This is a genomic window from Terrimonas ginsenosidimutans (genome assembly GCF_022012415.1).
Classification (GTDB): Bacteria; Bacteroidota; Bacteroidia; order Chitinophagales; family Chitinophagaceae; genus Terrimonas_A; species Terrimonas_A ginsenosidimutans.
The window spans coordinates 115,343-173,013 of the sequence record NZ_JAKLTR010000013.1 but is presented as its reverse complement, the minus strand read 5'-3'; the positions used below and the strand labels follow the sequence as shown (position 1 = coordinate 173,013).

Annotated in this window: 49 protein-coding genes (2 of these 49 running past the window's edge); 28 read left to right on the top strand and 21 right to left on the bottom strand. The window is 46.2% G+C overall.

Translation table 11 applies throughout. From position 1 onward, the window contains the following. On the bottom strand, positions 1–107 hold the 5' portion of the coding sequence (rsmH, locus tag LZZ85_RS19435; protein WP_237875018.1) for a 16S rRNA (cytosine(1402)-N(4))-methyltransferase RsmH. 811 nt of this gene lie to the left of the window's left edge; the window shows 107 of its 918 coding nt (coding positions 1–107); it begins with the start codon at positions 105–107; the stop codon falls past the left edge of the window. Between the two features lie 5 nt (positions 108–112). Further along, positions 113–568: a division/cell wall cluster transcriptional repressor MraZ gene (gene mraZ / locus LZZ85_RS19430; RefSeq protein WP_237875017.1), complete on the bottom strand. Its 456-nt coding sequence runs from the start codon at positions 566–568 to the stop codon at positions 113–115. Between the two features lie 324 nt (positions 569–892). On the opposite strand from mraZ, the gene LZZ85_RS19425 reads away from it, so the two are divergent. Then, positions 893–2,128, top strand: coding sequence for an S-adenosylmethionine:tRNA ribosyltransferase-isomerase (locus LZZ85_RS19425; RefSeq protein WP_237875016.1), 1,236 nt, complete (start codon positions 893–895; stop codon positions 2,126–2,128). Between the two features lie 82 nt (positions 2,129–2,210). Here LZZ85_RS19425 and LZZ85_RS19420 read toward each other — a convergent pair whose 3' ends face one another. Then, a complete protein-coding gene (locus tag LZZ85_RS19420; RefSeq protein ID WP_237875015.1) occupies positions 2,211–3,560 on the bottom strand; it encodes a sensor histidine kinase in 1,350 nt (449 codons plus the stop codon). A 308-nt stretch (positions 3,561–3,868) separates the two neighbouring features. On the opposite strand from LZZ85_RS19420, the gene LZZ85_RS19415 reads away from it, so the two are divergent. Next, positions 3,869–4,420 carry a YqgE/AlgH family protein gene (locus LZZ85_RS19415; RefSeq protein WP_237875014.1) on the top strand — a complete coding sequence of 184 codons (552 nt, stop codon included), beginning with the start codon at positions 3,869–3,871 and terminating at the stop codon, positions 4,418–4,420. A 147-nt stretch (positions 4,421–4,567) separates the two neighbouring features. Beyond that, positions 4,568–5,296 (top strand): DUF4197 domain-containing protein, encoded by a 729-nt coding sequence (locus LZZ85_RS19410; RefSeq protein ID WP_237875013.1) that lies wholly within the window; start codon positions 4,568–4,570, stop codon positions 5,294–5,296. Positions 5,297–5,621: 325 nt separating this feature from the next. Here the strand turns inward: LZZ85_RS19410 and atpC are convergent, their stop codons facing one another. Further along, positions 5,622–5,885 carry an ATP synthase F1 subunit epsilon gene (atpC, locus tag LZZ85_RS19405; protein ID WP_237875012.1) on the bottom strand — a complete coding sequence of 88 codons (264 nt, stop codon included), beginning with the start codon at positions 5,883–5,885 and terminating at the stop codon, positions 5,622–5,624. A 109-nt stretch (positions 5,886–5,994) separates the two neighbouring features. Continuing rightward, positions 5,995–7,494, bottom strand: coding sequence for a F0F1 ATP synthase subunit beta (gene atpD / locus LZZ85_RS19400; RefSeq protein ID WP_237875011.1), 1,500 nt, complete (start codon positions 7,492–7,494; stop codon positions 5,995–5,997). 246 nt (positions 7,495–7,740) lie between these two features. Between atpD and LZZ85_RS19395 the strand changes: the two genes are divergently transcribed. The 4 genes from LZZ85_RS19395 (at position 7,741) to LZZ85_RS19380 (ending at position 12,613) form a co-directional block, all read left to right on the top strand. Further along, positions 7,741–9,339 (top strand): L,D-transpeptidase family protein, encoded by a 1,599-nt coding sequence (locus LZZ85_RS19395; protein ID WP_237875010.1) that lies wholly within the window; start codon positions 7,741–7,743, stop codon positions 9,337–9,339. A gap of 180 nt (positions 9,340–9,519) precedes the next feature. Then, positions 9,520–9,867 (top strand): YciI family protein, encoded by a 348-nt coding sequence (locus tag LZZ85_RS19390; RefSeq protein ID WP_237875009.1) that lies wholly within the window; start codon positions 9,520–9,522, stop codon positions 9,865–9,867. A gap of 114 nt (positions 9,868–9,981) precedes the next feature. After that, on the top strand, positions 9,982–11,238 hold the full coding sequence (locus LZZ85_RS19385) for an RNA polymerase sigma factor (RefSeq protein ID WP_237875008.1): 1,257 nt from the start codon (positions 9,982–9,984) through the stop codon (positions 11,236–11,238). 178 nt (positions 11,239–11,416) lie between these two features. Further along, positions 11,417–12,613 carry a hypothetical protein gene (locus tag LZZ85_RS19380; RefSeq protein ID WP_237875007.1) on the top strand — a complete coding sequence of 399 codons (1,197 nt, stop codon included), beginning with the start codon at positions 11,417–11,419 and terminating at the stop codon, positions 12,611–12,613. A gap of 153 nt (positions 12,614–12,766) precedes the next feature. Here the strand turns inward: LZZ85_RS19380 and LZZ85_RS19375 are convergent, their stop codons facing one another. Further along, the gene (locus tag LZZ85_RS19375; protein ID WP_237875006.1) at positions 12,767–13,501 is read right to left on the bottom strand and encodes a hypothetical protein; all 735 of its coding nucleotides are present in this window, start codon (positions 13,499–13,501) and stop codon (positions 12,767–12,769) included. Positions 13,502–13,652: 151 nt separating this feature from the next. On the opposite strand from LZZ85_RS19375, the gene LZZ85_RS19370 reads away from it, so the two are divergent. The 3 genes from LZZ85_RS19370 to LZZ85_RS19360 all read left to right on the top strand — a co-directional run bounded on the left by LZZ85_RS19370 (position 13,653) and on the right by LZZ85_RS19360 (position 19,275). After that, positions 13,653–15,464 (top strand): DNA polymerase III subunit gamma/tau, encoded by a 1,812-nt coding sequence (locus LZZ85_RS19370; protein ID WP_237875005.1) that lies wholly within the window; start codon positions 13,653–13,655, stop codon positions 15,462–15,464. A 329-nt stretch (positions 15,465–15,793) separates the two neighbouring features. Continuing rightward, positions 15,794–17,431 carry a pyruvate dehydrogenase complex dihydrolipoamide acetyltransferase gene (locus LZZ85_RS19365; protein ID WP_237875004.1) on the top strand — a complete coding sequence of 546 codons (1,638 nt, stop codon included), beginning with the start codon at positions 15,794–15,796 and terminating at the stop codon, positions 17,429–17,431. Positions 17,432–17,844: 413 nt separating this feature from the next. After that, on the top strand, positions 17,845–19,275 hold the full coding sequence (locus LZZ85_RS19360; protein ID WP_237875003.1) for a DUF5723 family protein: 1,431 nt from the start codon (positions 17,845–17,847) through the stop codon (positions 19,273–19,275). A gap of 9 nt (positions 19,276–19,284) precedes the next feature. On the opposite strand, the gene LZZ85_RS19355 is transcribed toward LZZ85_RS19360, so the two are convergent. Next, positions 19,285–20,091 (bottom strand): glycerophosphodiester phosphodiesterase, encoded by an 807-nt coding sequence (locus LZZ85_RS19355; protein ID WP_237875002.1) that lies wholly within the window; start codon positions 20,089–20,091, stop codon positions 19,285–19,287. Between the two features lie 101 nt (positions 20,092–20,192). Here LZZ85_RS19355 and LZZ85_RS19350 point away from each other — a divergent pair, with 101 nt between their 5' ends. The 8 genes from LZZ85_RS19350 (at position 20,193) to LZZ85_RS19315 (ending at position 26,973) form a co-directional block, all read left to right on the top strand. Next, positions 20,193–20,699, top strand: coding sequence for a GbsR/MarR family transcriptional regulator (locus LZZ85_RS19350; RefSeq protein WP_237875001.1), 507 nt, complete (start codon positions 20,193–20,195; stop codon positions 20,697–20,699). A 193-nt stretch (positions 20,700–20,892) separates the two neighbouring features. After that, a complete protein-coding gene (locus LZZ85_RS19345; protein WP_237875000.1) occupies positions 20,893–21,261 on the top strand; it encodes a hypothetical protein in 369 nt (122 codons plus the stop codon). Between the two features lie 150 nt (positions 21,262–21,411). After that, entirely contained in the window at positions 21,412–21,804 is a 393-nt protein-coding gene (locus tag LZZ85_RS19340; RefSeq protein WP_237874999.1) for a hypothetical protein, read from the top strand. Further along, positions 21,794–22,780, top strand: coding sequence for a TIGR01777 family oxidoreductase (locus LZZ85_RS19335; RefSeq protein ID WP_237874998.1), 987 nt, complete (start codon positions 21,794–21,796; stop codon positions 22,778–22,780). The genes LZZ85_RS19340 and LZZ85_RS19335 overlap by 11 nt, the downstream gene beginning before the upstream one ends. An 816-nt stretch (positions 22,781–23,596) precedes the next feature. Beyond that, on the top strand, positions 23,597–23,965 hold the full coding sequence (locus LZZ85_RS19330) for a CoA-binding protein (protein WP_237874997.1): 369 nt from the start codon (positions 23,597–23,599) through the stop codon (positions 23,963–23,965). 299 nt (positions 23,966–24,264) lie between these two features. Continuing rightward, a complete protein-coding gene (locus LZZ85_RS19325; protein ID WP_237874996.1) occupies positions 24,265–24,753 on the top strand; it encodes a hypothetical protein in 489 nt (162 codons plus the stop codon). Between the two features lie 46 nt (positions 24,754–24,799). Then, the gene (locus LZZ85_RS19320) at positions 24,800–26,410 is read left to right on the top strand and encodes a zinc-dependent metalloprotease (protein WP_237874995.1); all 1,611 of its coding nucleotides are present in this window, start codon (positions 24,800–24,802) and stop codon (positions 26,408–26,410) included. A gap of 89 nt (positions 26,411–26,499) precedes the next feature. Further along, a complete protein-coding gene (locus tag LZZ85_RS19315) occupies positions 26,500–26,973 on the top strand; it encodes a ribonuclease H-like YkuK family protein (RefSeq protein WP_237874994.1) in 474 nt (157 codons plus the stop codon). 221 nt (positions 26,974–27,194) lie between these two features. Here the strand turns inward: LZZ85_RS19315 and LZZ85_RS19310 are convergent, their stop codons facing one another. The 4 genes from LZZ85_RS19310 to LZZ85_RS19295 all read right to left on the bottom strand — a co-directional run bounded on the left by LZZ85_RS19310 (position 27,195) and on the right by LZZ85_RS19295 (position 31,959). Continuing rightward, the gene (locus LZZ85_RS19310; RefSeq protein ID WP_237874993.1) at positions 27,195–27,404 is read right to left on the bottom strand and encodes a hypothetical protein; all 210 of its coding nucleotides are present in this window, start codon (positions 27,402–27,404) and stop codon (positions 27,195–27,197) included. 46 nt (positions 27,405–27,450) lie between these two features. Then, complete coding sequence (gene yihA / locus LZZ85_RS19305) at positions 27,451–28,080, bottom strand: ribosome biogenesis GTP-binding protein YihA/YsxC (protein ID WP_237874992.1); 630 nt, start codon at positions 28,078–28,080, stop codon at positions 27,451–27,453. 959 nt (positions 28,081–29,039) lie between these two features. Then, complete coding sequence (locus tag LZZ85_RS19300) at positions 29,040–30,467, bottom strand: S41 family peptidase (protein WP_237874991.1); 1,428 nt, start codon at positions 30,465–30,467, stop codon at positions 29,040–29,042. Between the two features lie 304 nt (positions 30,468–30,771). Next, complete coding sequence (locus tag LZZ85_RS19295) at positions 30,772–31,959, bottom strand: helix-turn-helix domain-containing protein (RefSeq protein WP_237874990.1); 1,188 nt, start codon at positions 31,957–31,959, stop codon at positions 30,772–30,774. Positions 31,960–32,124: 165 nt separating this feature from the next. Between LZZ85_RS19295 and ubiE the strand changes: the two genes are divergently transcribed. Together ubiE and porT are read left to right on the top strand one after the other, a co-directional pair. Continuing rightward, entirely contained in the window at positions 32,125–32,877 is a 753-nt protein-coding gene (gene ubiE / locus LZZ85_RS19290; protein ID WP_237874989.1) for a bifunctional demethylmenaquinone methyltransferase/2-methoxy-6-polyprenyl-1,4-benzoquinol methylase UbiE, read from the top strand. Continuing rightward, positions 32,841–33,569 carry a type IX secretion/gliding motility protein PorT/SprT gene (gene porT, locus LZZ85_RS19285; protein ID WP_489884420.1) on the top strand — a complete coding sequence of 243 codons (729 nt, stop codon included), beginning with the start codon at positions 32,841–32,843 and terminating at the stop codon, positions 33,567–33,569. The genes ubiE and porT overlap by 37 nt, the downstream gene beginning before the upstream one ends. Before the next feature lie 182 nt (positions 33,570–33,751). Here the strand turns inward: porT and LZZ85_RS19280 are convergent, their stop codons facing one another. Further along, positions 33,752–35,440 carry a capsule assembly Wzi family protein gene (locus tag LZZ85_RS19280; protein WP_237874987.1) on the bottom strand — a complete coding sequence of 563 codons (1,689 nt, stop codon included), beginning with the start codon at positions 35,438–35,440 and terminating at the stop codon, positions 33,752–33,754. Positions 35,441–35,472: 32 nt separating this feature from the next. Between LZZ85_RS19280 and LZZ85_RS19275 the strand changes: the two genes are divergently transcribed. The 3 genes from LZZ85_RS19275 (at position 35,473) to LZZ85_RS19265 (ending at position 39,896) form a co-directional block, all read left to right on the top strand. Then, entirely contained in the window at positions 35,473–36,840 is a 1,368-nt protein-coding gene (locus LZZ85_RS19275; protein ID WP_237874986.1) for a dihydroorotase, read from the top strand. 87 nt (positions 36,841–36,927) lie between these two features. After that, complete coding sequence (locus tag LZZ85_RS19270; RefSeq protein ID WP_237874985.1) at positions 36,928–38,244, top strand: MutS-related protein; 1,317 nt, start codon at positions 36,928–36,930, stop codon at positions 38,242–38,244. A gap of 26 nt (positions 38,245–38,270) precedes the next feature. Next, a complete protein-coding gene (locus LZZ85_RS19265; protein WP_237874984.1) occupies positions 38,271–39,896 on the top strand; it encodes a M1 family metallopeptidase in 1,626 nt (541 codons plus the stop codon). Here the strand turns inward: LZZ85_RS19265 and LZZ85_RS19260 are convergent. Further along, entirely contained in the window at positions 39,878–40,042 is a 165-nt protein-coding gene (locus LZZ85_RS19260; protein ID WP_237874983.1) for a hypothetical protein, read from the bottom strand. The two genes, LZZ85_RS19265 and LZZ85_RS19260, sit on opposite strands and share 19 nt — an antisense overlap. 99 nt (positions 40,043–40,141) lie before the next feature. On the opposite strand from LZZ85_RS19260, the gene LZZ85_RS19255 reads away from it, so the two are divergent. From LZZ85_RS19255 to LZZ85_RS19245, 3 genes are all read left to right on the top strand, one after another. Beyond that, entirely contained in the window at positions 40,142–41,692 is a 1,551-nt protein-coding gene (locus LZZ85_RS19255; RefSeq protein WP_237874982.1) for a YifB family Mg chelatase-like AAA ATPase, read from the top strand. 87 nt (positions 41,693–41,779) lie between these two features. Then, a complete protein-coding gene (locus LZZ85_RS19250; RefSeq protein WP_237874981.1) occupies positions 41,780–43,591 on the top strand; it encodes an ABC transporter ATP-binding protein in 1,812 nt (603 codons plus the stop codon). Positions 43,592–43,761: 170 nt separating this feature from the next. Further along, on the top strand, positions 43,762–44,124 hold the full coding sequence (locus tag LZZ85_RS19245; protein ID WP_237874980.1) for a rhodanese-like domain-containing protein: 363 nt from the start codon (positions 43,762–43,764) through the stop codon (positions 44,122–44,124). Between the two features lie 34 nt (positions 44,125–44,158). Here LZZ85_RS19245 and LZZ85_RS19240 read toward each other — a convergent pair whose 3' ends face one another. From LZZ85_RS19240 to LZZ85_RS19210, 7 genes are all read right to left on the bottom strand, one after another. Continuing rightward, positions 44,159–44,599 carry a DUF2721 domain-containing protein gene (locus tag LZZ85_RS19240; RefSeq protein ID WP_237874979.1) on the bottom strand — a complete coding sequence of 147 codons (441 nt, stop codon included), beginning with the start codon at positions 44,597–44,599 and terminating at the stop codon, positions 44,159–44,161. A 130-nt stretch (positions 44,600–44,729) separates the two neighbouring features. Beyond that, positions 44,730–47,117 carry a TonB-dependent receptor gene (locus LZZ85_RS19235; protein ID WP_237874978.1) on the bottom strand — a complete coding sequence of 796 codons (2,388 nt, stop codon included), beginning with the start codon at positions 47,115–47,117 and terminating at the stop codon, positions 44,730–44,732. An 83-nt stretch (positions 47,118–47,200) separates the two neighbouring features. Further along, positions 47,201–47,503 carry a hypothetical protein gene (locus tag LZZ85_RS19230; RefSeq protein ID WP_237874977.1) on the bottom strand — a complete coding sequence of 101 codons (303 nt, stop codon included), beginning with the start codon at positions 47,501–47,503 and terminating at the stop codon, positions 47,201–47,203. Between the two features lie 322 nt (positions 47,504–47,825). After that, positions 47,826–49,532, bottom strand: a complete 1,707-nt coding sequence (locus tag LZZ85_RS19225; RefSeq protein ID WP_237874976.1) for a hypothetical protein — start codon at positions 49,530–49,532, stop codon at positions 47,826–47,828. Continuing rightward, positions 49,529–50,308, bottom strand: a complete 780-nt coding sequence (locus LZZ85_RS19220; protein ID WP_237874975.1) for an ABC transporter ATP-binding protein — start codon at positions 50,306–50,308, stop codon at positions 49,529–49,531. Before LZZ85_RS19220 ends, LZZ85_RS19225 begins: the two co-directional genes overlap by 4 nt. Positions 50,309–50,452: 144 nt before the next feature. Next, positions 50,453–52,045: a DUF1501 domain-containing protein gene (locus tag LZZ85_RS19215; RefSeq protein WP_237874974.1), complete on the bottom strand. Its 1,593-nt coding sequence runs from the start codon at positions 52,043–52,045 to the stop codon at positions 50,453–50,455. 9 nt (positions 52,046–52,054) lie between these two features. Further along, positions 52,055–53,707 carry a DUF1800 domain-containing protein gene (locus LZZ85_RS19210; protein WP_237874973.1) on the bottom strand — a complete coding sequence of 551 codons (1,653 nt, stop codon included), beginning with the start codon at positions 53,705–53,707 and terminating at the stop codon, positions 52,055–52,057. A gap of 186 nt (positions 53,708–53,893) precedes the next feature. Here LZZ85_RS19210 and LZZ85_RS19205 point away from each other — a divergent pair, with 186 nt between their 5' ends. Continuing rightward, complete coding sequence (locus tag LZZ85_RS19205) at positions 53,894–55,282, top strand: S41 family peptidase (RefSeq protein WP_237874972.1); 1,389 nt, start codon at positions 53,894–53,896, stop codon at positions 55,280–55,282. Between the two features lie 241 nt (positions 55,283–55,523). Here the strand turns inward: LZZ85_RS19205 and LZZ85_RS19200 are convergent, their stop codons facing one another. After that, positions 55,524–56,699, bottom strand: a complete 1,176-nt coding sequence (locus LZZ85_RS19200; RefSeq protein ID WP_237874971.1) for an acetyl-CoA C-acyltransferase — start codon at positions 56,697–56,699, stop codon at positions 55,524–55,526. A 233-nt stretch (positions 56,700–56,932) separates the two neighbouring features. Here LZZ85_RS19200 and LZZ85_RS19195 point away from each other — a divergent pair, with 233 nt between their 5' ends. After that, on the top strand, positions 56,933–57,671 hold the 5' portion of the coding sequence (locus tag LZZ85_RS19195; RefSeq protein ID WP_237874970.1) for a quinone-dependent dihydroorotate dehydrogenase. Its footprint extends 314 nt past the window's final position; only the first 739 of its 1,053 coding nucleotides appear in the window; its start codon is at positions 56,933–56,935; its stop codon lies off the right edge, out of view.

The following is a 57,671-nucleotide window of genomic DNA, read 5'->3' as shown; positions in this document are numbered from 1 at the left end:
TGACCTCCACCTCCAAATGTGCAATCCACGTAAATACCATCAGGTTTTATCTGAAGACCCTCGATTGTCTCTTCCAATAAGACTGGTATGTGGTACGTCTCTTCCATCAACGCTAATTATCATTATCGCCCACCATAACGTCTTTCGCCAATTGACTGAATGCTTCCGGTGAGAATGAATCAAAGAACTGTTTGTACTTATTACTATCCCAGATTTCAATTTTATCGCCCGCCGCCACCAACACAATGTCTTTCTGCAGATCGGCATGGGCTTTCAGATTGGCAGGTAGCAGTAACCTGCCTGCACTATCCGGCTCCACATAAGTGGCGCCATTCAAAAAATACCGCCTGAACTCCCTTGCTTTCGGATCGAAATCATTCAACCCCTTGATTTTGGCAAATAATGGCTCCCAATTTTTCACAGGGTACAGACTCAAACATTTTTCAAATCCCCTGTTGATAACAAAGCGATGTTGCTCTTCTTCCGGAAGCTGCTTTTTAAAGCCTACCGGTAGAAGAAAACGCCCTTTCGGGTCTAAAGTCGCCTCGAATTCTCCGAGAAAGTCCATCAGTGTCAGGGAATTGAATCAATTTGTCTATTAATTCACACAAAATAACACTTTTTCCCACTTTGGACCCAAATTTTACTTGCTTTTATTTTTTCCACAGCTTTTTTTTACGTATACACGTTAACTGGCGGGGCTTTCAGCCGTTTCCCGGAAAAATCCAGGAAAACACCGGTGGATTAGCTGTGGATTGCAGTGGATAACCGGTGAATTACAAAGATAAAATGTGCATTACCGTAGGAAAAGACATGATTATACACTGACGTGAATAAGGCCGCCTGCTTACCTTTGCCACTCATCAAATGCGACAGTTGGTCGCCATAACATATGCACCCGAAACATCTCTCCATTGCGGAGTTCACCTATGAACTTCCAAATGAACGCATCGCAGAATACCCCGTTAATCCCCGTGACCAATCGAAACTGTTATGCTGGGAAAATGGGCTGATCAGTGAAGATATTTATGCAAACATCAGCGATCACTTGCCAGAGAACTCATTGCTGATCTTCAATAACACAAAAGTTGTTGAAGCACGTTTGCTTTTTCAAAAACCAACCGGCGGCGTGATCGAGATCTTTTGCCTCGAACCTCATGAACAATACACAGATATCACCACCGCTTTACAACAAACCGGAACAGTCTGGTGGCATTGCCTGGTGGGAGGAGCCTCCAAATGGAAACCCGGCCAGGTGCTGCAAAAAAATATTACTACCGCAACCGGAGAGCTCCTGCTCGAAGCACGCTATGTAGAAAAGAAAACGGGTAGCTTTATAATAGAATTAAGCTGGCGCCCCGCCGATAAAAGTTTTGCTGAACTACTTCATCTCGCAGGAGCTATCCCGCTTCCACCCTATATCAAGCGGAAAGCAGAAAGCCCCGATAACGAAACATATCAAACCATTTATGCAAAAATGGACGGATCTGTTGCCGCTCCAACAGCAGGACTTCACTTTACCAATGACATCTTTGCTAAACTCCGTTCAAAAAACATCAATACGGCTTATGTAACCCTGCATGTCGGTGCAGGTACATTCAAACCGGTAAAAGCCGATGTACTTGAAGAGCATGAAATGCATGCCGAATTCATTGACGTCTCTATCGAAACGATCAGGCAACTGGCTGAAACAGTATCACATCATCAGGTAATCCCCGTTGGCACAACCTCGATGAGAACAATAGAAAGTTTGTACTGGCTTGGCGTAAAAGCGTCACTTGGCGAACCGGTCAATGGCTTATCTCAATGGGAAGTATATGACCTTCCTGTTCAGGATATGGATGCAGCGGAGGCATTGAAACAACTGATCAGATGGATGGAGCTCAACAAGCTTCAACAACTGATCACTAAAACGCAGATCATTATTGCACCGGGGTATAAGTTCAGAATTGCTAAAGGACTGGTGACGAATTTTCATCAGCCGCAATCAACATTGTTATTATTGATTGCCGCACTTGCAGGCAAAAACTGGAAAACAATTTATCAGTATGCACTGGATCATAACTTCCGCTTTCTCAGCTATGGGGATGGGTGCCTGATGCTTGCGGATCGGGACAAGGAGTTTTAAAGTTTAATAGTTTAAAAATGTCTGATCAGATGTTTTAACTTTTAAACCCTTAAACTATTAAACTTTTAAACTTTTGCCCCTCTCACTTCCTCAACGGCAACTGTAACGTGAACGTGCTTCCTTTGCCCAGCGTGCTTTCTACTTTGATCTCGCCGCCATGCGCATTCACCATTGTTTTGACATAGCTTAATCCAAGGCCAAATCCTTTTACATTGTGGAGGTTGCCGGTATGCGCACGATAGAAGCGTTCAAATACGCGTTTTACTGTTTCTTTACTCATACCAATTCCATTGTCTTCCACTTTTATAAAAAGTGATTTATCATTGGAAGAAGTAGAGATCTTTATGAGGATCGGCGTGTTTTCTTTTGAATATTTTACCGCGTTGTCAACGAGGTTATTGATCAGGTTGGAGAAATGAACTTCATCCGCATTGATCTCATCATTTTCCGCATCAAGCGTCACTTCTGCCCTTCCCTGCTTCTCCTGCAGCTGAAGTGCGAAGGTATCGATCACATCTTTGATCACTTTGTTTACATTGATCGGCTGAAGGTTCAGGTTCACCTCCTGCTTTTCAAGCTGTGATGCCTTCAGAATGGTTTCCACCTGGCGGTTCATCCGCTGATTTTCCTCTTTGATGATAGAGCTGAAATAACTCATCTTCTCCCGGCTCTGCAATACTTTCTCATTCTTCATCGCATCTACTGCAAGTGAGATGGTAGCGATCGGCGTTTTGAATTCATGCGTCATATTATTGATGAAATCATTCTTGATCTCACCCAGCTTTTTCTGACGCAGCATGGTATATACCGTAAGATAAAATGCAGCAATGATGACCACCGTAAAGAAGATCGCCATGGCGATCGGCATGCGAAGTTCTTTCAGTGCGAAATTCTTCCAGTTGATAGCTACCACATGCAATGTCTCATCCACCGCAAGGTTCTCCGCAGCCGACCCACTCGGGGCAGACAGGCTAAAGATCCGCGAATGGTTCATGCTCGTATCCTCATATATATCCAGGAAGTTCTTTGATACACGTTCAATCGTTCCGATCCCCGTTGCATTGCGCATACCACCGGCATACAAAATGAATTCGAACCGCATCCCTGCCAGTTGCTGTACTCTCAGCGCGCTGGCGATCTTGCTCTCCAGCTCAGCTGTCGTAAATCGTTTGCCGATCGTAACTGGCCTTAACAGCTCCGTGAAATCATCCGGGAATGGTGCATTACTCTGCGACGTGATCTTGTTGTTCCAATAGCTGCCTTTATACTGGTTCAGCTCCTGACCAACATTATCTACAGCCCTGTCGATCTTTTCTTTCACCTGTTCTTCTTTCAGCAGGATCATGTTCTTCAACCATGACAGCTGGATCAGGATAATACCGATCAGAGAAATGCTGATAAGAATAATAATGACAAGAAAAATTTTTTTCAAAACAAGTCCTCTTTATTTAGCGGAAAGATAAAAGGTTTTATCTATTTGATCCTGTAAAAATACTATAGATATGCGGCATGCGTAAGAGGAAGGGTGACCGGTGATGGAATTTAACGAGGCTTTTGTATTCGCTATCACGAATAACGTTGACCGTTGTCCGTCCACCGTTGACCGGGGGAGAGACTCCCTATACTGCTGGTCATTTTTTCCCCCGGACATCGGTGAACGGACAACGGTCAACGGACAACGGGCGACGATTCCGGCATGATATTTCTTCCTCCATAACCTTTATCTTCTTAAATTGAACTATGATTGAGCCCGGCACAGGTGTTTTACTGATTGCAGACCCGTTCCTGAAGGACCCGAATTTCCTTCGTACAGTGGTCTTGCTTTGCGAACATAATGAGGAAGGAAGCTTTGGTTTCGTGATAAACCGCCCTTACGGAAGTACTCTCGAGCAGTTGGTTCCGGAGATGGAAGGTTTCTCCCTGCCGGTTTTCTACGGAGGTCCCGTGCAGATGGACACCATTCATTTTGTGCATCAGTATCCAGACGAGATCCCGGGCGGCCAGGAGATCACTGAAGGCGTGTACTGGGGAGGAGATTTCAACAAAGCAATGGCACTCGTAAAATCAGGTCGCGCGGATAGCCTGAAGATCCGCTTTTTTATCGGCTATTCCGGCTGGGGAGATGGTCAGCTTGAGGAAGAAATGAAGGAAAAATCGTGGCTCACCGCTTCCGCTACCAAACGCCTTGTTTTCACCGATAATATCAATAATACCTGGAAAGATGCGCTCAAGCATCTTGGCGGTGATTATGAGATGATGATCAATTTCCCGATCGACCCGCAACTCAACTAAGAGAAGATGACCGATGACCGAAAGTATCTTTCTGCGGTACAGGGTTACAGAGTAAAAAGTTCGTTTGCTGAATTTGGAAAATTCGGACTACGGACAACGGTCAACGGTCAGCGATTCTTTATTTTCGCGCAATAAAACACTAACACTATGAAGCGCTTATTGCTCAGCATTACGCTGTGCTCCACTATTTTCCTGTCTTCCTGTGATACATTAAAGCAAATTGGTTCCGTACTGATCCCCTCACAGGCAGAAATGGCTGGCGGCCTCAAGGACGCATTGACACAGGGGCTTTTCTCCGGCTTTGATGCTTTCGCAAATCCGAACAATGGCAATCCCCTTTTGCGCTTCGCACTACCAGGTGACGCTGCGAAGATCGAAAAAACATTAAGAGACATAGGTATGACCAGCCTGGTCAACGAAGTGACCAGCAAATTCACCACCGCAATGACCTCGGCTGTTGTTGCTGCAAAACCGATCTTTCTTAACTCGGTTAAACAAATGTCGCTCACAGATGCTGCCGGTCTCCTGCTGACAGACAACCTGCATGCGGCTACCGATTATTTCAAAACCTCCATGTCACCCGCGCTGATGGTTGCGTTCCGCCCCATTGTTGACAGCACCGCAAACCTGAATGGCGCCAACAAAGCCTGGAGCAACCTTGCCAACGTATACAACAAGATCCCGCTCATCGGCAACAAGGTAGAAACCAGCCTCACCGACTTTATTGCCGCCCGCGCCATTGACGGCATGTTCACTTCCGTCGCCGACGAAGAAGAAAAGATCCGCACCAAATACGAATTCCGCAAAACGGATCTGATGAAGAAAGTATTCGGATATGCAGAGCAGGAGCAGAAGAGGAAGAAGACGCAGTCCTGAGGTTGAGGGTCGCTCCGGATTGATCGATGGCCGATGATCGATGGCCGTCGACCGTTGGCCGTTGTCCGTTGTCCGATTTTATTTGAACTCGCTTTTGATATGGAGCCTTCCGCCGACGGAAGGCTTTTTTTCGTCTCTTCATTTCATCGAAATCGGACAACGGACAACGGTCAACGATCAACGAAAAGAAAAACCCTTCCGGCTAAAACCAGAAGGGCTGGATAATAATAGTTTTCACAATCCGGATAGGCTGGTTTTCCCCAGTCTATTTACCCCTCGGTTTCTTAAGCACGAAATAAATCGGTAGAATAAGGGGGGAGCTGATCTAGGCAGCGTCCACCGGTGTTGCTCCCTCTACAAGTACAGTCACCTTGTTGTGTAATACTTCTACAAATCCGCCTTGTATATCGAAGAAAGCAAAATGATTTTGTTTATCCTTCAAAACCTTTACGCGGCCGGCCTTAAGGGCACTTACGAGTGGAGCGTGTTTCTCCAGCACCTCAAATGAACCGCTGATGCCTGGCATTTGCACACCATACACTTCGCCGCTGTAGAGCTTTTTTTCGGGAGTTAAGATCTCTAGAGTCATAAAGAGTTTGAAAGTTTGATAGTTCTAAGGTTTAAAAGTTTCAAGGTTTAAAAGTTTAAGCGTCCAGACGAACTTTTAAACTTTTAAACCTTTGAACTTTTGAACATCTTTATCCTTGCGCCTGAGCCAGCAATTTCTTACCTTTTTCGATCGCATCATCAATGCTACCAACAAGGTTGAATGCAGCTTCAGGGTATTCGTCTACTTCGCCGTCCATGATCATATTGAAACCACGAATGGTTTCTTCGATCGGAACCAGTACACCTTTCAGACCAGTAAATGCTTCCGCAACGTGGAATGGCTGAGAAAGGAAACGCTGTACTTTACGTGCACGGGCAACGGTCATTTTATCTTCGTCGCTCAACTCATCCAGACCGAGGATCGCGATGATATCCTGTAATTCTTTATAACGCTGCAGCATCAGTTTTACACGGTTTGCCGTGTTATAGTGAGCGTCACCAACGATCAGTGGAGTCAGGATCCTTGAAGTAGAATCCAGTGGATCCACCGCAGGATAGATACCAAGGTCAGCGATCTTACGGCTCAATACTGTTGTCGCATCAAGGTGAGCAAAGGTTGTTGCAGGAGCCGGATCGGTCAAGTCATCCGCAGGTACATAAACCGCCTGTACGGAAGTGATCGAACCATTTTTTGTTGAAGTGATCCTTTCCTGCATCAGACCCATTTCCGTTGCCAGTGTAGGTTGATAACCCACCGCTGAAGGCATACGACCGAGGAGGGCGGATACTTCAGAACCAGCTTGTGTGAAACGGAAGATGTTGTCTACGAAGAACAGGATGTCACGGCCTTTACCAGAACCATCACCATCACGATAGTATTCAGCGATCGTCAGACCAGACAGGGCTACACGCGCACGTGCACCAGGAGGTTCGTTCATCTGTCCGAATACGAAGGTAGCTTTTGAATCAGCCAGTTCATTCATATCCACTTTAGACAGATCCCAGCCACCTTCTTCCATGCTGTGCTTGAATGCGTCACCATATTTCATGATACCCGCTTCGATCATCTCACGCATCAGGTCATTACCCTCACGTGTTCTCTCTCCCACACCTGCAAATACAGACAGACCGGAGTACGCTTTCGCGATATTGTTGATCAGTTCCTGGATCAATACGGTTTTACCTACACCCGCACCACCAAACAAACCGATCTTACCACCTTTTGCATAAGGTTCGATCAGGTCGATCACTTTAATACCCGTGTACAATACTTCAGAAGCTGTACTCAGGTTCTCAAATGCCGGCGGCTTAGCGTGGATAGCACGACCACCCTCCTTTGACACAACTGGCAATCCATCGATAGGATCCCCTGTTACATTGAACAGACGGCCTTTGATCGCCTCGCCGGTTGGCATGGTGATCGCACGACCCGTATCTGTTACTGTGGTACCACGGACAAGACCTTCCGTTCCATCCATTGCAATGGTACGAACGCTGTCTTCTCCAAGGTGCTGCTGCACCTCAAGGACGAGGATATCCCCGTTTTCCTTCTTGATTTCCAATGCGTTATAGATCTCAGGGAGTTTGCCATCGAATTGCACGTCGATTACCGCGCCGATGATCTGTTTTACTTTACCTACGTTGGCCATATATATAGGAGAGTGTTTATTTTGGCGGCAAAGGTAAGGTTGGTAAACGGTTCTGCCAATTCGAAGATTTGTGATTTCGGGAGATTTTTTTCGACCGGCATAGTTGGAGCGCGGCGGACCGCAGCGATACGCGGCGATCGCAACGAATACAAGTCCTCCACCGCTGTTCTCCGCATCCGCTGCGTATCGCTGCGGTCCGCCGCGTTCCAGCTACGCCAATTCCCATCTAATCAGTAACTTGCTTATATGAAACTACCTCAACTCCTTATCGCCACGCTTGCTGTCATCGCCTTCTCCTGCAAGTCTCCGGATAAAAAACTTCCCGAACCCGTAAAGCGGGATACCACGATCTCCATTGTGAACGCCTACAGCGAACTGTTCTTCGACAGTACCAAACTGGAAAGCTTCATGGTCAGTGAGAACCTGGATGACAGCATGGCGGTTTCATTGCGTAATTTTTACAATCAGCGAAACTTTCAATACGCCTGGTTCTTCCCGCAGGGAATGGCTGACTATGCCACCACCTTTCTAAACCTGCAGAACGATTACCTGCATTACTCCGGTGACAGCTCAACCTATATTGCTGCTTTGCAGCCGCTGATCGACTCTCTCAGCGACTCTACCACCTTTATCCGCACACCTGACTCGATAAAACTGAAAACAGAGCTGCTGCTTACCGAACAATTTTTCCGTTATGCTTCCAGCGCCTATGCCGGCAGAAAAGATATCAGCACAAAAGACCTGGGCTGGTTCATTCCCCGGAAGAAGATCGACGCTGTGGAAGTGCTCGATTCCATGCTGAAACACAAAGGCCAGAATCTTACAGCGTACGAGCCGGTGAACCGTCAGTACAATCTGCTCAAAGAATACCTCGTAAAATATTATGCTATTGAAAAAGGAGATGGATGGAAGCCTATCCCTATCCCGTCAGGAAAGAAATCACTGCGCGAGGGCGATTCTTCTGAAACAATTGCCGCTTTACGTCAACGCCTGTTCCTTTATGGAGACCTGAAGCAGACCGATAGCAGCAATCTTTTTGATACCTCCCTTACTGCAGCATTGAAGAACTACCAGCGTCGTTTCGGGCTGAAAGATGATGGCGTAGCCGGCCCTGCACTTCTTGCACAAATGAACAAACCGGTCAGTGACAGGATCCGCCAACTTCTCATCAATATGGAAAGATTGCGCTGGGTACCGGCAGAGCCTAAAGAAGATTACCTGCTGGTCAACATTCCCGAATACCGCCTGCACGTTTATGAAAACGGTAAATATGCCTGGAATATGAATGTGGTGGTTGGCTCACAGGCTCACAGCACCGTTATATTCAATGGGGATATGAAATATGTCGTGTTCAGCCCGTACTGGAATGTACCGCCAAGCATCATTAAGAACGAGGTCGTGCCCGGCATGGCCCGCAACAAGAACTATCTTGCCAATCACAATATGGAATGGAATGGCGGAGCAGTCAGACAAAAACCCGGCATCAAGAATTCCCTCGGCCTGGTAAAGTTCTTATTCCCGAACAGCTACAACATTTACCTGCACGATACTCCTTCAAAAAGCCTGTTCAATGAAAGCAGCCGCGCATTCAGCCACGGATGTATCCGCCTCGCAGAGCCAAAGAAACTGGCCATTTACCTGCTGCGCAATGAACCCGCCTGGGACTCAACCAGCATCACAAAAGCCATGAATGCAGGCAAGGAAAAATATGTGACATTGAAAAAAACATTACCTGTATTTATCTGCTATTTCACCGCATGGGTCGACAGGAATGGCCAGCTGAATTTCCGGGACGATGTGTATGGGCATGATAAGGAAATGGCGGCGAGGTTGTTCAGGAAATAAGTAAAAAATCAAAATTAAAAAGTAAAAATATCACCCTGCCAGTTCGGAAAACATTTCTACTGGCAGGGTGATATTTTTACTTTTTAATTTTGGCTTTTTACTTTTTACTTCTCCCCTGTCCGGAACCCGCTTCCCCATTCGTCATACAAGAAACCTATTCTTCATTTAAAACTATTTTGTATGGAAAAGTTCATGTTCATCTTCCATGGCGGCGTAAGCCATGATGCGAGTCCCGAAGAAATGCAGGCCAATATGGGCAAATGGATGGCCTGGGTGGAGCAACTCACCAGGGCCGGCAAGTACGATTCAGGCGAACCTTTGCTTCCGGGCGGAAAACTGGTTACCGGCAATACCAAAGGAAAAGTTGTAACGGACGGACCTTATACGGAAGGCAAAGAAGTTGTCGGCGGATACTTTATTGTTAACGCAAAAGATTATGACGAAGCTGTCGCACTAACGGACGGGTATCCGGACTTTGAGTATGGGGGAGCCATTCAGGTAAGACAGGTGCTGAAAATAGAAATGTGATTTTCAAAGTCAAAATTATAAAGTAAAAACACCCGTGTGAGGAGAACACTTCTACCGGCCGGTTTATTTTTTACTTTTAATTTTGACTTTTTACTTTCACTTCCTACCTCATTTATGAACACCCAGCATGATATTTCGCGGCTGATCGATCATCTTTTCCGGCACGAATCGGGAAAGATGATCGCCGTCTTGTCGCGTCTTCTTGGGTTGCAGAATCTAAGCGCCGCTGAAGACATTGTACAGGACACACTGCTGCAGGCCATGAACAGCTGGTCTTATGGGAAAATACCCGACCAACCGGCAGCATGGCTGCATCGTGTTGCACGCAATAAAGCCATCGATCTCCTCAGACGCGAAAAACGATTCCGGCAGATCAGTCCTGAATATGCCAAGCTGCTGGAATCGGAATGGACACTCGCGCCCACCGTTCAGCAACTCTTTCTTGACAATGAAATAAAGGACAGCCAGCTGCAAATGATCTTCGCCGCCTGCCACCCTTCAATTCCGGCCGAATCAAGGATCCCTTTCACGCTTAAAACACTTTGCGGGCTCAGTGCCGCAGAGATCTCAAGAGCTTTTTTATGTGCCGAAGAAACGATCAGCAAACGGATCTACCGGGCAAAGGAAAAGATCAGATCAGAAGCTATCGGACTCGACATCCCTGAAGGGAACGATATAGCGGAACGGGTAGATGTCGTTTTAAAAACGCTTTATCTGCTATTCAACGAAGGCTACAACTCCTCACACCCTGACCTGCTCATACGCACTGATCTCTGCGAAGAAGCGATACGGCTTTGTGATATACTTGCCAAACATCCATTGACAAACTTTCCCCGTACACATGCATTGCTTTCGCTGTTTTATTTTCAGTCTTCGCGACTTAGTTGCCGGCTGGATAGTAACGGAGCGATCGTCTTACTGACAAACCAGGACCGCACCCGGTGGGATCGATCACTCATTCAAAAAGGCTTTGAGCAACTGGAGATGGCAGCCGAGCCATTTGAAGTATCACCGTATCATCTCGAAGCAGGGATCGCCTCACTGCATGCGGCAGCGCCATCTTTTGAAAGAACAGACTGGAAGTCGATCTATCACTTATACCAAATTCTTTATCAGTTGCAACCCAACCCTTTTGTCGCACTGAACAAAGCGATCGCATCGGCTTACGCGATCAGCCATGAAAATGCACTGGATGAATTGAACCGGATAGAGGGCCTCGAAAAACATCATCTTTATTTTGCCACTATCGGTGAGATCTTTTTTGAGATGCAACAAAAGCAGAAAGCCAGGGAAAGTTTTCAGAAAGCCCTGCATCTCACCTCCTCAGCCGCTGAACAAAAGCTGTTGGAAGATAAGATCTCCAGATGCTGACCTGCCGGTTTGGGGAAATGGCGGCGAGGTTGTTCAGGAAATAAGTAAAAAGTCAAATTAAAAAGTAAAAATATCATCCTGCCAGTAGAAATGTTTTCCGAGCTGGCAGGATAATATTTTTACTTTTTAATTTTGACTTTTTACTTAACCACTTACATTTGCCCACTAATCATTCGCTATGTTTAAGCTGGAAGAGGTCAAGGATGCTACTGCTGCAAAGAAATTCCTGGAAGTGAATTTTTTTATCAATAACCAGGATCCGAATTATATCAGGCCTCTTGATAAAGACATCGAACAGGTATTTGATCCTAAAAAGAATAAGGCCTTCCGTCATGGAGAAGCGACCCGTTGGATACTTGTAGATAAATACGGTACAACCATCGGACGCATTGCCGCTTTTATTAATAAGAAATATAAGAACAAGGGTGATGAATTTCCTGTTGGTGGGGTTGGCTTCTTTGATTGTCCTAACGACCAGGAGGCTGCAGATATGTTGTTCGATGTAGCCAAACATTGGCTCATGCAACGGGGCGTGCAGGGAATGGATGGCCCGATCAATTTCGGCGAACGTGACCGCTGGTGGGGTTTACTGGTGGAAGGATTCAAACCGCCTGTATATTGCCTGAACTATAATCCTCCATACTATAAGCAACTTTTTGAATCGTATGGGTTCAAACCCTTCTTCAACCAGATCTGTTTCGGACTTGATGTAGGAGCAAGATTGCAGGAAAAATTCTACCATCGCCATGCTGAATGCTCCAGGATTCCGGGTATCACTGCGAAACATATCAGGATAAATGAGCTGGATAAATTTGCAAAAGATTTTGCCACTGTCTACAACAATGCATGGGCCGGTCACGGTGGTATGAAACAGATCGAAGAGAAAGTTGTACGCACAATGTTCAGATCAATGAAGCCTGTGCTGGATGAAAGATTATGCTGGTTTGTTTATCACAACGAAGATCCGATCGCTGTATGGATCAATCTTCCGGATCTGAACCAATGGTTCAAACACCTGAACGGAAAGTTTGACCTCTTTCATAAACTCAAATTCCTCTGGTTAAAAAAGACCCGTAAGATCGAAAAGTTCGTCGGGATCATTTTTGGCGTTGTTCACGAATGGCAGGGCAAAGGGATCGACAGCTACATGATCGTTGAAGGTGCACGCGTGATCCAGAACCTGAAAATTGAGAATGGTGTTTATGAAATGGGAGAGCCTATTTACAAAGATTATGAAATGCAGTGGATCGGCGAGTTCAACCCAAAGATGGTCAATGTTGCTGAAGGGTTGGGAACACATAGAAGCAGGATCCTGACTACGTATCGTTACCAGTTTGACAGAACGAGGGAGTATCATCCGCATCCGCTGGTGTAGTTGCCTTAATTTGTTCTGCGTAGGAGTAACGCAGAGAACGCTAAGATTCCGCGGAGATCGCTAAGAATTTAGTACACTCCCGATCGCATTGCGTCCTTTGCGGATTCCTGGCGTTCTCTGCGTTACTCATACGAAAGTCAGCTCCAGGAAACTTCAAAACCCGATCCCCGCCTGCACCAGAAAATACCGCACCGGCGCTTTCCCCACAGAATACTCCATGTATCCATTTGCAGAGTTATACTGCAAAGAATTTCTGATGATATACTTTATATCAGAACCAATGTTATAAGATCCGCGCACTGTAAGACATCCCTTCCCATCACGACGTTTCCCTATCGAAAAACCCACCGCAGCACCTTTATTGAAACTCGCGCTTGAATAAGCTTCCAGATCGAATGCCTGGATACCAAGTGCCGTTTCAATCGCATCAAGATTTTCCCTGATCTGTGAAATGTAAAAGCTTCCACCGGCTATAATTTCAAAAAATGGCCTGACCGGTGCTTCAGCAAAAGGACGCAGCTGTAGAATGCCATTCAGGTTCAGAATGCCATAGCTTGTTTTGTAATCACCCCTGTATCCCCGTATATCCACTTTTGTAATAAACCTCCCGTAGTATGTATAGCCGAGTTCAGCACCGATCCTCAATACGCTGTTCCGCTTATTTCGGCCCCATGAGAAAGGATTGGTCAATACCGTTCCGCCTATACCAAAACCAGCATTGCCCATATTGTTCCTGATGGCCGGCTGCATGTCCCGCGTTGGCATTCCTACCTGTAATCCTATAAATCCATTCACTTTTTCTACAGGCCGGTCTGTCATTTGCGCAGCACCTGTAAAGGATAAACCAATAAATCCGATCGTTACAATAAATAATAATCTGCTATTCATTTCCCTTGCATTTCGCACAATGAAAATAATACATCCCCGGAAAGCGATCCGTTAAAAAAAGGACGGGCTGCGCATTACACGTGATGAAGCGTGTCTGCGCCGGATGACTCCGGCGGTTACAGACATTTTCCCTAATTTAGCCGCTGGTATTATGGATAAATTTATTGTTTCAGCCAGAAAATACAGGCCTCAACTGTTCGATACGGTTGTGGGCCAGTCGCATATAACTACAACATTAAAAAATGCGATCCGCAATAACCAGTTGGCTCATGCCTTCCTGTTCTGCGGTCCCAGGGGTGTTGGTAAAACCACCTGCGCCAGGATCCTGGCGAAAACCATCAACTGCGAAGCAAAAACACCTGAAGGTGAAGCCTGCAATACCTGCCATTCCTGTGTATCATTCAATGACGGTATTTCACTGAATATCCACGAGCTGGATGCGGCGAGTAACAACTCTGTAGACGATATCCGCACACTCGTAGAGCAGGTGAGATTTGCACCACAGGCCGGAAAATACAAGGTATACATCATCGATGAGGTGCACATGCTCAGCTCATCCGCGTTCAACGCATTTCTGAAAACGCTCGAAGAACCGCCATCCTACGCGATCTTCATCCTGGCAACAACAGAAAAGCATAAGATCCTACCAACGATCTTAAGCCGTTGCCAGATCTTCGACTTCAAACGGATCACCACCAACGACACAGTGGAGCATCTCCAGGAAATCTGCACCAAAGAAGAGGTGTCGGCCGATAAAGCTGCCCTGCAGATCATCGCCCAGAAAAGCGAAGGCTGTATGCGTGATGCACTCAGCATCATGGATAAGATCGTGAGCTTTACCGGCGGCCAGCTCAACTATACAAATACACTCGAGCATCTCAACATACTGGATGCGGATTACTATTTCAAACTGCTGGATGCCATGCTTCAACAGGATCTTGCCGGTGCCCTCGTGCTTTATGATGGCATCAACCGGAAAGGATTTGAAGGCGATCTTGTATTGAACGGTTTCGCGGAATTTTCGCGCAACCTGCTGGTGTGTAAAGACGAAAAAGCCGCTGATCTCCTTGAGGTAGTGGAAAGCTTCCGGGATAAGTATGTAGACACGGCAAAAAAAGTCTCTGCTCCGATCCTGATCAGCACACTGAATATCCTGAACGAAGCCGAGATCAATTTCAAAGCTGCGCGTAATAAACGATTGCATGTAGAACTGGTGCTGATCAAGCTCTGTTATCTTCAGCAGGCGATCAATCTAAGCGCGGACTCAACCGGGTTAAGTAAAAAAAAACTGATTGAATCGGCAAAACCTGTCGCTTTTCGCCAGATAGTGCCTCTTGAGCTCAAAGAACGAGCTGTCACAGAGCAATCGCCGGCAAAACTCATCATCGAAACACCTTCTGTCAATCCGGCTAAAACAACGACGCGCCAGGAAGCTCCGCCGCCCAAAGCTATCACCCCTGCTACCCAACCGGCGGCAAAACCCGTTTCGGCAACACCGGCCGCAGGAGCCGGTAAGATCGCAGGGCTTAGTGCGATCCGCGATAAATTCAAAGGAAATGCGCTGCCTGGTACAAATGTCAATCAGCCGCTGAATGAAGAATTGCTCAAACTAAGCTGGGAAGAATATATCGAAAAACTGAGAGCAGAAAAGAACCCGGCAGCGGCTCCGTTCGGGCTGGCCCGGCTGGTTGTAAAGTCCGATAATATTTTCGAGGTGGAGACCGCAAATAACATCGAACAAAAATTCATTGAAGCCGAAAGGAACCACCTCTTCTCTTTCCTTCAGCAGCGCCTGAAGAACCGCCTGCTCCAGTTCCAGGTGGTGGTGGTGGAATCTCTCGAAACAGACAGGCCTCCGATAGAAGCCCCACTAAACTCCAAGCAACAGTTCCTCAAGATGGTGGAACAGTATCCCCTGGTGAAAGAGCTGCGGGACAGGTTGAAGCTGGATCTGGATTTTTAGAGGAGGGTTAAAAAAGTTTAATGGTTTAATAGTTTAAAAGTTCTAAAGTTTGGGTCTGTACGACCTGGCTTGGGAACTTTTGACATTTATGGGGTCGTAGGAGGGTATCGCAAAGCGCGCAAAGATCCCGCAAAGGCCGCTAAGTTCTTCTTTGCGCTCTTAGCGGTCCCTTTGCGCCCTTTGCGATACTCCTACCCCGCAGGTTTCGGACAAAACCGAATGGCCGCAGCTCCAACCCTCCCCGATTCATAAAACATTGTCTCCCTACCAGTTTTCATCATCCTGTTATTCGTCATTTTATCTTAATTTCGGCGAAAATTTAATCCTACATGGCTGAAGAGATATTGATGCCCCGCCTGAGTGACACGATGACAGAAGGCGTTATCGCTGCATGGCACAAAAAAGTGGGCGACACCGTAAAAAAAGGAGACTTACTGGCTGAAGTGGAAACCGACAAGGCAACCATGGAGCTTGAAAGCTATAAAGATGGTACGTTGCTGCATATCGGAACCGAAAAGGGTGGAAAGCTACAGGTTAACGACCTGCTCGCTATTATCGGTAATGCCGGCGAAGATATCTCTGCCCTGGTAAAAGGTGGAGGCAGCGCTGCATCTGCGCCTAAACAGGAAACGTCTCCCTCTAAAGAAGAGTCCAAACCAGCCCCTGCGGAAAATAAACCTGCATCTGGCGGCAACTCACTGGACGTTTCTAAAATGGAAGAAGTGGTATTGATGCCCCGCCTGAGCGACACGATGACGGAAGGTGTGATCGCTGGCTGGAACAAGAATGTAGGTGATACTGTAAAAAAAGGCGATGTATTGGCGGAGATCGAAACCGATAAAGCCACTATGGAGCTTGAGAGCTATAAAAACGGTAAACTCCTTTACCAGGGTGCGAAAAAAGGAGAAAAGATCGCTGTTAACGAACTGCTGTGCATTATCGGTGAAGAAGGGAAAGTTGACGTTGATGCGATCGTTGCCGCTGTAAAAGGCGGAGGGGCACCGGCCCCTGCCGCTGAAAAAAAAGAAGAAGCAGCACAACCCGCAGCTTCGGATTCTTCGAATTCTTCAGCTTCTTCCGCTTCTTCTTCAGACGGACGCGTTAAAGCTTCCCCACTTGCCAAAAAACTGGCGGCTGATAAAGGCATTGACATCAGCAAAGTGAACGGAAGTGGTGATGGCGGAAGAATTGTACGATCAGATATCGACAATTACAAACCAGCAGCTTCGGCTCCTGCAGCTACTGCTACCGGCAAGGCGGCTCCTGCTGCAACAGCTGGCGGAACAGTAAGCTTCGATGAAGTGCCTGTATCGCAGATGCGTAAAGTAATTGCAAAACGCCTCGCTGAAAGCAAATTCACAGCTCCTCACTTCTATGTTACTGTTGCCATCGATATGGATGCCGCAGTGGCAAGCCGTGCAAAACTGAATGAGGTAAGCAAAGTGAAGATCTCTTTCAATGACCTCGTACTGAAAGCATGTGCGATCGCATTGAAACAACACCCTGCTGTTAACAGCAGCTGGCTGGGCGATAAGATCCGTATTAACCATCACGTGAACATTGGTGTGGCAGTGGCTGTTGAAGACGGCCTGCTTGTACCCGTTGTTCGCTTCGCGGATACCAAATCCCTGTCGCAGATCTCCGGTGAAGTAAGAGAGTTCGCACAGAAAGCAAAAGACAAGAAACTGCAGCCTTCAGACTGGGAAGGAAATACCTTCACCATCTCTAACCTCGGGATGTTTGGCGTAGAAGAATTCACCGCTATCATCAACCCGCCGGATGCGTGCATCCTCGCTGTGGGTGGCATCAGCCAGGTTCCTGTAGTGAAAAACGGCAATATCGTTGTTGGCAACGTAATGAAAGTTACACTCAGCAGCGACCACCGCGTTGTGGACGGAGCTTCTGCCGCAGCCTTCCTTCAAACATTGAAAGGCCTGCTTGAAGAGCCACTGAGAATGCTCGTATAGTTTCAATAATGCAGAAATAATAGAACGGGACGCTGTAAGAGGTGTCCCGTTTCTTTTTGAGGTAAGTTTGGTAGGTCCCATAGGTTGGCCCTCTGACAAGAAATAAAAACACGGAATAGTCAAAAACTACGTCAGAAATATTACTGCGAAAAACAAGTTGAGTATAGCAGTTATGAACCTATCGAATGTTAAATTAATGACATTCTTTCCTTGTACTTACTTAGTAAACACCCGGAACCTCTGAAGCTTCTGAAACCTTATGGAACCCAGCAAACCTCCCTCCCCATTTTTTGTTTCTTTTAACTCCTCTCATAAAATAAAAAACTACCCTGACTACTGCAATTGCCTACAGAACTAAAGAATTAAACGCCTAATTTTATTTATACATAAGGCTTTACACACCGGGTCTTTTTATGAAAACGATACGTGTCATATTATTTGCTTTGCTATTGCCACTTGCGGGCATGGGCCAGTATTACCAGGGCTTGAATGGAACTTATTATATCGGCTCACTGAACGTCCACAATAATCCGGCGGCGATCGTGAACGTTCCGGTAAAATGGGACCTCACGCTCTTCGGTATCCAGGATAAACATTCCACCAACATCGTTAATGTATATAACTACTCCTTACTGTCGAATCCAGCCAATTCAGAATATGAAATTGCGCCGGGCGAGTATAAAAGAAAAGGAGATGCCAACGTTAATGTAAATCTGCTCAACTTCAGGCTGGCACTGAATCAACGCAGTGCCATTGCCATGGGTATCAATTTCAGATCTTATACACGTGCCCGTTCAAGCAGATATAACTTCTATGATACGCTGCAAAGCTTTCGCGATTTTTTTGTGTTGAATGAAAACAACCGTGATGATATGAGCGTGGACATGACCAGTGCAAGCTGGATGGAAGTATATGGATCCTATGCGCAAACGATCGCTGACAACGACCAGTTCAGGTTAAATGCCGGTGGTACATTAAAGATCAACCGGGGACTGTCAGGGGGATTCGCGCAAATGAATGGCGGTTCATTCAGTAAGATCGGTTCATTCCCCGATAACTATCGGGCGAACTCGATGAGCCTTGACTATGGTTACTCTCAGAATTATGATCAGCTTGACAAGGATCAGGGATCCAGCTTCCGGGATTTCACTTCCGGAACACAAACAGGCATATCTGCCGACTTTGGACTTGAATTGCTGATCAAACGTCCTTATACCTCTAACCGTCAGCGGGAAGAAGAGTATTACGACTATGACTGGAAGATCGGCGCATCACTGCTGGATCTGGGCTTTTCTTCTTACAGGAACGGGCAGTATGGCATGCAGGTATCCGGCCTGCGCCCAGGTATCACAGATGAACTCCTTGATCAAAAATTTGATAGTGCCGTAAGCACTTTTGGACAATTCCGGGACAGCCTGGCGAGTCTGTTTGATAATGTTGTTGCGTATAATGGAAACTTCAAGATCATTCACCCAACCAGGCTGGTGATCAATGTAGATAAGTTTATCAGTGATGCATTCTTCATCAATGCGGATCTTTCCGTCGGTGTTGCCAGGCTTCTTCCCATAAAAAATAACCGGCTCAGGGACCTGAGTGTTCTCACCGTAACGCCTCGCTGGGAAACCCGGAAGAAGGGCTTTTATTTTCCTGTACAGTATAACAGCTCCAATAAACTTTGGATCGGAGGAGCAGTACGATACGGGCCTGTATTATTCGGACTGCATAATTTCGCCAACCTTTTCTCAAAGAAGAGAATGCAGCAGGGTATCGGTTATCTTGCCATCATTTTGAAAGCGTCAGATCTTACCGGCGAAAAGGCGGATAAAAGGCTTGACTGCTGGTAGGAGGGAACATTATTTTTTCAATGCGTTGAAACGCTGCATCAATAATTCCGGCTCATTCGTTGTGATCAGATCAAAGCCATTTTTCAATAAGAAATCCATGGTTGCTGTATCATTTACTGTCCATGCATTCAGCACAAGCTTCTGCTCTTTTGCTTCGCGGATCCATTCAGGGTGCTTTTGAAAGGCTGAGTAATGATAATCAATACCACCTAACCTGTCTGCCTTTACCTGTGCCGGAGGTTGATTTGCTTCGAGGTACTGAACATGTGCTTTAGGGTCTAGCTGTATGATCTTTTTACAGATATCATAGTCAAAACTGATATAGGCCACCATTGGCTCTGCCTTTAATTCCTGCACAAGCTTTACGACCTGCGCCCCGGTTTCCTGGCCGCGATCTTTGCTTACGGTGGAAGGTTTGATCTCAAGAATAAGTCTTGTTGAGCTATTATTCTTTAACCCCGCAAGGAGGTATTCCCGAAGGGTTGGAAGTTTTTCTCCATTGGATAATGTATGCTGTGTGAGAACATCGTAGTTGGTCTTCTCTATAGGCAACTTAAAGAATGTTGCGTCATGATTTATGACGAGTGAGTCATCTGCGGAGCGGTGAATATCAAATTCAGAACCGGTACACTTCAATGCGATCGCTTCACGTAATGCCGCAATAGAATTCTCGGGCAACTGTTTTGTCTTCCACGCACCACGATGCGCCACTACCGGGTTGGCAGCAAAAGCGGGGGTATCCGTGTTCACCTTTCGGCTGGCAGAGCATGCAGTCATAATAATTGCAGTGGATAGGTACAGGAATTCTTTCTTCATGCCCGCAAGTTAAGCAATAATAAAACCATGCGGGAAAGATCACAAAAGGATAACTTTCAAAATATTTTGAAAATACAGAAATGATTCAATAGCTTTATGTCATGAAATTGACGGAAGCAAGGCAGCAGTTCATTAGTAGCTGGGGAGCATTTGGTACGCATTGGGGCATCAACCGCACGATGGCGCAGATCCATGCGCTGTTGCTGATAAATCCTGATCCATTAACGCAGGACGATATCATGGAAGAGTTGAATGTGAGCCGTGGCAATGTGAACATGAATATCCGCGAGCTTATTAACTGGGGTCTTGTTGAACGGGTGCTTCTGCCCGGCGAAAGAAAGGAATATTTCTCTGCGGAAAAAGATATCTGGAAAGTGGTAAAGCAGATCGTTAAGGAAAGAAAGAAACGTGAGCTGGAACCGATGCTTAGCCTGCTTGACAAGCTGGAAGAAGTGGAAGGTGATAAACGGGATAAGAATGTCAAAGCTTTTATTGATACAGTCAGTGGGATCAGGAAACTTGGAAAACAGGCAGACAAAACGCTGGATCTGATGATCAAAGCCGAGGAGAATTGGTTTGTGAGCAATATGGTCAAACTGTTCAAATAAGCTTTCAATAGTATAAAGCCGGGTTACCGGCTTTCTTTAAAACGAAAACTTTCATTTTTTACTGAAAGTTTAATATAGATAGAAAGAAGCTGATCGCAGGTAAATGCCTGAACCGGGGCTGATTTGACATTTGTCAAAAGATGCTGTCTCTCTATTTCCTATTTTCACCAGTGCTGCAATAAACCCTGAAGCGATGAAACTATTTAAAAAGATCGATTTTTGGATACAAGTGATCCTGATAGCAGGCAGTCTGATATTTATCGCATTCGAGCCCTCTGATTTCATAACAACCTATTTCATTGTGGGAGGCTGGCAGCTTTTCAGCTGCATAATACATGTATCATTAACCGGGCATTTCATCAGTCATCGCTGGCGGACGCTGTATTACCGGACGCTGCTCGGTCTTGTCATCAGCACCCTGTTATTATATGTTACAGGGCTCGTCCTGCTCTTATTGTTCCTGATGGTCTTTCTTCCTCCGGTGCTGGCATGCTGGTATGCGTTCACCTGCAGCGAAGAAAATGACCTGCTGATGAAGAAAGCTTTTATACATCTGAAATAGCGCGTAAGGGAAGACAGATAGTCAGGAGCGTTTTGAACGTTTGATGGGTTAGGATGGCATGTATCTGCTTTTTGGATTTCTAACTCCTGTATCTGGCGGGTATAACTTTATCGACGCTGCTTATTATAAACAAACATAAAAGACTATTGCATGAGAAGTTTTAAACCGATAGATTTCTGGATACAGATCATCCTGATCGTTATGTCCACTTTATGGGCGTTGACAGTTGGCGACTTCAGGTTTATCTGGTCTTACATTCTTGTTGGGAGTGTTCAGGTGATCAGTGCGCTTATTCATTTGATCTGTTCGGGCCACTATATTCCGCAGAAGAGCCGTAAGTTTTATGGAATGGTCGTATTAGTCCTTGCCCTGCTCTCTACATTCCTCTTTAATTCGCGTCAGGGGATTGAATTCGGGGTGGTAATGCTGGTCGTCTCTCCTTTTCTGGCTGCCTGGTATGCCTGGATCTGCTATGAGGAAATAAAAATTTCAGAAAACCCTTCAAACAAAAAATCATCCTCTTCTGATTTTTATGAGATGTAAAAAGATCGTTATTGCTGGTGGCTCCGGCTTTATCGGGGAAGAACTCATCCGCTATTTCGGAACAGACAATGAGATCTGTATTCTGACAAGAAAAATACCGGATGCCGCCAATAACAAAAACCGTTACTTTTCTCTTAAGAAGCATGAAACTGTGCGCACGCGCTGGGTCAAATGGGATGGCAGATCGGTTGGTGAATGGGCAAATGAACTCGAAGGTGCGGACCTGCTCATTAACATGGCAGGTAAAACTGTCAATTGCCGTTACACAGAAAAGAATAAGGCTGAGATCCTGAGCAGCCGTATCGATCCTGTGAACGCATTGGGAAAAGCCATTTCTTCCTGTAAAAATCCTCCCTCCTGCTGGATCAACGCTTCTTCTGCCACCATCTACCGCGATGCAAGAGATCGCGCACAGGACGAATTCAATGGTGAGATTAAAAACGACTTCTCCGTTCGTGTTTGCAAACAATGGGAGAAAACATTGTACGATCAGCACACTCCTCATACGCGGAAGATATCCCTCCGTATGGCCGTTACGCTCGGCGCCGGCGGTGTGATGATCCCTTACTTCAATCTCCTGAAATTCGGCCTCGGAGGGCGTCAGGGTGACGGCGGCCAGATGTACAGCTGGATCCACATACATGATACTTGTAGAATGATAGAATGGATCTTTGGTAACCCTGCACTTGAAGGAAATTACAACTGCTCCTCACCTTTTCCCGTTACCAACAATGAATTCATGCAAACCCTGCGCAAGGTAACAGGACATAAGAATGGTCTTCCCGCATACGAATGGATGCTGAAAATAGGCGCTGCACTCATTGGAACAGAAACAGAACTGGTATTGAAAAGCCGCTGGGTAGTGCCAACAAGAATTCTTGAAACGGGGTTTGTATTCTGTTATCCGTTTTTGGAGGAAGCGATAACAGAGGTGGTCAGTAAAGTGCCACGCGGGCAATATAGCCTTTTTCCATAGCCAACTGATGCGACCCGTCAGAAAGCACACCGGTGCATTATTATTCTATTATACAGTTTTTTGTTGCAGATTCCACCCTCTGCACATGTTGTTAGGTGCGTAGCGGGCACAGCGAGAAGAATCACGGAAACTACTCCCCTCAGACGGACTTGGTGCGAACCCCGCCATCGCTGGCAATTTCCGCGATTATGGCACACGCCCGCGGTAAAAGAGCGAAGAAGGAACGCGGCGGACGATATGCGGCGGACGCGGCTAAAACAGCCATTAAAACATCTTGTATTGCGCCGCGCTCTCTGCGTATCGCCGCGTCCGCCGCGTCCCTTTACGCCGACCAAAACACTACATTCACCGCTATGGTGACACACCCGGGCGTTGCATGGCCAACCAAAACGTAATAAGTTACAATTGCATGATATTCACATGATTGGTAAAATATCTATATTTTGTATTTTCCCCTCTTCCCTTAAGGATCCAGGTAATATGGACTTGCCTGAGTAACGATTATGTTCCTCCGGGGTATCAAACAGCAGGACGCAACATGCAATATGTCAGCATGCCTGACACCGCAATAAAAGCCCATCAGGAAAGATATTTCGGCTTATAATGATTGCTGAATACAAAACCTGCTGATTTGTCAACATTATGTATTGGCATAAAAATGGGCATACAACCCATAGAAGAATCGTGGACCTCTTGAGATAAGGAAAAATGACGCAGTTTCAGAAGTGTATTAAACGGACTCAACACCCCGGCTGCCTGGGTTCCTTACAAAGAAAACCGATGGCTTCAATATTTACAGATATAAATCATTCAATAATGAGCAACAAAAAGAAAACACTGGTATTAGGCGCTTCAGACAATCCTTCGCGTTACAGCTATCTTGCTATTAAAAAGCTGCGGAACAATCAGCATCCCGTTGAAGCGATCGGTAAGTTTGAAACAAAAGTGGATGACGTAAATATCATCAAAGAAAAAACACCTTTCAATGATATAGATACTGTAACACTCTATCTCAATCCGGCGCATCAGCGTGACTACTATGATTACATTGTATCATTACACCCGAAAAGGATCATTTTTAATCCGGGTGCGGAAAATGATGAGCTGGCTGAGCTGGCAAAACGCAATAATATCCAACCAGTGGAAGCATGTACACTAGTGATGCTCTCAACAGGTCAATATTAGTTGCTGCGTTAATTTATATAAAACAAATACTCAGTGATACATAACAATATCTCACTTTATAGTGATGATCGTTAACGGGCATATGTATTTTGCACGATGATCAATGCAATAGTTTTATCCCTATGACCATCGTAGAACAACTACTACACCATGATCGTAGTATTGCTTTAAATAGAAATTTAGTGGTGTATTTTGCTTGGAACTTTTAAAAAGTTTATACAATCTTGCAATACCGTCCCTTTTGAAAGCAACGCAGCATTCCTGCGGGTGTAATATCCTGTCATAAACTTGAGTATCCAATGAACTACCACAAACCTACGGGCATACGCCTTATTTATGCCATTTGCTTATTCGCCAGTCTTTCCCTGAAGGCGCAGGATAGCAAAACGAAAGCTCCGCTTCGTGAGCCCGATTACAATAAATCTAAAATATTCAACAGTCTGCCTGCTTCTATCGAGGTATCTGACCTGGATCTGCAAACACTTGTTGCGCCAGGCACCCGGAAAAGCCAGGAAATATCATTACCGCTTGCAAGCGGTAAGCTCAGCCCTTTTACCGGCAAAGTCGCGTACGCATTCTCTAACGAAAGAATGCGCACGGTAACCGTCCAATCCACCAGTTTCAATGGCGCCGTACTCACCCTTTCATCTGTTCCCAAATCTGATGGTACGGTCAGGTACACTGGCCGTATCTTCAGTTATCAGCATGGAGATGCATTCGAACTGCAGCAAAAAGGCGATCATTATTACTGGATCAAAAAAAATCTGTATGAAATGATGGCTGAGTAATACGTCCGGTCTCTTTATCCAATCCGAAATATCCAATCCTCCTTGTATGAAAAACATTTTACCTCACCTGCTGGCACTCCTGCTTTGCGTACAGCTAAGCACATGGGCTCAGGCTGTTCCGGTCCTGAACAGTTATCCTGCCGCCAATTCCGTCATCTTTCTTGACTTTGATGGTCATACGGATGAAACCGGAAGCTGGTCTCCTTTTGGTCCTGTAGTATTAGGTCCTTCAGGAATGAGCGATCCTCAGATCATCGAAGCATTCAACCGTATCGCAGAAGATTTCCGTCCTTTTAACATTAACATCACCACAGACTCAACAAAATACTGGGCAGCACCCCTGTTCCAGCGCACACGTGTAGTACTCACTGTTTCATCAAGCTGGTATAGCAATAGTGCCGGCGGCGTATCATGGGTGGGCTCATTCACATGGGGAACTGATGCGCCTTGTTTTGTATTTACAGCACTGCTTGGTTACAACACCAAAAACATCGCAGAAGCCGCTTCACATGAAGCGGGTCATACACTCGGTCTTCAACATCAGACAAAGTATGATGGTTCCTGTAATAAAGTGACAGATTATGATCCGGGTGTTGGTACTGGAGAGATCGGCTGGGCGCCTATCATGGGCGTTGGTTACTACCAGAACTTTACACTCTGGCACAACGGCACCACGATCTATGGTTGCGCTTCACGTCAAAATGATCTTGATGTCATCACTTCTGCTGATAACGGATTTGGCTATCGCCCCGATGATCACGGCAAAACATTTGCAACGGCAACAATACCGGCATTCTCAGCAAACCAGTTCGATGTGACCGGTGTGATCGATCGGAACACCGACCAGGATATTTTCAAGTTCATTATGCCCACCAACGGACGTCTGCAGATAGATGCTGTTCCTTACAATGTTGGAACAGGCAATGCTGGCTCTGATCTCGATATGCAGGTCAGTCTTTATAACGAACAGGAAAACCTCCTCAGTGTATATAATCCCGGCAACCTCTTGAACTCTGTAACCGATACGCAGCTGAATGCCGGAACTTATTTTATCAAGGTAGAAGGCAAAGGAAATCTCTATGCACCCGCCTATGCAAGCCTTGGCTCTTATTCGATGCATGCAACTATACAACCAAACGGCGTAGGTGTGCTTCCATTAAGGAAACTTGATCTGAAAGGTATTATTGCAAACAGCAAACACCTGCTCAACTGGCAGATCGATATTGATGAAAAGATCATCCAGCAGGTGTTGGAGATCTCCACAGATGGAAGAACGTTTCAATCACTGGTTGAATTGACTGCCGATGCACGCAACTACATTTATCAACCTGCATCATCTTCCGCTGTCAGGTATCGCGTTAACGTTATCCTGGAGAATGGCCACCGTTATTACTCAAACAATGTATCCCTGCAGCAGGAAAACAACCGTAGCTGGCCGCGGGTGGCAGGAAACCCGATCCAAAGCAACGCTGTCGTGATCAGCAGCCCCGGGCAGTTTGATTATACCCTGGTTGATGCAAATGGCCGTACTATAATGACCGGCAAACTGGTGAATGGGTTGAATACGATCCAGGCGCCTGCTCTTCTGCCAGGTATCTACCTTGTACGTTACAGCACAGAAAATGCTCATCAAACAGAAAAAATAGTTCGTCAGTAATAATATTGTTGTTCCCGTTAACAGAACAATAATCCGTACCCCCTTGATTATCGGAGGTTTTTCTATAACTTAGGAAAACCTCTTTTTATATGCGTTGGAGAAAATTTAATGGCGAAATGATTGATCTGCCGATTATCAGTGCTGTTGAACATGCTATCAAACGCGAGACTGCTGCCGGATTCCGGCTGAAGGTCTGCATTGGTACTGACTCACAGGTAAAAGGGAAAGAAACAGAATTCGCGACTGTAATTGTATTTCTTCGTGAAGGTCATGGTGGATTTATGTTCATCCACAATTACAAGACCCTGCAGCAATTTACCATCAAAGAACGGATGCTCACAGAAGTGGCCAAAAGCATCGAAATCGCTTATGATCTTTGTAACCTGTTCACTGTTTACAATGTGGACATGGAAGTGCATGCGGACATCAACACAAATCCGCATTTCAAGAGTAATGATGCACTCAAAGAAGCGATGGGCTACATTCTGGGAATGGGCTTTGCGTTCAAGGCAAAACCAGAAGCATTTGCAAGCAGTAGTTGTGCGAACAAAGTGGTGAACTGATCATCACAACAGCCTATTAATCCGTTAATACAGGGGAGATCCTCTGTAGAGGGGCTTGCCTCCCATTTTTTTGATCATTTCCGATCATCTTCCTCCGGAAATACCCAGGTTTCCTTCATGTTGCAACAGCCTGATCACTTACACCCCAAGCATTACAGTATATCGGCCACAAAAAAAGCCATAAGAAATCTTACGGCTCTATCATGAATTCAGTGTTGTTACTATTGAACGGTGATTACGGCTGGTTCAGGGGATACTTTATCAGCCATGAAAGGGTTAACGGAATCTTTTGGAAACATCCTCTGCACCGTATTCCGGCCTTCTCCTCCGCGTGAATTTTTCCTCGTATAACGCTGCGCCAGAACAAATACAAAGAATGTGGCGATAAAAAGAAAAGAGGCAACGCTTCGGTAGGATAAAATTTTGTGCATACTAAACATCAGATTACCTGCAAAGTAAAGAATTAATGTTGAATAATCAGATGCGTACCTGCTTGTTTATAAATGCCTTATTCAGGTCATCGATATAATCCAGTACAAGGTCGCGGCCCTCGCCGGTTTCTGCGGAAGTAACAAAGAATGGGGGGATTTCTTCCCATGTTTCTTTCAGCTGGCTGATGAATTCTGTCACATGCCGGCGGGTGGCTCCGGGCTTATTTTTGTCGGCTTTGGTGAAGATCACAGCGAAGGGCACTTCCCATTTCCCGAGCTGTTCAATAAAGGAAAGGTCGATCTTCTGTGGCTCATGCCGGCTGTCCACCAATACGAACAGGCAGGTCAGATTTTCACGTTTGCGGATATAATTTTCGATCATCTGCTCCCATCTGCGCCGGCTGCTTTGCGACACTTTTGCATACCCGTATCCGGGTAGATCCACCAGATACCACTTACGTTTTGCATTTGAAAGCACTTCAAAATGGTTGATCAGCTGTGTTTTCCCCGGAGCGGATGATGTTTTCGCCAGTGCCCGCTTGTTGCAAAGCATATTGATCAGGGATGATTTTCCCACGTTACTGCGACCAATAAACGCGTATTCGGCCCTGTCCGGTGCTGGACACTGGGCATAATCTGCATTACTGATGAGGTATTTTGCGTCTTGTATTTCCATGCTGAAGGAGCAAAATTAAGGGATGTGGACAAGACTGACGAGATACATGTTGTTGCCGGGGCGGGCAAGGCGCCTTTTTGGGGAATGGTTGGAAGAGTCTTTTGTTGGGTTTGCCGGGCGGGCAAGGGCGCTTTTTTTCGACGGGAGCGTCGAAGACTCTGTTTGCGTTTTTGCCGGACGGGCAAGGCGTTTTTTTTCGAGGGGTTGCCTCGAAGACTCTGTTTACTTTTTTTGCCTTGATGCAAAAAAAGTAACAAAAAAAGATCAAGGCTGGGAAAAAATGGCTAAAAATGGGAGGATGTCACCTGCACCAAAAAAACTCGCCCGTCCAGGTTTAGGATTGATTGGCGTGTTGGGCTCAAACAGTTTTTGGCGCCTTCGCACACCTGCGGTGTGGCTCAGGCGGTGCCAGCCTCCCATTTTCTTAACGCCATTTTTTCCAAGGCCGGGGGCGTTGAGAGAGGAGGAGTCGGTTGCGAAGAAGATTCGTTGTATATCAGTTGCGGTATCATAGTTTGAAAAGGGTACTCTTCTATTGATACGTTTTATAATAAGAGAACAGAAAATCTGCAAGAACCGTAAGGCTACATTTATGTCAAGGCCTTCTGCCCGCTTTAAGAGCGGCGGCCTAGCGCAAATGGCGTTAAGAAAATTATGGGCGTAACCGACGAGCCGAAGGCGAGGGCGCTAAAATATTGTCTGAGCCAACACCCCAATCCATCCCAAACCCTCCTCCGGCGAGTTTATTTTAGTGCCAGGTGAAGCCCATAATTTTTAGCCATTTGCGCGTAGCCTTGATCTTTTTTTGTTACTTTTTTTGCATCAAGGCAAAAAAAGTAAACAGAGTCTTTCGACCTCCCGTCGAAAAAAAACGCCTTGCCCGCCGGCAAATGCAAACAGCGCCCTCGACCGCCGTCGAAAACGGAAAAGCCCCGCCGGGCTCCCGGCACGAAAACTCCTTACTTCAAACTCTTCCCCGCAAGTTCAAGCGCCCTCTCCATCACTACATCCCTTTTCTGTAAAACATCGCTGATAGCAGGCGAAACAACTTTATCCGCTAAGATCCCCCGGTCGGCCGGGTTCGGTCCTTGCGGGTTCATGTAAAACGCCATAAGCGGGATCCCCGTGGTCAGCTTTGTGTTCGGCAACGTAATGCTCGCAAATACACCACTATTATCTCCTCCATACGCGCCACCTGTTTCTTCTCCTATAAAGACTGCACGGCCTGCCGTTTTTACCGCCGAAGCAAATTCAGACGTTACGGAAAAGCTGAAGCCATCTGTCAGGATAAAGACCTTACCAGCGAACGCATTTGCTTTCGGGTCTTTTTGGGCAAGGTATTCCTGCATCGGCCAGTAATACTCTCCGTTCTTCTCTTTGATGAGGCCATAAGCCTGATCCATGCCAGGCGGAAACCATCCATATTTCTTTACCGAGCTTTCTTTGTTCGAAGCAACGAGGATCCTGTTGTAATAAGTAAAAGGCTTTGCTGCTAACCAGGAGAACAGGTATCCTCCATATTCTTCCACGCCGCCCTCATTACCCCGCAGATCGATCACGAGGTTTCCTGCACCGGCGGCATTTATCTGCTGAAATGCACTATCAATGAACCGGTAGTAATCCGTTTCCCCGGGGTTGGTATAGAACCTGCCGATCCGCAGCACCGCGACGGATGCCTTCGGCATGGAAAGCTCAAATGCCGGGCGAACAGGATTTTGGCCGGCAACGTCCTTTTGCTTTATAATATCCAAAGAGACTGCGGGCAGGGTCGATCGTTTCTCCTGTTTTCCGGCTTTGTAATGGAATGTATAGGCCGGCGTCGTTCCTATGAACGAAGCATAATAACCGTTGAAGGACTGATTCAACTCCTGGTATAATGCTGACTGAACATTTCCATCCATCGTAATAAAGCCCCGGAGCTGAGCAATGATCCCATCGATCTTTTGGCCGTTAATATGGGTTATCTCCAAGCCTGCGGCAAGTGTGTCCGCTACCGCGTAATTGCGGAGGACCCAGGCCCTGTTGTCTTTGAAGAACAGTTTCAGCGGCACGAGTTCATCCTGACGGAAGGGGAAACGATCATCCGGCCGGTCTTTCCGGTGCCATTTTGTATGACCACATTTCAATTGGGCGATAAAGGGCATCACAAGTTTGTAATATTGTTCCTCTGTCATCGGCGTGTTGATCGCCATTCGCAATTGTTGTTCCTGCCTGTCAAATTCGCTTTTTGACTGATACCTGTAGATGCCCGGGTGTAATTCTCGTAATGCTGTAACAAGGATCTTATGATCTTCCAACAACTGCTCAACCGAAAAAACCGGGGCCTGTTGAGAAATTCCCCGGCTCGCAATGAGGATCAGCACGAAACCCAAAAAAGTCTTTTTCATTATTAATTGTTTTTTGCGATGCCTGCGATGAGGAGAACATCATTTTTTTCTGTTGTTTTTCGTGCGCTGCCTGTACTTCAGCATCACGATCACCGCATTCACCACAGTCGCTATTATAGCAACGAGGGCAATTATTTCATTTACTCCCATCAGCTGATTTGTTTACTGTAATGAACCTGTGCAAAAGAACAGATTCATACATCCTTTACCGCCCCGCCTTATAAGGTCGGACACCTTCGCTTTAATTACTGATATAAAAAGATGAGAAACAACTGCTTAAAAGGGTGTATCATGTTAGCCAGACTTATATCCCTTCGGTCTTCACCCCCCGGGCTTGCTTCAAAAAAGCGGATGGGGTAATCCCTTCCTGCTTTTTGAACACCTGGTTGAATGTCGCTTTCGAATTAAAGCCGCAGTCGAATGCCAATCCCATGATGGACAGATGACTGTTTTCCGGCTTAAGGGCCATTTGCTTAAAGGCATCGATGCGATAGCCATTCACAAACTCGAAGAAATTGCGCGAGAACTCCTGGTTGATCACCTGAGAAAGATGATGCCGCCTGACATTCAACTGCGCCGACAGATCATCAATCGTAAGTGCCGGATTGAGATAAGGCTTTGCCTCCACCATCCATTGCAGCAAACGGACTTTGATCGCTGCGATCTCGCTTACAGGGATCGCGGTCTTCTGGTATTTAACAGGTGCACTCTCCTCCTGAACCATAAGGGTTGGGGGCGCTGGTACCGGTTCATCTTTCGGAGGCACCACGGTCTGATCCCAGCGATAAGGATTCAGCAGGAGCTTGTAAGAAAGCCAGTACACTACAAAAACAGCGAGCAGAAAGTTATTGGGATAAAGAGACGAGAGCCAGGGCCAGTTGTACCGCCTGGAAATAAAGCAGATCCAGGAAAAGACCATGATCGACCATATCACCCAGAGAAATGTTTTAAGCCAGGCCAGCCGTGCAGGGCCGGGATCCGAAAAGAAATCCGGCAGTGCTTTACGGTTGCGATAGAATATGATCAGGGCCGCGGAAGTGAACCCGATATGAAAATAATTCGTGAGATGATTATAGATGCCGAAATCAGCCCTGTTGACACCCACGGGATCTGACAGATAAGCGAGCTTCTCTTCTGTGCCCGACAGGTAATAGGGCGAAAGCAGGGTCAGGTAAACCAGCATCGGCAGGAAATAAGTCAGATGCACCCATTGAAGTCGAAATCCCCTGATCACAATGCTCTGCGTCAGCAGCAACAGCAATGGCCCATAGCAATGCGGGATCAGCCAGGAAAGCCTGCTCAGGTGAGGAAAAACGAGGAACAGGTCACGCACATCAATTGCCACGAGAGATAGATGCACCACCAGGACAGAGACCAGCCAGCCCAGGATCCGGTTGGACAGGCGGTTATCCGTTTTCCGGAAAAGCAGTACCACAAGAATAATTCCCTGCAATACTCCCGCAAAAAGAATGGCAAATAAGATAAGGCTCATGAAAAGGGATTTGTTGGCTTTGGGGATCAGTGGATTTATCCCGAAATAATGATAAAATCTTATATCCTCTATAACCTTTTATATAATAACCTTACTGTCTCCTATCTCTTGTTAAAATCCCATTATCCCGAAAAATCCAACAAATCCCCGTTACCTTTGCCCCCCATGACAAACCCCTTACCCCACGATCATGTTACCCCCTTCAAGGGTTCAGAGAAAGGAAAGAAAGAGCAGGTAGCCGAGATGTTCGACCACATTGCCGGCCGTTACGATTTTATGAACAGGTTTCTTTCTGCGCGGATCGATGTCACCTGGCGGAGAAAAGCGATCTCCCTGTTCAAAAAAGATCAACCCAGGACCATTCTTGATATTGCCACCGGAACCGGAGATATGGCAATTATGGCATGTAAAATGCTTAATCCAGATAAGGTGACAGGGATAGATATCTCAAGGCAGATGCTGGAGGTGGGAAAAAAGAAAGTTGAGAAAGAGGGACTTGTGGAAAAAATCCAGTTACAGCACGGGGATTCCGAAACAATAAACTTTGCGGAAAATACGTTTGATGCCGGGATGGTGGCATTTGGCGTGAGGAACTTTGAAAACCTCGAAAAAGGGCTCTCCGAAATTTTACGGGTCTTAAAGCCCGGCGGACAGCTTGTTATCGTGGAATTTACAAAGCCGCGTCAGCCTGTTCGCAGTTTATACAATTGGTATATGGGTTTCGTGGCTCCACAGCTGGCCCGGTGGTTCAAACAGAATAAAGACGCTTATAAATATCTGAATGAATCTTCCAATGCATTTCCTGCGCGCGAACATCTCAGGGATATCCTAACCAAAGTTGGTTTTGCCGATGCCCGTTATAAATCGCTAAGCTTAGGAATATGTTGTATTTACACCGGCAGAAAGCCCGTACGCTAAAGATTGGATTGTGTTTGCTGATTTTTGTGGTTAGCATGACGCAACATTTATCCGCCCAGGAACGCGAGATCAATCTCTATGATCACGATTCAAAACCTTATTATTTTGGCCTCACACTCGGTGTGAACTCGACACGGTTCCACCCCCAGATGCATTCGCGGTTCATGCAGGACGACAGTGTGCTTACCGCAGAACCATTGAATTCTGTTGGCCTTAATCTGGGCCTGCTGGCTACAGCCAGGATCTCTGACCGGTTTCAGCTTCGCTTCAACCCACAGCTGATCTTCACAGAAAAAAAGATCCGCTATAACCTGAAAAATCCTGAAGACGGAAAAACAGAAATCCTGCAAAGCTTCAACCCGATCATTGTTTCTTTCCCGATACAGATAAAACTGCAGTCTGACCGCATAGACAACTTCAGGGTGTACATGTTCGCCGGGATGAAGGCAGACATTGCCCTGTCTGGAAACAAAAAATCAGATGGTTCGATCCAGATCAAAAGCTCTGATTTCGGACCCGAACTCGGCCTTGGATTCAATTTCTTCCTGAAAAGTTTCATCTTCTCTCCCGAGATCAAGATCAGCAACGGCATACCTAATATTCATAACAGGGATGCCAGCGTGAAATACTCCAGCGTGTTTGACAAGATACAGTCGAGGATGATCATGCTTTCGTTTCATTTCGAAGGCTAACGCGAATGAAACGCTAATGAGCGCTAATAAACACGAATAGTGTACTGCAGAATAGAAGAAGCATTTAAATAGAAACAGCAGAAGCCCGGATGCTATATCCGGGCTTCTGCTGTTTGAACCAATTTGATCTATAATGAGCTTTTCGCGAATATCCGCGGCCATTCGCGCTTCATTCGTGTCTGTTAAAAGTCATATTCCCGGCGATGCATATTCCACCTCACCCCGAAGGAAATCACTTTTGATGTAGTGGAGCTGATGGGTGCTGTTTTTGCATCCTGCTTTCTTAGCGTTCCAAACAGTTCGAGTGAGAGATTTTCTTTCAGCTCATAGGATACCAGTAAGGAAGAATAGAAAACATTCGTCTTCCATCCGGAGCCTATGTTGAATCCGTAGTCTGCCGGTCTTGATTGATTGGGAAGGAAGATATTGCTTCCGTAGTTCGCACTGCTGGAATCCCGACCCTGTGTGTAATAGATCGCCTTCGCTTGGATCATCCATTTTGGTGCGGGCTGAAAACGCGCTATCCCGATGTACTCCTGGAAATTCGCCATCAGCGGATGCGCCATTGGCTGATTGTAATGCGTATAATTTGCTACAGAATCATTGTGTGAATAAGTGAACGGACGGACGCGGTTCGTTTCTACCTGGAGATCGAGGTTCTTTACACCAAATGCATCGATATATTTTGCACCAAGCTGATACCCCCATTTATTCCCCCACCAGCCATCCCCGGCGCGGATCTCGGAGAGCTTGAATTCATCCAGCAATAACTGTCCGTATACCTGGAAACGCTTCGCAATGTTCGCCTTGAAATCAAGACCGGCGACGGAGTTATCATAACTTCCATTCTGCAACTCAATCGAGCGATAAAAGATCACTGGGTTCAGATAGCTGAACTCAAACCGGTTGGGTCTGCCAAATACAACACCTTCAAACAAGCCAACATTCAACCAGCGCGTGAGATTTATATCGAGATGGTGCATCGCCGCATATTTCTTTCCGATCAGCTTGTCGGTGATACCTCTATTATCGGCATTGGCCAGCTCCATAAAAAGGTTCTGATAATTGAACTTCCAGATCCTTGTATTCAGGCGAAGAAACAGCGAAGAGTTACCAAAATCACTGAGATATAAACTGCGATAGCCGTTACCTATGAAATTCTTATCATAGCCGAATGACACATCGATATACTTTGTTACGTTGAACGTGATCGTACCTCGGGCATCAAAATAATCTACCCCACCCGGCGCCTTAAAGTCCTTATAAAACCCCTGCCCGGGTACTGCCAGCCGGTCACTGATATACTGTTGCACATATAAAGGGTCACGTTCCTGGTTGTCTGTCAGGTAAGCGGAAAAACCGATCTTGTTTGCAATACGTCCGCGCAGGCTCAAGCCACGGGTATTCAGAAATAAGGTCTGGTCATTATCAATTTCCTTTGACACCACGTACTGCACGACAGGATTGATCACGAGATCAAAGTCTTTCACATGCGTCTCAAAGAAATTAGCTGGAGATGCATACAGCTTTTTCCAGATCGGCTTTTTACTGGCATAAAGCGCCCGCTCTTCGTCCGTCAGCCATTCCGTATTGTTCATGTAAATGCTGCGGAGATTATGCAGATCAATGTTGGACAACTGCTCCTCCCCGTTTTTCTCCAGGTAGCTCTTTACACCATTCATTACATACTTTCCCCGGTTAAACGGCTTGATCTTCGAGAAATTGAGAACAGAATCTGATTGAGCCTTTATCTCCAGCCTTTCCAGCAGTACTGTTTGCTTATCTCCCTGTGGAAGATAGGTTGACTGGGCAGCAGCAACAAAGGGACAAAGAAAAACAAGCAGTCTTACAAGGGTTTTTATAAATTGCATTGCAAGTCATTTTGGATTATATACAACAAAGTATGCAAATATATCTGATTAAAAATATCCGCGTCGTCAACGAAGGAGTTATTAAGACGGCCGATGTACTGCTCAAAAACGGACGCATTGAGAAAATTGCGTCAACCATTTCCCCGGAAGGCCTGTCGGTTACAGAAATAAACGGCGAAGGCAAGTTTTTATTACCCGGCGCCATAGACGACCAGGTGCACTTCCGTGAACCGGGCCTCACGCATAAAGCGAATATCTACACAGAAGCAAAAGCGGCGGTCGCCGGTGGCGTGACCAGCTTTATGGAAATGCCCAATACCGTTCCTCCGGCCTTCACCGAAGAATTGCTGGAGCAAAAATATACCATTGCCTCACAAACAGCTCTTGCCAACTATTCATTCTATATCGGCACATCAAACGAGAACGCAGCAGAAGCACTGAAGATAAATTCCCGTAAAAACGATATCTGCGGCATCAAGATCTTTATGGGCTCATCAACGGGCAACCTTCTTGTTGACAACCCGCTCACGCTTGAAAAAGTGTTCGCGGATAGCGAACTGCTTATCGCAACGCATTGTGAAGATGAAAAGATCATCAAGGCAAACCTTGCGGCAGCAAAAGCCAGCGGCCGCGAACTCACCGCGGCAGATCATCCGATCATCCGGAGTGAGGAAGCCTGCTTCGAATCTTCTTTTTATGCCATTCAGCTTGCCAAGAAGTATGGCACACGCCTTCATATCCTTCATATCAGTACAGAGAAAGAACTGCAGCTTTTCGGGAATATGCTCCCACTGAAAGATAAGCGCATCACCGCTGAAGTATGTGTGCATCATCTGCATTTTACGAGCGACGATTATCCGCGTCTGGGAAATAATATCAAATGCAATCCCGCCATCAAAGCGCCTTCCAATAAAGCGGCTTTATGGGAAGCTTTGCTGGATGACCGACTGGATGTAATTGCGACAGACCATGCCCCGCATACAATGGAAGAGAAAAATGAACCCTATGAAAAAGCACATGCCGGCCTTCCGCTGGTTCAGCACTCATTGCTGATGATGCTGAACTATTATCAGCAGGGAAAAATATCACTGGAGAAAATAGTGCAGAAAATGAGCCATGCTGTGGCGGATTGTTTCCAGATCAAAGAAAGGGGATATATCCGGGAAGGATATCATGCTGATCTTGTAATTGTAGACCTGGACAAACCATTCACCGTCGCAAAAGAAAATATCCTGTATAAATGCGGATGGAGCCCGCTGGAAGGGACCACGTTCCCGGCATCTGTTACGCACACATTTGTGAATGGCCATCTCGTTTTCAAAGCCGGAGAAGGAAATTTATGGAATCCTGTATGGGATGAATCTAAACAGGGCGAACGCCTGAAATTTGAAAGATCTTAGTCCCTTATGAGTTTCAAACCTTAAACTTTTAAACCATTCAAATTTCTGAACTTATTCCACAACGCAGGTTTAGCTTAATAAAGAATCATGCAGATAGACAACATTTCATTTAGCGATATCTCGATCTTTCATGCTGAAGAAGAGTTCTCGATCTTTCATAAGCTGAATTTTACCCGCACCGTTGGTGGAAAGGAATGGCTGCGCCGTTTCTTCACGGAGCCGCATGATGACATTAAAAAGATCAGGGGCACGCAAACAGTGATCAAAAAACTGATGGCGCATGTGGACGACTGGCCATCTGACATCACCAATGGCACCATGCTGGTGATGGATAAGTTCATGGATTACTCTCTGGACCCGATCAGTCAAAGCCCAAACAGCCTGAATAATCTTTTCTATCGCTGGTTGCATCTCGAAGACTATTCCATGCTGAAATATTCCATGACCCATTTTGGAGATTTCTATCGCGGGTTGAAAAAGATCGCTATTCTTCTTGGAGAAGTAGACCTTCCCCCACATATAAAGATCTATATTGAACGGATCATCCAGGTATTGAAAGAGCCCGCTTTGCATGAATTGTCCTTGACAAAACGCGGCGAACCATTTACCCAAAAACAAAACCTGCAATTCGGTTTTCATCTGCGTACACCACTCAGGGCGAAAACGCTCGAGATGATGGACATATACAGCCGCCTTGACGCATGGTACTCTATGGCCGTGGCTGTGAAAACCTATAATCTGTCATTCCCCGAATTCATTGAACAGGATTCGCCGCTGGTGGAGGCAAAAGGCTTGTATCATATACTGATCCCGAAACCAGTGCCCTATGACCTTCAAATGAGTCCCGAACATAACTTTCTTTTTCTTACCGGTGCCAATATGGCTGGAAAGAGTACGCTGATCAAATCCGTCGGTTCATCTGTATTCCTCGCACATATAGGAATGGGCGTGCCGGCGCAAAGCATGCGGCTTACATTATTTGATGGGCTGCTGAGCAACATCAATGTAATCGACAATATTGCCAAAGGCGAAAGCTTTTTCTTTAATGAAGTACAGCGGATCAAGAATACCATCAGCAAGATCAACAATGGCAAGAAATGGCTGGTGCTGATCGATGAACTTTTCAAAGGCACGAATGTGCAGGATGCGATGAAGTGTTCTCTCACGGTGATCAAGGGTTTGATCAAAATGAAAAATTCGCTCTTCATTCTTTCTACGCACCTGTATGAAATAGGAGAAGAGTTAAAAGAATATCCAAACATTTCCTTCCGGTATTTTGAAACCAATGTTGAAGACGAACAATTGAAGTTCTCTTACCAATTGAAAGAAGGCATCAGCAATGATCGGCTGGGATATGTTATTCTCAAGCGCGAAAAAGTAGTGGAGATGCTGGAGAATTTATAATTCCTATCTTCACAAAAACCCGTAACATGAGAAAAACGCTTCAAAGCGCATTGAAGCTGGCGTTGATACCGGCATTTTTGTGTTTATCCCTTTCCTGTTTTTCACAGATAGATCTGTATGATGTGCAGCATTACGATTTCTTTGTAAAGCTTTCGGACAGATCAGACACCGTTATCGGCAAGGCCGGGATCAGGATGAAAATGAAGAAGCCCGTCTCGAATATTCTGCTCGATTTTTCCACTACAATTGCAAAGGATAAGGGAATGACCGTGACCTCGTGTACGCTCGATGGACGCGCGGTAAAATTTGAGGCGAAAGAAAACAATGAAAAGATCAATCTTACCTGGGAGGGAAACCAGCCGATCGATGGTGAGCATACCATCGTTGTCCAGTACACTGGCATTCCGACAGACGGCCTGATCATTTCCAATAACGTTCATAAGCATCGCACTTTTTTTGCAGACAACTGGCCAAATCGCGGGCATAAATGGCTTCCATGTATTGATCACCCGGGGGATAAGGCAACGGTCGATTTTACCGTAGTGGCGCCCTCTCATTACAAAGTTGTATCGAATGGGCTTTTACAAAGCGAATCTCCTGAGGCGGGCGGCTCCCTGACAGCCACACACTGGAAAGAAGTTGTTCCGATCGCAACAAAAGTGATGGTGATCGGTGTGGCCGATTTTGCAGTAGAGCTTGCAGGAAAAGTACAGGATAGCATCCCCGTTTATAGCTGGGTATTCCCTGAGGATAAGGTAAAGGGGTTTTATGACTATGGTCAGGCAAAAGATGTACTTCCTTTTTTTATCAGATACGTTGGCCCGTATGGCTATAAAAAACTGGCCAATGTGCAGTCAAAAACCATCTTCGGCGGCCTGGAAAATGCCAACACGATCTTCTATTCTGAAAACTCGGTCACCGGTACACGTAAAAGCGAAAGCCTGCTGGCGCACGAGATCGCGCATCAGTGGTTTGGAAATATGGCTACGGAAAAAACCTTTGCTCACTTATGGCTCAGCGAAGGCTTTGCGACCTATATGACCATTCTCTACATGGAAGATAAATATGGAAAAGATACAGCCATCCATATGCTGCAAACCGATCGGGAGCAGGTGATCAAATCCGGAGTAACCAGTAAACGGTCTGTGGTGGATGAAACCACCAATTACATGGCCTTACTAAATACCAACAGCTATCAGAAAGGCGGATGGGTGCTGCATATGCTTCGGCATGAATTGGGAGATGAAGTATTTCAGAAGGCGATCAGGGCTTACTATAAACAATACACCAATAGCAATGCAGATACAAGGGATCTTCAGAAAGTGATCGAACAGGTTTCCGGAAAAAACCTTTCTGTGTTCTTTGATCAATGGTTGTATAAGCCCGGCTTACCAGACCTGGACGTGAAATGGGGCTATGGTTTTAAAACGAACAAAACCTGGATCGAGATCAGGCAATTACAGCAAAATGGTTTTGTATTCACACTGCCGGTGCAATTGAAGGTCAAAACAAAAAATGTAACTACAAACAATATCCAGGTAAGCAACCGGTATACATATGTTGAGTTTGACGGAGAGATAGAGGAACTCCTGCTTGATCCAGCGACAACATTGCTTTTTAAAGCGGTCACGCATCACGAGCTTGCGAAATAGAGATCTGATCCGGGATAGATTCTTTTACCGGCAAGACCAGTAAGAGAGTCTTTTCCGTAAAACTCCATTCCCGGTGTATGGCCCTGGGTCTGTAAAAATCCGGGCAACAAGGTGGGAGACACAGCAGACGCTTGTTTATTCATCATTGGATCATGATGAAACCATCACCTATTTCACGTGATTTTACATTCAGCGAGCGATGAAAAACACGCACTCCTTCCCGCCCTTTTATCTAACTTTCCATTATGCTAGTAAAAATTCACGGGAGTGCGGTTTACGGGGTAGAAGCGATCACTATCACTATTGAAGCCAACTGGATTGAATCATCCGGCAAGGATTCGACGATCGTTGGGCTGCCGGACAGTGCGGTGAAAGAAAGTCTTCAGCGGATAGAAAGCGTATTCAAAACGAATGAATACAAGATGCCGAGGAATAAAGTAGTGATCAACATGGCACCTGCCGATATCCGGAAAAGCGGAACTGCATTCGATCTGCCGATAGCCGTCAGCATCCTGAGTGCGTCTGAACAGATCAGTAATCCGGATATAATATCGCGTTATGTCATGATGGGTGAATTAAGCCTGGACGGGCAGGTCAGACCTATCAAAGGAGCTCTTCCAATGGCCATTCAGGCAAGAAAGGAGGGATTCAAAGGGTTGATCATTCCCAAAGCAAATGCCCGCGAAGCCGGTATGGTGAATAATCTCACTGTTTACGGAGTGACCCATATTAAGGAAGTCATCGATTTTTTTGAGAACGGAGAAAAGGGGCTTGACCCCGTCATCGTCAATACCCGGGAGGAGTTCTTTGATTCACAATACGATTTCGAGTTGGACTTTGCGGATGTCAAGGGCCAGGAAAATATCAAACGTGCGCTGGAAATAGCCGCGGCCGGGGGACATAATGCGATCCTGATCGGCCCGCCCGGCGCCGGTAAGACAATGCTGGCCAAACGACTCCCGACCATACTTCCACCACTGTCCCTGCAGGAAGCGCTGGAAACAACAAAGATCCATTCGGTGGCAGGAAAGCTTCCGGAAAATGCGACACTGATCGCCAGACGTCCATTCCGTTCTCCGCATCATACGATCAGCGATGTGGCCCTTGTTGGCGGTGGAGGCACGCCCCAACCCGGAGAGATCTCCCTGGCCCATAATGGCGTCCTTTTCTTGGACGAATTGCCCGAATTCAAACGTACCGTACTTGAAGTGATGCGTCAGCCGATGGAAGAACGAAAGGTTAGTATTTCACGGGCAAAAGTCGCACTCGACTTTCCAGCTTCATTCATGCTGATTGCCTCTATGAATCCCTGTCCCTGCGGGTTTTATAACCACCCTGACAGGGAATGCACCTGCCCTCCGGGGACCGTACAGAAATATCTCAATAAAGTGTCCGGGCCATTGCTTGACCGGATAGACCTACATGTTGAAGTAACACCTGTTGCCTTTGCTGAACTATCATCTGCCAGGCAGCAGGAACATTCGGCACAGATCCGCGACAGGGTAATACAGGCAAGAGAGAAACAGGCAGAGCGCTATAAAGCGGACCCGGGAGTTTATTGCAACGCGCAGATGAGCAGCAAAATGCTGAAGGAGATCTGCGAGATCAGCCAGATCGGGCATAATCTGCTGAAGGCCGCGATGATGAAGTTGAATCTATCCGCACGGGCCTATGACAGGATCCTCAAAGTCTCCCGGACGATCGCCGATCTAGCGGGCAGTAATGACATAAAGCCGGAATACCTCGCGGAGGCGATCCAATACCGGAGTCTTGACAGGGAGAAATGGGGCGGATAAACTGCCAGCCTGATAAGTTGTCATTTTTCCCGAACTTGTACGGGGTTTGCTTGTTCTTTTTCTTTTACTGATTTCCCCTGATTATATATGAAGATACTTTTCAAGTACCTGAAACCGTATAAATGGCTGGTTTCCATAGTACTGATACTGGCTGCAATTAACATCGGCTTTTCTCTCGTAGATCCGATCATCTTCGGTAAGCTCGTAAGCCTGGCAACCCTGCATCAGGATGCTCACTATACCTGGAACGATTACCTGTTCCTGAAAATGGAAATAACCAATAAATCCGGCGAAAAAGAATCCGTTTATGGAGTGGTATGGCTACTTCTGGGATCGGTTACCGTGGCAATGATCAGCCGGATAGCCAAGGCATTTCAAGACTATTTCCTTAGTCTAGTTACACAAAAGTTCGGCGCGACCATTTTCACTGATGGATTGCAGCATGCCATGAAGCTTCCTTATCACGATTTTGAAGATCAGAGAAGTGGTGAAACATTAGGGATCTTGCAGAAAGTACGAACGGATACAGAGAAGTTCATTTCCACTTTTATCAATATCCTGTTCCCTGTTATCGTCGGGATCGTCTTTGTTGCAGTTTACGCTTTCAATAAAGATTGGCGCCTGCCCTTTCTCTATTTTGGTGGGATCTTTTTACTGACAGTGATCTCAAACCTATTGAGTAAAAAGGTGAAGGTAATTCAGAAAGCTATTGTATCCCAAACCACATCGCTGGCTGGAGCTACAACAGAATCTTTGCGCAATATTGAACTGGTAAAAAGCCTTGGCCTGACACATCAGGAAGTCGAACGTCTGAATAAAAACACGTTCAAGATCCTGGGGCTTGAACTTACTAAAGTAAAGCGTATCAGAAGCATCAGCTTCATCCAGGGCACATTTGTGAATACCCTGCGGCAGGTGATCCTTTTTATGTTGATGTGGCTTGTGTTCCGTGATCAACTGGCCGCCCATGAAATAGTTACCATGCAGATCTTCTCTTTCTTCGTGTTTGGACCCCTGCAGGAAATCGGCAACATCATTCTTTCTTACCGGGAAGCAGAGGCATCTCTGAACAACTTTGAAAACCTGATGAAAAAAACGCCTGAGCCTCAGGCTGCCAACCCAAAGCATCTTGGAGATATAGAAACACTCGAGTTTGATAAAGTTGGATTCAAACATAACTCTGCGCAGCAAAACGCGATCAATAATATCAGCTTTAGGGCAAACGTTGGTGAAACTATTGCATTTGTCGGACCATCAGGTTCTGGTAAATCAACGTTGATGAAATTGCTGGTTGGCCTCTATCGTCCAAAACAGGGAAAGATCCTGTATAACGGCCTCAATGAGGAAGAGATCGACTTTGACGATCTCCGCAGCCAGATCGGGTTTGTTACACAGGATACACAACTTTTCTCCGGAACCATTCGCGAGAATCTTCTTTTTGTTAATCCTTCTGCAACGGATGAAGATGTACAGGAGGCGTTGCGGAAAGCTTCTTGTCAGAACTTACTCTCCCGTGCAGAAAAAGGCCTGGATACCACTATCGGAGAAGGCGGCTTAAAACTCTCCGGTGGCGAAAGACAGCGTATCTCTATCGCACGCGCTTTGTTGAGACAGCCCAAAGTCCTGCTGTTTGATGAAGCTACATCCGCACTCGATTCTCTTACAGAAGAACAAATAACCGATACGATCAGATCTATTTCCCTTGAAGGAAATCAGATCACAATTCTGATCGCGCACAGGCTTTCTACTATCATGCATGCAGACCGGATATATGTGCTTGAAAAAGGAGATGTCGTGGAAACGGGCAGTCATGAAAAACTTCTGGAAGAAAAAGGACTTTACTACGCCATGTGGAGACAGCAGATCGGCGAGCGGAAAGGAAAACTTCAACCCAGCTGAACATTATAAGCTTACTAAGACGACAAAGGCACGAGGTAAATCCTTGTGCCTTTGTCGTCTTAGCCGCCTTCACCTTTTCAAAAGCAAAAGCATTTTTACACGGAAACAATTCCTTTGAGCCCATAAAGCCAATCACTCCGCCAAAATATTCGCAGACCTAATCTTCACAAATGGACCGCTTTCCCGATATCCGGGATTTTATTAGATTTGGCCCGACGAAATCATCCACCATGTTCAACTTCCTGTTTGGCAACAGTAAACTCAAGAATGCCTTGCGCCATGGCGCCGTTATTATTGATCTTCGCTCTCCCGGTGAATTTGACCAGGGGCGTATTCCCGACTCTATAAATATTCCCTCAGACAGGATCTCCATCAACCTGTCGCGCATCAAAGCAATGAATGTTCCTATCATCCTCACCGGCTATTCAGATTCCATACGCGAAGCCCGGTACAAACTGGAAAGCCATGGAGTAAAAGAAGTTTACAGCGGTGGACACTGGACCTCTGTACTCAAGATCGTGCGGTCTCTTTAGGTGGTCATTCGTGCTTATTCGCGGTCATTGGTATTCATTCGCGTTCCGTCTTAAAAAGATTCTTGAAGAATCCGGGCCCTTCCAGTTCTTCCATATCACTCAACTCCCACTCCAGCGCCCTGGTACTTTGAGAGATCTCAACAAGTGAGATCACGAGTGATGCCAGTAAAGTGATCAGGCTGATCGCAAATGCGAGCTCTGTCATAACCTTCCACTGCTGATAGACGCCATACATTGTCAGCACACAACAAACAAAGCTGAATACCCCAAATGCCTGCATCCACCTTATCAGGTTGATACGCAGCCGCAGGATCTTGATCTGCTTGACCAGTAAATGATTTTTCTCTCCGCGCATATATTCATCATGCAATTTCCGGATAAGAGCCGCCAATGCGAGGTAACGGTTGGTATAAGCAAGCAACAATAAGCTGATCGCGGGAAAAAGCAATGCCGGTGTGTTGAACGTAATTTCCATAGCTATTTTGGTTGGTCTTTGCTTAAAGATAAAAAAAAGCCGGGTCAAACAAGACCCGGCTCTTACATTGAATGCATTAAAGAGCGCTTAACCTTTATGCTGACTGGCTTAGCATCTTCAGCTAAACATCTTACCACTTAAATTCCAGCGGTACACTAAGCTTCATTCCAAAATTACGGCCAACGTTATACACGCCCTGGCGGCCAGTAACATTGTTCACTACCGTATACTTCAACCTGCTTAAATGGTTCTGATAAGCCACATCTCCCAGGTTCATTCCACTTAAATTCAGACTGAATAATGTCTTTCCTTTTTTAACAAAATCAGCACCCACGGAAACACCCACCAGCCAATAACCACCCGTTGCTGTTTCTGTATTGTAACCGGTAAATGCCCGGTCCTGCCTGAAAGTATAATCGCTTTCCAGGCTGACATAAACATTTCTAACGGACTCTCCTTTCGGCAGGAAATTACCTTTCAATTGTGAAAGCAGTCTTGCCGCGGGAATATTCGGAACATATTTCGAGCCGTCGATAGCCTGTGTAAATTGAGCGCGGGTATAAGAGAATGTATTCTCAAAATGCAGCCAGTCTAACGGATGCGGATGAATATCCATATTGAATTCTACTCCATACAGGTTCGCTGTCTGCTGGTCAAACCGGAAAACATGAAGATCATCCCCGCTATCCGGATCAACAATAATTGAATCCGCACCAGCCTGATTCAATACTCTTTCGTAATAAATGAAATTGCTGATATGATTGTAAAATAATCCTGCACCCAGCGAAATATGTTCGCTGTTTATTTCAACTCCCGCATCAACCTGAAAACTTGTTTCGGATTTCAGATCAGGGTTTCCTGTTTCGTAACGATTGGTTCCCTCATGCGCTCCGTTACTCGACAATTCAGCAAGCGTCGGCGCCCTGAAACCACGTGCTACATTCAGCTTCAGGCTGAGGTCTTTTGAAGGTTCATAAGTCAGACCGGCACTGCCTGAAATATTCGAAAAACTTTTTTCAAATGCGGCAAATTTCACATCAGCGCCATCCATCATTTGCTTACCATCCACCTGGCGACGGTCCATACGAAGTCCGCCGCTAAACGAAAGCTTGTCTTTATGATACTGTGTGAATACAAATCCACCTATATCAAACAGACGATAATCAGGTATCAGCGCTTCTTCCGCACGATTCGTATTTGTCTGATTCATCCCTGAAATACCAATACTAGTTCTCCAGAAACCTTTGAAGGGCAATGTCAGCTTGGTTGAATAGTTAACGGTCTTCAGATCAAAGTAAGCTTCAGGTTCACCAGGACTATCCGGATCACCAAATTCCCTACGCTGATTTCTTTGATACCCGGCTAAAACGTCCAGCTTGCTTCTTCCTATATTAAAGCTGTTATCCGTATTGATCTTAAAATGCTGTATGTGCTGGAAAGGAACGAACGGTTTTATTTTGTCAAAATCATCTCCGGTCGCCATTTCCTCTGTACCACCCGCAACTGGCTTTAAAAAAGCTCCTGTTGCTGCGTCACGTTCCCCTTCGACCATTCCTGTGTGCTGATCAAAATTACTCGAGCGGATAAAACTATGCCCCCACGATCCACTATACCCCAGCATTCCTCCGAAGTTCTTGTTATAGAATTTGGAATTGAATACATTGCCATCATATTTATTCTTGTAGTCCGCCGCTCCTTTGTAAGATCCATAAGCATTAAAGCTGAATCCATTTTTCGTCCCGCTGAGATCTGCATAAGTTCCCCTCAACATACTATTGGTCTGATATTCCCCCAGCAGGTTTGCACGGATAGTTCCTTCCGGCGCAGGCATGAGGCTTTGGATATTGATCACTCCCGCAAGCGCATCTGACCCATACATCAATGAAGCCGGCCCCTTCAACACTTCAACACGCTGCGCGCTATAGTCATCGATCTCGATCCCATGCTCATCCCCCCATTGCTGTCCTTCCTGGCGAATGCCGTCATTCACCACTACAACCCGGTTATATCCAAGGCCCCGTATAAATGGCTTGGAAATTGCGGGTCCCGTTGTTACCGCATTCACCCCCGGGATCTGGGTAAGCGAATTGATGATATTGGACGAGCTGATCTTCATCAGTTCCGCTTTCTTCAGGATCGCTACCGGTTGTGGTGATTGCTTCAACCTTGTAGCAGCGGACACTCCCGTTACCGTTACGCCCTCCTGCTCCACGACGGCATCTTTAAGCGAAAAATTCTTTTCTGTGGCGCCATTGATATCAACCATTTCTACAATGGTTTGATGGCCTATATAAGAAACCTCCACAAGGTATTTTCCCGCGGGCAAAGAAGAAGTCCTGTAATCGCCCTGGGCATCCGCTACAGCATCTCTGTTGATATCATGTATCCGGATAGTTGCTCCCACAAGCGGAATACCGGTCCCGTCTTCTGTGATCCTGCCTGATAATAATGATTTGGGTTGACTCCACGATGTTAAGCCCACGAATAGGCTTACAATAGAAAACATTACAAGTTTCATAAATGAATTTGATTAAACGCTGGTACGCAAATGATAGAACGATCAGGCAATAGAACATCACCTGTCAAACAATAAAGCCCGGATCAAAGTACCAGTGCGGGAGGCCCACGGAGATCCGCGGTGACCGAAGCTCTCAATAAAACGCCTGCATGAAAGTGCTCCGGATGCGCCCTATGCTCAATCAAAGGTTTGGGGAGAACGATCTCTTCACTGCCGTGAAAAGGTATCAGAAAATCATCAATACAATTACAGGCAAAGCTGATGCTTTTATCATTTGCTTTGCCCTGCTCAGATGATTGGAAAGGCTGGTCTATGTCCTGGCTATGCAGCAGATTATGCAGGAAAAGACCTGCACCCATCTTCTGCGAAAAAACCAGCAACAGCAAGAAACTTGCGGATTGCAATATTAACCTACGAGCCTTCATCGAGATTGCAAGGTAGCACAAATTGCAACACAGGTTCATTTTTCTGGCTAATGGGTTGTTAACGCAGTCCGGAAATGAGTGTCAATTTGTTGCGACTTACTGACTTTCAGATTCCTAACCGGCCGAAGAACGTAGTAGGAACGCGGCGGACCGCAACGATACGTAGCGGACGCGGCGAATTACAAAATGTCACCTGGCTGTTTCGCCGCGCTCTCCGCGTATCGTTGTGTCCGCCGCGTTCCTACTACGCCAATCGATCTATTAAATGCTCAGGCGGGGTAAACTACGCATCCTGTTCCGCCTTGATCTTTGCCCAGGACGTTTTCCGGATACTGCCTGTGATCAACCAGGTTGCGATCATCGACAATACCGCCGCGATGCACACCACTACAAGTATATCATACGCAGCATAATGAAGCATGGCAATAAAGACGGAGATCAGCATTACACCCATGTTCCGGATAAACGATCCGCCATTCAGGTTTGCATTCTGTTTCCGGGAAAAAGGAAGATTCCGGAAGTTGATATACACAAGCAGTGCAGCGATCAGCAATTGATTGAACAATCCTAACAGCAAATTTGGCAATGCGGGCCATCCGCCGATCATCAATCCCGGAATAGCGATCAACACGATGATAGGCACATAAAACTTCAACACGATTGCTTTCACTGCTCCAAGGATCACTTCTCCCGGATACTCCAGCGGTACAACCTGAAAGATCCAGGCCGCTTTGTACTTCTCTGAATAGACCATCTGTGAAATAGCGGTCACCAGTAAAAGCGACATCAGGTAAATACCAACGATCATAAAGATCTTGAACTCTTTCCCATTGTCAGCAAGCGTAGCCAGCGAGAAATTTTTTGACCGTAAAAACATTGCCACGACCAATACCAGCATATACCCGATAGATGGGTAAACTTTCAACTTAAAATCACGGCTGCGGCCAGACATCCTCCATGCAAACAAAAACCCCGCTGTCTCTCCATTTCCTTTGGTCAAAATAGTACCTAACTTTTCGGCAATCCCGGATCTCTTATGCTTTTTAAGCGTTACGGGTGCAGCCGGGCCATCTGCGGAACTGTTGATCAACGCCAGCTTGTTATTAAAAGAAGGCGCCAGGAATTTCACCACCACCCATACACATAGTAAGGGAACAACGATCGAGGCAAACAGGAAGATCACAGACTCTGCAGTAAATGTCAGCGAAGTCAGACTCTGCCACCCTACTGCCATCCAGTACATGGGCAACGCCGCAGACCAACCATAAGCGGTAAGATCGAATTCAAGAATACCTTTTGTTTCCATCATTCGCGGAAGGATCTGATAACTTGCATATATCACGATCGCAAATACGATCTGAAAATAACTGATCACATTCTGGAATTTCTGAGGCGTAGTGATCCTGAGAATAATAAGGTACACTGCATTGATAAAAAAGATCGCTAACAGCGTCAGCAATAATATCATCGGGATCATCCAAACCGCTGATGCAATTCCGTACTTAACTCCCATGTAGATCACACCGGGCAAAGCCATCGGCAAGACCAGCTTGCAGATATGAATAAAGATGTGAAGCAATCTCGCCAGCAGCACCGTTCTGTCATTTACCGGCTTGGGCAATATGATAAATGTGTCCCGCACATCGATCAGCACCGAGGTAAAATCGGAGATCAATGTTGCCGACAACATAAAAAAGAACATGAAGAAATAAAAGGTCAGTCCGGTAACAATATTATTGCCGATATAGAAAGCCATCAGGTAAAGCAGGCCCAGCACCGCGCTTACGACCATCGTAATGATCGTTGCCGATGAAACATCCTTATCAGATTTTTTTCTTTGTGCCTGTTGAAGTCCGCTTACCCTGCGATCATCCATCGTAAGCTTAATGTTGAGGATCGCGGTGAGCGCGCTCTTATCAACGCCCATCCTGTCATACACCGGTGAAGGCAGCAATGCCAGTTTCAGAAAAGCTTTGTTGATTATATTCATGACCGGCTCTCCATTGCTTTAGCCAGCTCATCAGCCGCAGCTGATAAAGAATCTGTGGCGGTTAATGATGCAAAGATCTGCTCAAGGCTCTTGTCTCCCTGCTGCTGTTTTAACTCCTCAAAAGAGCCATCCGCTACGATCCGTCCTCCATTGATCAGTACGATCCTGTCGCTTACTTTTTCAACAACATCCATCATGTGGCTGCAATAGAATATCGTTTTGCCATCTTTTGCAAGGCGGCTGATCAGCTCCTTCATAATGATCACACTATTCGCATCGAGGCCACTAAGAGGTTCGTCAAGAATGATGATCCCGGGGTTATGCAAAAGACCTGAAGCGATCAGCACCTTCTGACGCATGCCTTTGCTGAACGTATCCATCCGCTGATTGAGATTGGCTTCTAGCCCGAATGCCGCCATGATCTTTTCGATGCGTTGAGTGGCGACCTCTTTTTCCAGGTTATATAAAGTAGCAGTGAACTGAAGATATTCGTTTGGAGTGAGTACATCATACAACTCAGCCAGCTCAGGAATGTATCCGATCTGTTTTTTTACATCAAGCGTCTGCGTCTTTACATCCAGGCCATTGACAGTGACCGTTCCCTGGTAGTCTGTAAGCAATCCGCATAATATTTTTACGGTGGTGCTTTTCCCCGCGCCATTTGGACCGATATACCCGATCACCTGACCGGGATAGATCTCTACATTGATATCCTGTAAAACGGTTTTGGTTCCGTAACTCTTGGAAAGATTACGGATACTGATGATGGGTTCCATTTACGCATATTACGGGGATTTATTGGATATGCGGGATTAATGGGATTAGTTTTTGATAAATGGTGCGTTTTATAGCGCGGAACATCTTAAAAATTCCTTTCTGATGAATGTTACTAAATGTAACGATGTCTGAACCGGTGCGGGTTAACGAACTTTCAGCATTGGCCTCACCTGTTGTTTCGCCTCATTCTGTAATCTCGCATAATAAACACCCGCCGGCAATGCACCGCTATCAAATGTAACGGTAAAAGTGCCAGTAGTACGAAGGTCGGCGTCCACCAGTGTTTTGATCACACGCCCCAGCATATCGATGATCTGCACAAGCGTATGGCCTCCCTGTGTTTTATACTGTATAGTTGTGGTTGTAGTAAATGGGTTCGGATAATTAGTGACCAGCTGCTCTCCTGCTGTCTGGTTGGGATCATTGACCGGCGTTCCTTTACAGGTTGCATCGCTCACAATATTCAGGCTTTGAAAATTGCGGAACAGGACTGTTTCGATTGTTGATGCCGGCACGCAAAACCATTTCTCCAGGATCGTAGCGTATACACTCCTGAAATCATACTGGAAAGGGATATTATCCTGCACAGAAGCCCCTGTCGGAATAGAAGGATTATTGCCTGTTACACCGGGGATCGCCTGTTTACCGAAAATAAACATCGGAGCTGCGGCGCCATGATCTGTACCCATACTTGAGTTGGATTTGATCCTGCGCCCAAACTCTGAAAAGGTTAATCCCATGACCCTGTCCTGCACACCGAGGAACTGGCAATCATCTGTGAACGCTTTGATCGCATCAGATAGAGTCTTCAGCAGATTTGCATGGGTGCCGATGGAAGTATCGGAAGATTCAGCCTGCGATGAATGCGTATCAAACCCGCCCATTCCTACCATGTAGATTCTTGTTTTCAACCCGCCTTTTATCAATCGTGCAACGATCTTCAACTGATCGGCCAGGTAATTGTCCTGCGGATAAGCGGCCTGTTGCGGCACTTTGCCTGCTGCTGCAATGATGCGTTCTGCAAACTTGTTGGTTTGTTTCGCGATCGTTCTAATGTAGGTAAGCTCATACCCCATCGGGTTATCCGGTGCGGGATCAACCACATTATTGATCAGGTTGTAGAAGCTCGTCGGGTTTGTAATACCCATCGCCATGTTCATTGCGGGCCCCTGCAATGCCAGTGAGGTGATCGATCCGATCTGTATGGCCAGTGGGTCGGGCATCGTTTCATTGGGGTAACCTTCCGGATAGTTCGGGTATTCTGTGTTAAGATAACGGCCGGCCCAGCCCGTACTGACTACTTCGTCACTGGCTGAGCCACTCATCCAGATATCGGTCGCCCGGAAATGTGAGAAGTTCGGTGTTGGATAACCAACAGCCTGAACAATATTCAGCTTGCCATCATTATACATTCTTTGTAAACCCGTCATTGCCGGATGTAAACCGGTCTTGTCATATCCCTCCAGTTTCAGGATCTTACTTTCCGCGATAGCCACATTGCTGCGCGCACTGTAGTAACCACTGTAATTAGATACAGGTATCACCATATTCAATCCATCATTACCGCCACTCAGCTGCACAATGACGAGCACATGATCTGTTTCAGTCGTTGGATTCATCAGGGCCTGCAGCAAGGGAGAATCTGCGGCAAATGCCTTGATGGAATAGCCATCTACAACAGCTGGCAACACGGCAGCCGCCGGCAGGGAATTCCGCAAAAAGTCTCTTCTTCTCATAAGATAGGTTTAGGATAATTGGTATTCTGATAAATTCATAAGATACTGGTACAGGCTTTTTAACCTGTTGCTGATAATGGTTTGCGCCTGCATGTTGCCGGGATCCGAGAGATAACCATTCCATGCATTGGTCCAGTAGTAATCCTGTGTTTGACCGCTAAGCAGGATCGATTGTTTGATCGATTGAATGGCGGTATCAGAAACCGGCACCCTGTACATTACACCGAGAGCATCCGCCACAAGCCTGTTCGGATCACCCGGATTTGATAGTGTTTTAGTAAAGGCGATCACATCAATGATGATCGTTTTTTCATTGCGTGTGTGACCATTCCAGGTCATCAGATCGGTGAACTGATTTCGCTTCGGAAGCGTATCATGCGTGATCCACATTTCATGATATGCCGGTTCCTGGTAATATGCAGGCCAGCCGGATACATCCGGCGGATCACCAATATTCTGCCCCATTGCCTGCATAAAAGAACGGATGAAACTCCACATACCATATGCATCCGTATAATCTGCCACAGCAGGAAAAACAACATTGAATTCACGCATGCAACCTATCACATGATCAACCGGGCTTTTGATCAAACAGCCCTGGTTCAGCACATCAAAGAAATGCTCGCTTTTGAAAAGAGCTTCAAGTACTGGTTTGATCTCGTAATTGTTTGACCGGAAAATGATGGACAGCGGCACGATCACATTTGCTTCTGCAGCGGCATCTATTTTATAATAAACAAACCAGCGATAGATACAGCGGCAGATATATTTCGATGTCTCCTGTTTTGCAAACAGCATTGAAATAAGGTCGTCCGTTTCAAGTGCACCATCCGCGCCGGTGCGTCCGGGGATCACCGTATTGTTATAATAGGAAGAGAACGTTTTGCTCTTGATGTCGTGCTTTGCTGGATCAAAATAAACTTCCAGTGTATCCGGGTTGATCCGCCAGCCGGTAAGAACGCTTGCGGCAGTACGCACATCAGGTTCCGTATAGGCAACGGTTGGGCCTTTACCAAGCGTATACAACTCCATCAGCTCCCGTGCGTAGTTCTCATCTGGCGCTGTCGCTTCATTCAGATAGCCATTAAGATAGATCAGCATTCCCGGATCGATCGTTACATCCTTGACCATTTTCCTGAAGTTGCCGAGGCAATCCTTCCGAAGCAGATCATTGTGCTTATAAATAAAATGTGCATTCCGGATAGTGTTTGTTTCCGTACCGAAATGATCAGCCCACATGAGGGTCAGTTTTTCGCGGATACTCCGATCCTGGTTGAGCATCACACCTGCCCACCATTTTTTGAACGATTCCTGGCGGAACTCGTTCAACTCGTTGTTATCTGTTGGATCATTGATCCAGGTGGCGCCTGGAGCCACAACAGGGTCAGCCATATCTTCGGTGTAATCATTGACCGGTGGCGCCGGAAACTGGGATGCAGGATTCAGCAGCTCATCAACCGCCTGCTGCATCGTCCGGGACGAGAAATAATCTATATCCTGTTTGGCAGATCCAAACATCAGACGCTTCAATAAATGTTGGGCTTCATTTCGGGTCCAGGCACCCTGGTATTCATTCAGGCCGGACTCGGTCCGGAATTCAGGGGCTGCCGGTATCGGCGCGTTCTTAGTACGCCCGGCAGTCAGGAAGGCTCTTCTATCCATAGGATTTTTCACTTTTCTTGGATACTGTGTGTTTATTCGGTTACCCGCTAGTAACAAATATTGAGCCTCATTCGTATAAATGGGGAAAATACACCGCGAACAAGTAGAATTTCGTGGACGCCTTCGGGCAGTAGCCTGTGTTACAATCATGCAGTTTCAAAACTCAAAACCTAAGATCATAACTAAATGAAAAAAACGATCCTTTCACTTGGGCTCTCTTTCCAGCTTGTACTGACCTGTTTTGGGCAGATACCGAACACGCTTTCTCCATCCGACAAGATCTATGGCCTGTCAAAATTCTGGCAGGAAGTCAACTACAATTTTGTGTACCTGAACAAGGTCGACCGTAAAGCCTGGGACAGCACTTACAAAACACTTATCGGCTCTATTGGAAACACACCTAATGATTACGTGTACTTCCGCGAACTGCAGCGATTTTGCGCATTCCTGAATGACGGGCATACCAATGTGTATATGCCCTCAGCGATCCAGGATAAAGTGATGACCACTATGTTTGGCGACTACCGGCTTTTTGTTGAGAATATCGACGGTAAGGCTATTATTGTCAGAACAAATGCCAGTAAGAAAGCGGAGATTCCTTTCGGAAGTGAGGTGATTGAAGTGAACGGCAAACCAACGCCAGCGTTCATTGCCGAAAATGTTGCCCCCTACATTTCTTCCTCTACCGATTATGTGCTGAAGGATTGGAGTTATTCAAAATTGCTGCAGGGCCTGGAAGGCGAAACGTTCCATATCAGGATCAAGAAGCCGGATGGCCGGATCATTGCGAAGACCCTCACGCACAGCAAAACCAAAGAAGAAGCCGTGTTCCCTGAGTTCGAACCACAACGCGAACTGATGGATTTTAAATGGTATGATAACAAAAAGGTCGCGTACGTGAGCCTGAACTCATTTGGAGATAAAAAGATCGATACTTTATTCTGGAACAAACTTCCCGAATTGTATACCGCGAAAGCAATGGTGATAGATCTTCGTTATAACGGTGGCGGAAGTACGACTATCGGGCTGGAGATCCTGAAGTATCTCACGGCCGATACTGTTCTTTATGGCTCGAAGACGAGAAGCCGCTTGCATATACCATCTTTCAAAGCATGGGGCGTATTTACTGAACCAAAAGATACAATAGGTAATGAATGGTCAAAGAAATCATTATTGAACCTCCTTGATCTTACTTATCATGATTTTGATTACACGCCAAGAAAAAATCTGCTGACAGAAAAACGGATCATGATCCCGACAGTGATCCTGCTTGGACATAACACGGCATCTGCAGCAGAAGACTTTCTCGTCTTTGCCGATAATCAAAAGCATATGATAAAGATGGGAGAAAATTCTTTCGGGAGCACCGGTCAGCCATACCAGTTCGATCTGCCGGGCGGAGGATCTGCACGTGTTTGCACCAAACAGGATATGTATCCTGATGGAAGAGAGTTTGTAGGTTACGGCATTAAGCCTGACATTGAAGTGAAACGCAGCTTGCAGGATTACCTGGAGAAAAAAGACCCTGTGATGGAGAGGGCGTTAAAGTATTTGCAGGAGCAGTTGAAAAAGTAGACTGGCGTAGAAGTTTCCCGCAGATTACGCAGATCTTGTCAGTCCTTTTTCCGTAATTCATCGGAAGTATTTAAGTACAAACATGGAGAGCGCAGATGACGCAAATCTCTTCCCCCTAAGTCGGAAGACTGTCTGCGTCATCTGCGCTCTCCATATTTATACCGATCATATACTTTTACCTTTTCAGCAAAAGGATTGACAAGATCTGCGAAATCCGCGGGAACCTTACGCCGCTCGGCTATCAAAGATTCTCAATGATCCCTGCAATTCCCTGTCCACCGCCAACACAAGCCGTTACCATTCCGTACTTCTTATTAAGACGCTTCATGTCATTCACCACCTGGATAGTCAGCTTACAACCTGTACAACCCAGCGGATGTCCCAATGCAATTGCCCCACCATTGATATTCACTTTTGCCGGATCAAGTCCTGCTTCCCGGATAACAGCCAGTGCCTGCGAAGCAAACGCTTCATTCAGTTCCACCAGGTCAATATCGTTCAAACTCATATCCACCTGTTTCAACGCTTTCGGAATTGCCGCCACAGGCCCGATCCCCATGATCCGTGGATGAACACCCGCTGATGCGCAAGCCACCAAGCGCGCGATCGGTTTCAGTCCCAGTTCATTCATCATCTTCTCTCCCATCACGATCACGAAAGCGGCGCCATCAGAAGTTTGCGAAGAGTTACCCGCAGTTACAACGCCGTTGGCAGCAAATGCAGGTTTCAGCTTTGCCAGTACATCAACAGAAGTCTCTGCACGCGGCCCTTCATCTGTATCTACGATATAATTACGCTTTTGCTTCTTACCTTTTTCATCCAGGTAAACTTCTTCCACATTGATCGGAAGGATCCCTGATTTGAAATAACCACTTTCTATGGCATTGATCGCTTTGCGGTGCGACTGATAAGAAAACTCATCCTGGTCAGCACGGCTTACATTATATTCTTTAGCTACTGCTTCCGCGGTGAGGCCCATGCTTAAGTAGTAGTCGGGATCATCTTTTGCAATGGAATAGGCAGGAACCGTTTTCCAGCCAGCAGTCGGAACAAGGCTCATGCTTTCTGTACCACCGGCGATTATGCAGTCTGCCTGCCCCATGCGGATCTTGGCTGTTGCCATCGCAATGGTTTCAAGCCCCGATGCACAATAGCGGTTTACCGTCACACCCGGCACAGAAAACCCCAGTGCACGCGCGGAAATAATACGGCCAAACTGCAATCCCTGCTCCGCTTCCGGAACGGCATTACCTACGATCACGTCATCCACACGGGATGATTCCAGTTGCGGCACAGATGCCATCAATCCTTTGATCACGTCCACCGCCAAATCATCCGGGCGATAAAAACGAAAACCACCGCGTTTTGCTTTACCAACTGCAGTGCGATAACCGGCTATGATATATGCTTCTTGCATAGGTCAAAAGTTTAAATGTTTAAAAGTTTAAGCGTTTAAAAGTTTTTCAGTGTAAATATTTAACAGTTTCCGATAGTCCGGAATTCCCGGAGCAGGATATAACTATTAAACTTTTAAACCATTAAACTTTCAAACTTTACGCATTGGTTGTTTATGCAACTTTCTATCCCAAATTTAATCACTGTTTCCATACCATCCAAACGCTGCCGAACTTGAATTATCTTCGCGCCATTATGTATAACCTGATTAGGCGTTGTCTTTTTTTATTTTCTCCGGAATGGGTGCATTACTTCTCGATGAACTCACTTAAACTATTGTGTAACATAGGAATTGGGAAAAAGTTACTGGCTGCGGCATTTAGCCCGGCACCGATGGCAGGATCCCGGTGGTCAGTGGCTGGCATCGATCCTAAAAATCCGGTAGGCCTTGGGGCCGGATTTGATAAGAATGCACGTTATCTCCGCGAGCTGGAGGCCCTGGGCTTCGGTTTTGTGGAGATAGGAACAGTGACACCTTTGCCACAGGCAGGAAATGATAAGCCCCGCTTATTCCGCTTACCGGAAGACCAGGCTCTTATCAACCGCATGGGATTTAACAACGATGGCGTAAAAGTGGTGATAGAGCGATTGAAACAATGGAAAGATTCAGTAGAATCCCGATCCGGTAGGCAGCCACGCCTCATCATCGGCGGTAACATCGGCAAGAATAAAGTAACCCCGAACGAAGACGCGTGGAAGGATTACGATATCTGCTTCCGCGAACTGCATCCTTATGTGGACTATTTCGTGGTCAATGTAAGCAGCCCGAATACACCCGGCTTACGCGAACTGCAGGAAAAAGAATCACTGGGCAAGATCCTCCGTCATCTGCAAATGATCAATAATGGCAAAGCAGTTGCAAAGCCGATCCTGTTAAAGATCGCCCCCGACCTGACTGCTGATCAGATCGATGACGTAATAGACCTTGCACTGG

Coding starts and splice junctions, on each gene's coding strand:
- mraZ (WP_237875017.1), bottom strand. CDS start 568: ATGGACTTTCTCGGAGAATTCGAGGCGACTTTAGACCCGAAAGGGCGT.
- LZZ85_RS19425 (WP_237875016.1), top strand. CDS start 893: ATGCACCCGAAACATCTCTCCATTGCGGAGTTCACCTATGAACTTCCA.
- LZZ85_RS19415 (WP_237875014.1), top strand. CDS start 3,869: ATGATTGAGCCCGGCACAGGTGTTTTACTGATTGCAGACCCGTTCCTG.
- LZZ85_RS19410 (WP_237875013.1), top strand. CDS start 4,568: ATGAAGCGCTTATTGCTCAGCATTACGCTGTGCTCCACTATTTTCCTG.
- atpC (WP_237875012.1), bottom strand. CDS start 5,885: ATGACTCTAGAGATCTTAACTCCCGAAAAAAAGCTCTACAGCGGCGAA.
- atpD (WP_237875011.1), bottom strand. CDS start 7,494: ATGGCCAACGTAGGTAAAGTAAAACAGATCATCGGCGCGGTAATCGAC.
- LZZ85_RS19395 (WP_237875010.1), top strand. CDS start 7,741: ATGAAACTACCTCAACTCCTTATCGCCACGCTTGCTGTCATCGCCTTC.
- LZZ85_RS19390 (WP_237875009.1), top strand. CDS start 9,520: ATGGAAAAGTTCATGTTCATCTTCCATGGCGGCGTAAGCCATGATGCG.
- LZZ85_RS19385 (WP_237875008.1), top strand. CDS start 9,982: ATGAACACCCAGCATGATATTTCGCGGCTGATCGATCATCTTTTCCGG.
- LZZ85_RS19380 (WP_237875007.1), top strand. CDS start 11,417: ATGTTTAAGCTGGAAGAGGTCAAGGATGCTACTGCTGCAAAGAAATTC.
- LZZ85_RS19375 (WP_237875006.1), bottom strand. CDS start 13,501: ATGAATAGCAGATTATTATTTATTGTAACGATCGGATTTATTGGTTTA.
- LZZ85_RS19370 (WP_237875005.1), top strand. CDS start 13,653: ATGGATAAATTTATTGTTTCAGCCAGAAAATACAGGCCTCAACTGTTC.
- LZZ85_RS19365 (WP_237875004.1), top strand. CDS start 15,794: ATGGCTGAAGAGATATTGATGCCCCGCCTGAGTGACACGATGACAGAA.
- LZZ85_RS19360 (WP_237875003.1), top strand. CDS start 17,845: ATGAAAACGATACGTGTCATATTATTTGCTTTGCTATTGCCACTTGCG.
- LZZ85_RS19355 (WP_237875002.1), bottom strand. CDS start 20,091: ATGAAGAAAGAATTCCTGTACCTATCCACTGCAATTATTATGACTGCA.
- LZZ85_RS19350 (WP_237875001.1), top strand. CDS start 20,193: ATGAAATTGACGGAAGCAAGGCAGCAGTTCATTAGTAGCTGGGGAGCA.
- LZZ85_RS19345 (WP_237875000.1), top strand. CDS start 20,893: ATGAAACTATTTAAAAAGATCGATTTTTGGATACAAGTGATCCTGATA.
- LZZ85_RS19340 (WP_237874999.1), top strand. CDS start 21,412: ATGAGAAGTTTTAAACCGATAGATTTCTGGATACAGATCATCCTGATC.
- LZZ85_RS19335 (WP_237874998.1), top strand. CDS start 21,794: ATGAGATGTAAAAAGATCGTTATTGCTGGTGGCTCCGGCTTTATCGGG.
- LZZ85_RS19330 (WP_237874997.1), top strand. CDS start 23,597: ATGAGCAACAAAAAGAAAACACTGGTATTAGGCGCTTCAGACAATCCT.
- LZZ85_RS19325 (WP_237874996.1), top strand. CDS start 24,265: ATGAACTACCACAAACCTACGGGCATACGCCTTATTTATGCCATTTGC.
- LZZ85_RS19320 (WP_237874995.1), top strand. CDS start 24,800: ATGAAAAACATTTTACCTCACCTGCTGGCACTCCTGCTTTGCGTACAG.
- LZZ85_RS19315 (WP_237874994.1), top strand. CDS start 26,500: ATGCGTTGGAGAAAATTTAATGGCGAAATGATTGATCTGCCGATTATC.
- LZZ85_RS19310 (WP_237874993.1), bottom strand. CDS start 27,404: ATGCACAAAATTTTATCCTACCGAAGCGTTGCCTCTTTTCTTTTTATC.
- yihA (WP_237874992.1), bottom strand. CDS start 28,080: ATGGAAATACAAGACGCAAAATACCTCATCAGTAATGCAGATTATGCC.
- LZZ85_RS19300 (WP_237874991.1), bottom strand. CDS start 30,467: ATGAAAAAGACTTTTTTGGGTTTCGTGCTGATCCTCATTGCGAGCCGG.
- LZZ85_RS19295 (WP_237874990.1), bottom strand. CDS start 31,959: ATGAGCCTTATCTTATTTGCCATTCTTTTTGCGGGAGTATTGCAGGGA.
- ubiE (WP_237874989.1), top strand. CDS start 32,125: ATGACAAACCCCTTACCCCACGATCATGTTACCCCCTTCAAGGGTTCA.
- porT (WP_489884420.1), top strand. CDS start 32,841: ATGTTGTATTTACACCGGCAGAAAGCCCGTACGCTAAAGATTGGATTG.
- LZZ85_RS19280 (WP_237874987.1), bottom strand. CDS start 35,440: ATGCAATTTATAAAAACCCTTGTAAGACTGCTTGTTTTTCTTTGTCCC.
- LZZ85_RS19275 (WP_237874986.1), top strand. CDS start 35,473: ATGCAAATATATCTGATTAAAAATATCCGCGTCGTCAACGAAGGAGTT.
- LZZ85_RS19270 (WP_237874985.1), top strand. CDS start 36,928: ATGCAGATAGACAACATTTCATTTAGCGATATCTCGATCTTTCATGCT.
- LZZ85_RS19265 (WP_237874984.1), top strand. CDS start 38,271: ATGAGAAAAACGCTTCAAAGCGCATTGAAGCTGGCGTTGATACCGGCA.
- LZZ85_RS19260 (WP_237874983.1), bottom strand. CDS start 40,042: ATGATGAATAAACAAGCGTCTGCTGTGTCTCCCACCTTGTTGCCCGGA.
- LZZ85_RS19255 (WP_237874982.1), top strand. CDS start 40,142: ATGCTAGTAAAAATTCACGGGAGTGCGGTTTACGGGGTAGAAGCGATC.
- LZZ85_RS19250 (WP_237874981.1), top strand. CDS start 41,780: ATGAAGATACTTTTCAAGTACCTGAAACCGTATAAATGGCTGGTTTCC.
- LZZ85_RS19245 (WP_237874980.1), top strand. CDS start 43,762: ATGGACCGCTTTCCCGATATCCGGGATTTTATTAGATTTGGCCCGACG.
- LZZ85_RS19240 (WP_237874979.1), bottom strand. CDS start 44,599: ATGGAAATTACGTTCAACACACCGGCATTGCTTTTTCCCGCGATCAGC.
- LZZ85_RS19235 (WP_237874978.1), bottom strand. CDS start 47,117: ATGAAACTTGTAATGTTTTCTATTGTAAGCCTATTCGTGGGCTTAACA.
- LZZ85_RS19225 (WP_237874976.1), bottom strand. CDS start 49,532: ATGAATATAATCAACAAAGCTTTTCTGAAACTGGCATTGCTGCCTTCA.
- LZZ85_RS19220 (WP_237874975.1), bottom strand. CDS start 50,308: ATGGAACCCATCATCAGTATCCGTAATCTTTCCAAGAGTTACGGAACC.
- LZZ85_RS19215 (WP_237874974.1), bottom strand. CDS start 52,045: ATGAGAAGAAGAGACTTTTTGCGGAATTCCCTGCCGGCGGCTGCCGTG.
- LZZ85_RS19210 (WP_237874973.1), bottom strand. CDS start 53,707: ATGGATAGAAGAGCCTTCCTGACTGCCGGGCGTACTAAGAACGCGCCG.
- LZZ85_RS19205 (WP_237874972.1), top strand. CDS start 53,894: ATGAAAAAAACGATCCTTTCACTTGGGCTCTCTTTCCAGCTTGTACTG.
- LZZ85_RS19200 (WP_237874971.1), bottom strand. CDS start 56,699: ATGCAAGAAGCATATATCATAGCCGGTTATCGCACTGCAGTTGGTAAA.